We start from the raw sequence: 56,047 nt of genomic DNA, 5'->3' as shown, positions 1-56,047 counted from the left end.
CCGCTTCATCAGCCTCTTGGTCGATGCTCACGGTGAAGCCTGCTGTATCACCTTCATCAACATTCGTTTGATCCGCCGCGATGCTCACCACAGGCGCGCTTTGTGCGTCGTTGATGGTCACTGCCGCACTGTCATTGGCCGCATCTACCGTCGCATCCGCACCGCTCACGCTGTCGATGCTAACTGTGAAGGATTCTGCTCCTTCGTAGATGCCGTCATTGATGGTCGTGATGTCTAGGTCCGCAGTCGTTGAGCCCGCTGGGATCGTCACGCTCGCAACGCCAGTGAAGTCACTGCCGTCTGCCGCCACACCGCTGTAGGTGAAGTTCACGACAACCGCTTCATCAGCCTCTTGGTCGATGCTCACGGTGAAGCCTGCTGTATCACCTTCATCAACATTCGTTTGATCCGCCGCGATGCTCACCACAGGCGCGCTTTGTGCGTCGTTGATGGTCACTGCCGCTGTCGCTATACCTATCGAGCCAAAATTACCCTCAACATTCACACTGAACGTCTCATCGCCTTCATACACGTCATCGTCTGTCGTCGCCACGCTCACTTTCAGCTCGGTCTGACCCGCTGGGATTGTGTAGCTGCCGTCATCGTTCAGTGTCACGATCGTCACACCATCAGCCAACGTCACTACCATGTTACCGATGTCGTCCGATTCAGCTGTATTAGCGCCTGCCGTTGAGCTCGTCAGGTTCACCGTCACTGCCGTGTCCGCCGCCTTATCTAGGCTCACGGTGAACTCGGCCGCTGAGCCTTCACTCACATTCACGGTTTCTGTGATGCTCACGCTCGGAACAGGACTAACCCCAACATCAACAGTAATAATATCCGTGCCACCCTGCCCATCGCTCACAATCACAGTAAAGCTATCGCTACCGTCATAGTTTTTGTCTGGGGTGTATGTCCAGTTGCCATTTTCATCGACGACTACAGAGCCATTCTCTGGTTCTGTGCCTTTACTGAACGTTAACTGATCGTTATCTGCGTCGGTTGCAGTGAGGGAACCGCTAACAGGGGTATCTTCATCTGTGGTGACAGAGACATCTTCACCGACAGGTAAGTCATTGACTGGAGTAACGCCGATATTAACGGTTATTCTGTCTGTGCCGCCTTGGCCGTCTGATACAACAACTGTAAAGCTATCGTTACCGTTGTAGTTTTCGTTGGGGGTATAAGTCCAATCACCATTTTCATCGACAACGACAGTACCGTTTGATGGTTCTGTAGCTTTACTGAATGACAGATCATCACCATCTTCGTCTGAAGCCGACAAAGTACCACTAACAGGTGTATCTTCATCTGTCGTAAAGGTGACGACGTCACTAGCTTCAGCATTGTTTGAATCAACAAAAGATGGATTGCTGTTTAAAGGCGTTGCTGCTTCAGTCAATGAACGATAAGCGTCAAGTAGGCTTAGGCTTTGAGTGCGAGATAAGCCCAATGATTCGAAACCCGTAGTAACGAACTCTGTACCAGGAATGGTTTCTTCACCATCACGTTCAATAGTTCCGCTAGAAGCCAAACTTGAACCGTTTTGACCAGCTGCCGTTGCGAACTCTTCACCTAGCTCGGTCGGGTCTTGACCTTCTTCTAATGCGGCAAAGATATTCGCAATATCTTGGTCGAGCTCAATTTCGCCTTCTTCTGATGAGAAGCGTTTTGTCGATACCTGAGGTTCATTGGACCCGTTCTGAGATTCAAGAACGACATCCCCTGCTTGTAGAGGTTGGCCTTCTTCTAAGACTTTAATCGTACCATCTACCGAGATAACAATGCGCTGGCCAAGTGCTAATGCACCACCCAAATTCAATGTTGTCATGTCCATATAAACCCCTAAAAAAGCATTTCTTGTCATTAACGTCAAAATAGTGACATTATATTTATAATATTAGTTAAAATATAACACTTAAAGTCATATAATTCCTAGTTATGAATCTAGTATTTAACAACTTGAGTGACAAGCTAATGACGGTGATCACATCGCATAACAATCTTAGTGCTCACACCAGTAATATAAGTTATTGTGTTTGCGGAAAATAATAGCTTTAAAAACGTAAGATTGACGTGTCTAAAAACACCATAAAACGCACGCTGATCGGTTAACATTCTGACAACTATTTGCGAACGCCAGCTTAGCGATCGTAATTTTTTTGGCGGTTCATCTAAATTTCATATATAACAGCATGAATTCAAGACTTAGATGCGAGCTAATTTTAGGGAGATGCACATTGAATAGGCTTCAAAAGACAACATTAGGGTTAGCTATATGTATGAGCTTACCGACGACAGCACAAACCCTAGAGCAAGCCGTTGCGTTCACTTTAGAAAGTAATCCTGAAATCAAAAGTGCTTATAATGAATATGTCAGTAAGCGATATCTTAATGATGCTTCTGGTGGTGCTTATCGTCCAAGTATAGACTTGGATGGAGGTATTGGTTACGAGCATACCGATCTAGCAACTAACTCAAGCACGACCGATCTGACTCGGAAAGAAGCGACAATTACGCTAACTCAGCTTATCTGGGATGGGGCTAATACATCGAATGATATTGACCGTACTGCGGCTGATGCGGAATCAGTGCGTTATCAATTGATATCTAATGCTCAAGATATCGCATTAGAAGTGACCAAGGTTTATCTCGATGCGGTAAAAGCTTATGAAGTGCTTTCACTCTCTGAAAACAACCTCGCAACCCACAAAAAAATATACAATGATATTCGCAAGCGTGTTGAGTCAGGTATTGGCTCAACGGCAGATATGTCACAGGTAGAAGCACGTATTGCTAAAGCACACGGTAATTTACTTGCGGCGCAAAACAACCTTTTTGACACTCATACGCAATTCAAAAGGCTTGTGGGTCAATCTCCGTTAGGGTTAACCTTCCCTCGTGCAGATGCAGGCGCTATCCCTTACACGGTTGATGGTGCATTAGCAAAAGCGTTTAATCAGCACCCAGTAATTAAGATTGCACAAGCCGATGTAGACTCAGCGAAATTTCAATACAAACAATCTAAGAGCACTAATTACCCAACGGTTTCTTTTGAAGCCGCTCAAACCTGGCGCGATGATGCCGGTGGCACTCCAGGCAGCAGTGACGAGTTTTCTGCGATGGTTCGTTTAAGATACAACCTTTACAACGGCGGTTCAGACCAAGACCGTGCAGAAAGTGCCGCTTATCAACTAAACAAAGCGAAAGACCTCCGCGAGAGTACTTACCGTAATGTAGAAGAGAGCTTACGCCTTTCATGGAGCGCACTTGATTTAACCGTTCAACAGAAAGAGTTTTTATCTGACCACGTAGACTCGGCATCAGACACCGTTATCTCTTATGAGAAACAATACCGTATCGGTAAACGTACCCTTCTCGATTTGCTTAACACCGAGAACGAACTATTCGAAGCCCGTAAGGGCTATCTGGATGCCAAGTACGACGAACAATACGCGAAGTACCGAGTAATGAATGCAACAGGAAACCTGTTAACTGGGTTACGCGTCGAAACCCCTCAAGAATGGAATGAAAAGGTAGAATACTAATGAAGCTGATAAAGACTGTATTTCCGCTTTGTCTCATGATTGTCTCTGCCAACGTTTTAGCTGAAACAAGCAATGAAGAATTTGAATATCGGGCTCTTCCAGACATCACGCAAATTTATGATCTCGAAGATGATGATAATGACGGCGTAATTAACGCGCGAGATCTATGTCCCGATACGCAAATTGGTGCAGAGATCGATAACGACGGTTGTGGTTCATATTTTGAATCGTCAGAAAAGAAAGAGCTCCACATACTCTTTGCTAATAACTCTACGGAAATTAACCCTGTTTTCCTAGGGCAGATACGCCAGATGGCTGCGTTTTTGAAGCGTTACGAGGGTACATCGATTGAGTTGCAAGGTTATGCCAGTAAAGTGGGCAATGCGAAACACAATTTAAAACTGTCAAAAGAGCGAGCATCCCACGTAAGGCGTGCCCTTATCAGTAATGGTATTCAACCATCTCGAGTCAATATCGTGGGTCATGGCGACTCTGAATTCAGCAGTGATGACAGCCAAATTAATCACGCACTACATCGAAAAGTTGTTGCTTCCGTTGTTGGATTTAAAGGCAACATCAAAGAAGAGTGGCACATCTTCACCAAAATAAAAAAGTAGGCTCTATCCTGCGCTTACCATACTGAAACGTGATCTTTAGTTAACGTTTCAGTATGGTGATAATTCCTTGAATAGCATGTACCTAAGCCGTCTATAATGTTAATCTTGCCTCGTTATCAACATAGAGAATTAATCCATGAGCAAACTAACAGCTGATACTCAAGCAAATCTAGAACTTTTCGTTTCTGAAACACAAGAAACTAAACTGGTATGGGGCCTTCGCAATGAAGAAGGTTGGCTAGCATGTGACTCAAGTGAATTCGAAAGCAGCGAAGTGATGCCTTTTTGGTCTTCAATAGAAGATGCTCAGACTCACAACGTTGAAGAGTGGGCTGACTTCGAAGTATTAGAAATTCCACTAGATATCTTTGTAGAAGATTGGTTACTGACTCTAGCTGAAGACGGCGTTCTTGTTGGTATTAACTGGAATGCAACATTAGAAGGCAAAGAACTTGAGCCTTCTGACCTAGCGAAATTATACATCTAATTTCCGATATCGGTCGTGCGAACAGTACGACCGATACACCTCTGATAAATATCAACAAATTAGAGACTTACCTCGCATAACCTCCTACCCATACCATTCAAAATTTGAAGCAACATCAAACTAATAATAGAATATCGTTCTTTATCTGATAGATAGTTTCTTGTGACTCACTCTGTTTTTATTACCCTTCTACTGTTCATTAGCTTTTATTCTCATGGCCAAGTATCAACACAAGATCGTCACCAGGACTCTCCTTTCAACTCATCTAATTTGGATTCAAACACGACTCCAAATACTGATTGGAATGCACTCTATCTCTCGACTCTAACTCATTCCCCATCGCGCGCATTAAACATGCTGCAAACACGATATACTAGCTCAACAACATACGGGGATAAGCTTTACCTTTCATCTCTGTTATACCAATACATGAGCCACCGAGATCAACCGTTCTATGGAATCGCTTCAAACGACAGTGAGTACCAAGCAATTGAACAAACGTTTATTTCTGCATTAATGAAAGATGGCCAAGGCCAATATGAGGAAGCGCAACAAAGCTTTCTGACACTATTGGCGAAGATGCAATCACGCAGTGATTTGACTGGAAGAGCCCTGCTAAAATACCAGCTATGCCGGTCGCTTAACGAGCAAGCTAAATATCATCAAGCGAACTATTACTGTTCTGCGCTTCAATCAGATTTACATAATATCGCTGACCCTGTGTTACCAAAGTTTGGTACTTATCGAGTCATCGCTAACAATCACCATTTCCGTAGTGACTATCAAGCTGCGCTAGATACCTACCTATCACTGATAAACGTGTTCCCACAAGGACATGACATTTCGGGGATCTATAACGATGTGGGTAATTTACTCAAAGAGTTAAAGCAATATGAAAAATCGGCAGAGTACCTCAAGGAAGCACTCACACTAAGAGAAAGTGCTTCTGATTTGATGAAAGCACAAGTGCATCATAGCCTTGCAGATCTCTACCTTAACCAAGAGCAAAGTGACTTAGCAATTAACCACTTTCAAACAGCAAGAACACTGCTGAGCTCATCTTCACATAGCTACGGTATCGCACTAACAAGTCTTGGCTTAGGAAAAGCTTACACTCAAATTAGGGACTATGACTTGGCAAGAGGTTACTTAGTCAACTCTCTGTCAGCTTCGAATGAATTGAGTAACGACGTCATTCGTATTAACGCTTACTTGGCGATAAGCGATATGTTCGAAGAGCAAAAGCTGACAAACGAGGCGCTCAATTATGCTCAGCAAGCTCTAGAAGTATCCGAGCAAGTCACAAGACACAAGTACATCGCTCAGTCACTCTTGCAGCTTTCCGATCTTCATCAAGCGCTCAGCGATTACCAACAAGCTTTCTATTTCTACCAGCGATACTCATCTATACAAATTGAAACACGCGATATCGATAACAGGTTAGCTTTTGAAGCACTAGACCTGACCCACGCTAAATATGAGCAAGAATTGGAAAATTCTTTCCTGATAAATCAGACAAAGCTCGACCGCGTTCAAATTGAAAAAATGGAACATCAAAGATGGTTGTACAACGTCATTGTTATTCTGTTGCTGTGCGCCGCAAGCTTTACGGTATTAGCAAACAAAACGATTCGCGCAAAAGCTTCCATCGATGCTATGACGAAAGCGTATGGCCGGACCGAGATCATACGAAGAATCAAAAGAGTCAGACGCTGTAAAGGAACGGACAAGCAACATGTCCTCGTTCTGCTCGATCTGGATAGATTCAAGAAGATCAATGATGAACATGGACACCCTACCGGTGATAGAGCGCTCGTCCATATTAGTCAGCAAATACGAAAACACTTAATGAATGACGAATTATTGGGTCGCTTAGGAGGCGAAGAATTTCTCATCATGCTAACCAATACCAAGCCTGTAGACGTGCGAGAGCGCGTCGAAGAGCTACATTACGCCATATCAAGCACCGTCTTCTTAACAGAAAGCAAAAAGCCACTTAATGTAACCGCGAGTTTTGCTTATCTAGCAACCTCAAACGCATTAAGTGACTTTGATGACTTGTACTCTGTGCTTGACCAAGCACTGTATCAAGCAAAGAGCAACGGCCGAAACTGCATCATTGATGCTTACAACGAACCAATTGATTGACCTGAGGTTATTTATTCTCAGTCTGTTTGCGAACCAACTCAGCCATAATACCTTCACGATCACCTAAGTAATCGTTAAGGCCAACTTTACGCAGTTCACACGCTGGGCAATCGCCACAACCATCACCGATGATGCCATTGTAACAAGTCAGTGTTTTATTGCGAACAAGCTCAAGTGCTGAGTACTGGTCGGCCAACGCCCATGTTTCAGCTTTGTTCAGCCACATCAGTGGTGTTTTAATATCAAGCTTCTTGTCCATGCCCTGTACAAGCGCAGAATTCATCGCTTTTACAAAATCATTGCGACAATCAGGATAACCAGAGAAATCTGTTTCACACACACCAGTAATCACAGTTTCAGCACCGATTTGGTACGCGTAAATACCGGCCAGTGTTAAGAAAAGAATATTACGACCAGGAACGAACGAGTTTGGCAATCCATTCTCTTGTAGCTCATGTGATACAGGGATGTCATCACGAGTTAGAGAGCTGATAGCCAGTTCATTCAACAGAGTCACATCCATCACTTTGTGCGCTTTCACACCAAGCTCTTTCGACAACGACTCCGCAACTTCAATCTCGAGTCTATGGCGCTGACCATAGTCAAACGTAATCGCATGAACTTCATCATACTCTTTTAAAGCTTGAACAAGACACGTTGTTGAGTCTTGACCACCACTGAATACTACGACTGCTTTTTTCATCTTAAATCCTTACGAGAATCTTCTACTAGCGACTTATCTAGGCCAGTAAACAAATGCAACCTATGCGATGCTCAAATATTTGTGAGTTTGAATAGATAAACGCCAGTTACGTTCAATACAGGTATCAATACACAGTTGCGTTGCACGTTCTTTTTGGCTAATAGGTTGAAGTGCAATGACTGTATTTTCAGGAACATCGGCTCTAGCAATAAGAGCATCTAGTTGCTCGATATCTTTACCTGTACCAACAGGGTGCTTGATTTCATTCGCACGAACGAGTGCGCTATCAAGGATATCCAATTTGGCTTTCATTGCGACTTTTGGTGACACCGTAACCCAAGTGTCCGGTGTGGCTTTTACTTCTGATGTTCCGCTGGTCTCAATCTGACAGCGACAACCGTGCTGCTCAAATGCTTCAGTAAGAGGGACAAGATCATAGATGCATGGCTCACCACCAGTAATCACAATGTGCTTCGCGGTGTAACCTTGCTTGATATATTCATTCACGATTCCTTGCGCATCGATTGCAGACCAAGTCGGTGAATCCTCTGTCTTAACCACAATATCGCCAAGGCTCGTTTCATCTTCCGGCAACGCTTCCCAAGTCTGTTTGGTATCACACCAAGAACAGCCTACAGGGCAAATTTGCAGTCGAACAAAAACAGCAGGAACGCCGGTAAATACGCCCTCGCCCTGGATGGTTTCAAACATTTCATTAATCTTGTACAACTTACCCTCAGCTCAATCATTTGATGAAATTAATCAACCGCAGACCTTAAAGCACTTGCCTCTTTTGGTCAAACAAATGAGTACTGATAAATGAGTTGATCAAAGCCCTAGCCTGAACTTTCAAGTTCCCTTATCCTTTCGCCCATTAGATTTCGTTAGCTTTTAATTTTTTAGTAAGGAACAACATGTACAAACTGATTGCTCTTGATATGGATGGCACACTGCTCAACAGTGATAAAGTAATTTCTCAAGAGAACAAAGACGCGATTGCCAAAGCACGCGCTGCAGGTGTGAAAGTGGTTCTGGCTTCTGGTCGTCCTTTAGAAGGCATGCAGAGTAAGTTAGACGAGCTTTCAATCAACGGCGAAGATGACTTTGTGCTCTTCTACAACGGCTCTATGGTTCAAAACGTCTCTACAAAAGAACTCATTCACAGTGAGATCAGCAATGGTAAAGCCGCGAAAGAGATCGCAGCCCTCGCTGTACAGCTTGGCGGTTATGTTCATGCATTCAGCAAGATTCATGGCTTAATCACGCCTGAAAACAATGACTACACAGCTATTGAAGCGCGTATTAATGGCTTAGAGATTACCGAGTTCGACTTTTCTCAACTAGAAGACGACCACGAAATCATCAAAACTATGATTGTCGCAGAACCAAGCAAGCTGACTGAAATCATCGGCAAGTTGCCACAAGAGCTTAAGGCTCAATTTACTATCGTGCAAAGTGCACCATTCTTCTTAGAGTTCCTAAACCCGAATTCAAACAAGGGTGTCGGTATTGAGGCGATAGCTAAGCACTTGGGTATTACAGCAGAAGAAGTAATCTGCATGGGTGACGCTGAAAACGATCATCATATGCTTGAATACGCTGGCCTTGGCATTGCAATGGAAAACGCAATGGAAGAAACCAAAAAACTGGCGGATCACATCACAGCGAGCAACGACGACCATGGTGTAGCGGTCGCGATTGAGAAGTTTATCTTCAACTCATAAACGCTCAGCAGCTATAGTGAGAATTACTTTTTGCTTGTGGCACAAATGACAAAGGCTGTGCACTGCACAGCCTTTTTTGATTTTATATTATTCGGTTCGCCTACTCTCTTTTCCATGGCAGACGAAACGCCACTACACCAAATAGAATCAAGATTGGGAAACGTAAGGTCTCAACGATAAATGAAGCGATGCCACTGAATGAGACGAAACTTCCTGCCCAGCTAATCAGCAGATTCCCCGCTAACAACATCGCCATCACTCCAAATACAATCTTGAATGAGAACTGGCCGACCAAAGGCTTCGAATCCGTTAACGTTACTAAGCATGCAATCGTCATCAAAATTGCTACCCAGAAAGAGAATGTTGGCAGTGGCCATATAACCGTGAGAACAATCGACAGTAAGCACAATGCCCACCAGACACCTTTAGAGCTTAATAAGGCACTAATATCAACATCAGGTTTCGCATCTAACCTTACGATATGCCAAGTCGTTAACGCGCCCAATACGCCTCCCATTAATACATCACTAAAGAACGCACTGCCTGAATAAGACGTAAATAGCATAATCCACAGTAGGCCCGCGAGCACTATCAAAATCGATTTTTGATCCAAGAGGCGCTTTAGTTTCCAAAAGACTAACAAGGTTAAACTCACCCACAAGCCAGCCAATAAACTTGGAAAGCTATAGCCACTGCTCATCACTAGCTTCAATGTTGGCAAGTAAGCATGCGGACGTGGAAAACCAAACCCTTGATGGGCGATTAAAGTGAGCAATGTCACCGAGATCAAAGTGAAGCCAAACTTCAACGCGAAGTTACGGCCAAAATGCCAAGCAATTAGCGGCAATATCACGATGAAAACCCATGGCTTCGCTAACGAGTCAGTTAAAAGTACAGTATTCGCAAACACGCTTGGCATCTTATCGAACGCGTTTTGAAGCGACACAATCCAATTTAATTCAACTTGATGGACTTTCGGTGCCGCGCCCACCAGCTCAGTCACATACGTCACAGGTTGATCTGTCGCGGATAGAAAGAATTCGTTAATCTCAGACCATTGCTCTGGGTAACGGTATTGATTGGCTTGCAACTCAGTAGGTGGCAATAACATCGCGCGACTGACTTCCACACCATAATGAGGAGCAAACCAGATTGGTAGCTCAAAGCCACCTAACTCATTTCGAGCTTTGTAACTGATCACTTCAGAGTCAGAGACACAATCATACACAACGGCACTGTCGGTATATCCCAACACATCACCGACTGTCACGGACAAGCCCGCCTCTTCCCAAGTTTCTCGTTGCGCCGCGACCGATGGCGGCTCACCAGAAACCACAGTGCCTCCCGGTAGAGACAATTGCCCCGTGATCAATTCATCAACCAATACGATTTGGTTATCGGCACGTACTACACACAAGGCGCCCGCGATATGATCGGGCAAAGTGTTGCTTGCCCAAGCGGAAGTAGTACTTAAAAGAGATAATATGAAAACTAATAAATGTCGAATAGCCAACGAGTTTACCTAAAAATAAGAGAAAAAGTTAAAGACTGCTCTAGTGTAATCAAACACGCACAAAATCGCTGTCTACGTTTTGTGCAAAGCCTTCCTCATCCATTGAATGTGAGGTGTGAACCCCATTTTTTGATAGAAGTCCTTGGCAGGTGAATTAAAGTCCCAAACCTCTACAAAGACTTGTTCAACCCCATAATCATCAAAAGTCGCTTCAACTTTGCTAAACAACTTTTCAGCAATCGATTCTTTTCGATAATCAGGCAAGACAAACAGTTCATCGACACTCCCCATCGGCACCGGTTTACTCACCGTTGAGATAAGCTCACAAAAATGTCCGGAGATAAAGCCAACAATGAGCTCACCTTTTAATGCCACATAAACCAAGCATTCAGGATCATCCAAGTAACGTGCAATGCTTTTTTCCTGCTCAATCTCTTCTGCCGTTTTAAAGTGCTCTGGGCTAGCAAGGTGGTGATGATGGTGGAGATCGAACATTAACTCATTAAGTTGTTCCAAATCCGTATGCTTTGCAGCCCTTAAGGTGACATTCATGACTATTGCGCTTCTCAAACCAAATTAATATCTAAACTGAGTCTAGTTTACTTGGCGTGAGTATCTATACAAGTTATTGAATTAATTCATTGTTTGAAGTGCGTATTTTAGATACAAAAACGGCCACATTACGTGGCCATTCTGTTTGAATGATTTTGAATTAAACGAATATCTAGGCTTTAGCTTTAGTTGTAGCTTTATGCACCGTTGTCCTCTTTCTCTTCTTTGAGGTCGGCAAGCTGTTTTTCTAGTTCAATAAGCTTAATTTCAGCCTCTACTTCAGCAACTCGCTTTTCTGCATCGGTGCGATTGTCTTGCGCTAGACCATCGGCAGTGACTTGGGTTCGTTGTGCGTTTCTCGCATCATCCGTATCTTTCATTGAACCAGCAACACCACCGGTCACACCACCTAATGCAGCGCCCTTCACGGCTAAGCTCGCATCTCCAGTTAAAGCACCTGCTGTCGCTCCTAATAAAGCACCACCTATTGCACCACGATTACGCGCTGCGTTTTCATTTTCGTTGTCAGTTGCAGGTGATGCACAACCAGAAAGAGTCACAATCAGTGTCGCTAAAAGAAAAGGTTTAGTGAATTTCATAGGAGTCTCGCTTAGTTCTTTGTTTGGAGTAGAGTCATCTTAAGCAGAACCGTTAACCAGATAAATAAAGCCACCTTTAGGCGATACATCATTTTCAGCTATGTATCATTCATCCACCACATAACTGATTTATGATATATGTCTTTGCGCTCGCTTTATCCTGACATACAAAAAAGGCGACCAATAAGGTCGCCTCAATCGCTCTTTCTCTATAATTCTTCTCTTTCAGATACCGCTCTTAGCCTTTGGACCAAAAGTTTTGCATACTTTCTGCGCTAGGTGGTGGCCTAACACCGCAATCTCGATAATGATTTTTATCGCCGATCCCCAGTATTTTGCCATTTTCGTCGTCAATCATTGCGGCAACTTTAACACCGTCTCCCACATGACGAGTTAACACGACAATTTCTCCGGCTCTTTCAGATCTTACCGCGCCTAAGATTTGATATTCGTAGCGGCCTTTCCTTGAATTAACGATCATCGTCGAGTTAATAGGGTCGGCTTCATATCCCACACCAATATCAAACACGGCTTGATAGAGATCGACGCCAGTCTTGGATACACATTTAAATATCTTGGGATGACTCAATGGCTCTAACAACGCTCTACTCGCTTCATCCTTTGAAATACTGGCACTAGCAGCACCACTGACCAGTAAAGCAATCAACAAAAAGTAAGCTCGCATAAAAAGACCTCAATATGTGGGATTCATAATGAGGTCATAGTAAACGTAATGGATAAGCGAATGAATAAAGTAGAGTTTAGGTAAACCATCACGCTGGCTTATGTATAAATCAACAAGCCGAAGAGCATACTACCTAAACTGCAACATCTATTTACCGAGCTTTTCAGCAATTTCAGTTAAGCTGGTAGGGTCGTCAATCGTCGAAGGCACCACATATTGTTCACCTTCTGCGATCTGTCGGATAGTTCTGCGTAAGATCTTACCTGAACGTGTCTTAGGTAACCTCTCAACAACCAAGGCTTGCTTAAAACAGGCGACCGCGCCAATCTCATTGCGAACCTTGCCAACCAACTCCGCTTGCAACTCAATACCATCGACTTTTACGCCATCTTTCAGCACAACTAAACCAAGAGGTAGCTGGCCTTTTAAGTCATCGTGAATACCGACTACCGCACATTCTGCAATGGCTGGGTGACCACCCACAATCTCTTCCATTTCTCCGGTCGACAGACGGTGTCCCGCTACGTTTATCACATCGTCGATACGACCCATGATAAATAGATACCCATCTTCATCAAGATAGCCACCATCCCCAGAAACATAATAGCCCGGGAACTGACTCAAATAGCCGGATTCAAACCGATCATGATTGCGCCATACCGTAGGTAAGCAACCAGGCGGTAATGGTCGTTTAAGTGCCACAAACCCTTGTTGATTCGTTTGTGCGAGTTCACCCAATTCATTGAGGATCTCCACTTGGTAACCGGGTACTGGCTTGGTTGAAGAACCCGCTTTTACAGGCAAAGATTCAAGCCCTGTTGGATTGGCAGAAATAGCCCAACCCGTTTCGGTTTGCCACCAGTGGTCGATAACCGGTTTATTGGTATGAGACTCGACCCAATCCAATGTTGGCGGGTCCAAACGCTCTCCCGCCATAAAAATCGACTTGAGCGATGATAAGTCATACTTGGTGAGCAACTCACCTTCAGGATCTTCTTTCTTGATTGCTCTAAACGCGGTTGGGGCAGAAAACAGCACATCAACATTGTATTCTTCACAAACACGCCAGAATGCGCCTGGATCGGGTGTTCTTACCGGCTTGCCTTCAAACAGAATAGAGGTGCAACCGTGAATCAGTGGCGCATACACAATATAGGAATGCCCCACGACCCAACCGACATCAGAAGCTGCCCAAAACACACCATCTTGCGGCATATCGTAGATAGTGCTCATCGAGTATTTCATCGCGACCGCGTGACCACCATTATCACGGACTACGCCTTTCGGCTTACCGGTGGTTCCCGATGTATAGAGGATATATAAAGGATCGGTTGCCAAAACGGGAACGCAGCTATGTGGTAGCGAATCCGCAACGGCCTGCTGCCAGAGTACATCTCTATCTTGGTTCAGTTCAGCCAGACATTGCTCTCTTTGGAATACCACGACTTTTTCTGGTTTCCAACGGCTGTCCATGATCGCTCTGTCAACCATTGGCTTATATGGCAGAACCTTGTTTATCTCGACTCCACAAGACGCTGTAATCAACACCTTAGGCTCAGCATCTTCGATACGAACTGCAAGTTCATGAGGAGCAAAACCGCCAAACACCACAGAGTGCACAGCCCCCAAACGGGCACACGCTAGCATTGCCATCGCGGCTTCGGGAATCATCGGCATATAAATAACCACACGATCACCTTTAGTCACGCCCTGTGTTGCTAACATGCCTGCGACTTTTGCCACTTGGTCACGTAATTTGTTGTAAGTGTAGGACGACTGAGTACCCGTTACAGGCGAGTCGTAAATCAACGCCACTTTATCACCGCGACCATTTTCACAATGATAATCCAGCGCCAACCAACACGTATTCATCACCCCATCAGGAAACCAACGTTCAATGCCGTTATCGTCAGTTTGTAATATCGTTTTCGGTGACTCAAACCAATCTATCGATTGTGATTGTGTTTCCCAGAACGAATTAGGATCTTCCCTCGCCCATTGATATTCGGTGATGTAATCTGTTTTTTTATTCATTCGATTCGTAGCAGACATAGTGCCTCCTCCATGATTAATCCATTAGTCCAAGCACCTTGCTTTTAGCAGTGTCACTTGGGTGCACTCTTTTCTCAGCGTTGTGTTCGTGAACATTTAACCGTTCACGACAATCGCTTTACTTAGGAAAAGGCACACGGATGACACCTTCCATGATCACTCGAGCACTACGACTCATAATCGCCCTCTCAATTTTCCACCCACTTTCGGTCTGCAACGCTTTCGCACCTACCTTTAAGGTTCCTGACGGGTGGCCAAAAGTCACCGATTCACGTTGGCCTTCACCAGCAGCCAAATTAACCAGAGTTCCAGGAACACTTGCAGCAGAAGCAATCGCAACCGCAGCCGTTCCCATCATGGCGTGATGAAGCTGCCCCATCGACAAGGCACGAACCAAAAGATCAGTATCTTCAACAGGAACCGTTTTACCACTTGATGCTTTATAGGTTTGAGGTTTAGCGACAAATGCCACCTTAGGAGTATGTTGACGAGACTCAGCTTCTTCCAAGGTATCAATTAGCCCCATCTCAACCGCACCGTGCGCTCGGATAGATTCAAAAAGTGCCAAGGCTTTTGAATCGCTATTAATATCGGATTGAAGTTCAGTTCCACAATAGCCAACAGATTCTGCATCAACAAAGATGGTCGGAATCCCTGCATTGATATAGGTTGCTTTGATACACCCCAATTCAGGGACATCTAAGAAATCGACCACATTTCCAGTTGGAAACATTGAGCCATTGCCATCGGCAGGATCTAAGAAATCGACTCGTATTTCTGCCGCAGGAAAAGTCACGCCATCAAGCTCAAAGCCACCTAACTCTTGGACTTCACCATTAATAATAGGCACATGAACAATAATGGTTTTCTGGATATTCACTTGCCATACTCGCACCTCAACAACACCGTTTTCAGGGATACGAGTCAAGTCAACCAAGCCACTATGAATAGCGAACGGACCGACCGCTGCAGACAAGTTCCCACAGTTACCACTCCAATCCACAAACGGCTTATCTATCGCCACTTGGCCGAATAGGTAATCAACATCGTGATTGGGTTTGCTACTTTTGGAAACAATCACAGTTTTACTGGTACTTGAAGTTGCCCCCCCCATACCATCGGTTTGCTTACCATAAGGATCTGGGCTACCAATGACTCGTAAGAGTAATTCATCTCTCGCGTCACCCACCATTTTCGCCGCTTCAGGCAAGTCTTCTAGATTGAAGAAAACCCCTTTGCTCGTCCCGCCTCGCATATAAGTTGCAGGCACTTTGATCTGTTTGTTTGTCATATCAAGCTCCTACTGTGCAAGAAAGTCTTTGGCAAAACGCTGCAATACACCACCAGCGCTGTACACATTCACTTCATCTGCGGTATCTAGTCGACAGGTCACGGGAACATCAAGTTTTTCACCGTTTTTACGAGTAATGACTAGAGCCAAATCAGAACCTGCTTGGATGTCACCATAAACGTCGTAAAGCTCGGTACCGTCCAATTCTAAGGTGTTGCGATTGGTCCCCGCTTTGAATTGCAGAGGCAGTACGCCCATGCCAACCAAGTTGGTTCTGTGAATTCGTTCAAACCCTTCAGCCACAATCACTTCAACACCCGCTAAGCGCACACCTTTGGCAGCCCAATCACGTGATGAACCTTGTCCATAATCGGCACCAGCAACGACAATCAAGGGTTGTTTACGGTTCATGTAAGTTTCTATCGCTTCCCACATTCGCGTAACTTGACCTTCGGGTTCAACCCTTGCTAATGAACCTTGCACGACTTCTCCAGCGTCCCTCACCATTTCGTTAAACAGCTTAGGGTTGGCGAATGTTGCTCGTTGCGCGGTTAAGTGATCACCTCGATGGGTCGCGTAAGAGTTAAAGTCCTCTTCCGGCACTTCCATTTTGGTGAGGTATTCCCCCGCTGCGCTCGAAGCGAGAATCGCATTTGAAGGGGATAAGTGATCCGTAGTAATGTTGTCACCCAGAATCGCTAAAGGTCTCATACCAGATAGGTTTCGTTCTCCCGCAAGAGCTCCTTCCCAATAAGGTGGTCTGCGAATATAGGTACTTTGAGGTCGCCAGTCATAAAGCGGTTCAGTCGTTACCTGTTCTTCGTCTGGCTGGAACATTTTCACGTAGATCTGTTGGAATTGCTGAGGCTTAACATGCTCACCGACAACCGCATCGATCTCTGCGTCACTTGGCCACAAGTCACGTAAATAGATCGATTTTCCGTTGCTGTCTGTACCTAAGCTGTCTTTTTCGATATCAAAGCGAATCGTACCAGCTAAGGCATAAGCGACGACCAATGGCGGTGATGCTAAAAAGGCTTGCTTTGCGTATGGATGGATTCGACCATCGAAATTTCGGTTCCCAGATAACACAGCGGTTGAGTACAGGTCGCGGTCGATGATCTCTTGTTGGATTTTAGGATCTAACGCCCCGCTCATCCCGTTACAGGTCGTACACGCATAACCCACGATACCGAAGCCTAATTGTTCAAGTTCGGGAAGCAAACCTGCGGACTCAAGATAGAGCTTGGCAACTTTAGAGCCTGGAGCAAATGACGTTTTTACCCATGGCTTACGAACTAATCCAAGCTGATTGGCTTTCTTAGCCACCAATGCTGCGGCGACGACATTTCTTGGATTACTGGTGTTTGTACAAGAAGTAATTGCAGCAATAATCACAGCACCATCAGGCATTTGTTCATCGCTATATTTCGCCGAATGTTGTTCTTTCCACGATGATTGGCTAATGCCTTGTTTGGCAAGTTCACTGGTTGGTAAACGACGATGTGGATTGGATGGCCCTGCAAGGTTGCGCTCAACTTTAGACAAATCAAACTCAAGCACACGTTCGTATTGAGCGGAATCTAAATCATCGGCCCATAAGCCAGTTTGCTTAGCGTACAGCTCAACTAACTCAACCTGCTCAGGCTCGCGTCCTGTCAGCTTTAGGTATTGTATGGTCTGTTCATCGATATAGAACATACCTGCTGTCGCGCCGTATTCTGGTGTCATATTCGATATAGTGGCGCGGTCACCAATGGTCAGTGCACGTGCGCCTTCGCCAAAGAATTCCAAGTAGCTTGAGACAACCCTTTCATTGCGAAGAAACTCTGTAATCGCAAGCACGATATCCGTTGCGGTTATCCCTTCTTGTCTTTGACCCGTTAACTTCACGCCCACGATGTCCGGTAAGCGCATCATCGACGGACGACCTAGCATCACCGTCTCGGCTTCCAAGCCACCTACACCGATAGCGATAACGCCCAAAGCATCAACGTGAGGAGTATGGCTATCGGTCCCGACACAGGTATCAGGAAACGCGATGCCTTCTTTAGATTGAATAACTGGAGACATTTTCTCCAAGTTAATCTGGTGCATGATCCCGTTACCCGCTGGGATCACACTCACGTTTTTAAACGCGGTTTTACACCATTCAATAAAATGAAAACGGTCTTCGTTTCTGCGCTCTTCAATCGCGCGGTTTTTATCAAATGCTTCGTTATCAAACCCGGCATGTTCCACTGCCAAAGAGTGATCAACAATCAGTTGAGTTTCGACCACTGGGTTCACCTTGGCAGGGTCTCCGCCTTGGTCGGCAATCGCATCGCGTAAGCCAGCTAAATCAACTAAAGCGGTCTGACCTAGAATGTCATGACACACCACACGCGCAGGATACCAAGGGAAATCAAGGTCACTCTTGCGTTCAATGATCTGTTTTAAGCTGTCTTCAAGAGTTTCAGGATCACAGCGTCTTACTAATTGCTCTGCCAATACTCTCGACGTATAAGGCAAGGTTCTATAACTGCCCGGAGATATCGCTTCTACCGCTTCGCAAGCATCGAAATACTCTAAATGAGTTCCGGGTAAAAGTTTTCGGTACTGATTTTTATCAAGGTACTGAGCTTGTTCAAGTTTCACATCAGACATACATCCACCATTATCTGTTAAATTCTATTCGTTGGTTCTTGAGGCCTTGTCGTATGAAGACGGAAGTCACCTCAAGACATAAGTCGGCTCGTTATAGAGGGCTAACGTAGATGAATAGGTAACCATTCTTGATGCTCTGGCCCGGTGTAGTCTGCACTTGGACGAATGATGCGATTGTTTTCTCTTTGTTCGAACACATGCGCCGTCCAACCTGTAAGGCGGCTCATCACAAAGATCGGAGTAAACAATTTGGTTGGGATATCCATGAAGTGATATGCCGATGCATGGAAGAAGTCAGCATTACAGAACAAGCCTTTCTCGCGCTTCATAACCGCTTCAACACGTTCTGAAACGGCGTAAAGCTGTTTATCACCGACCTCTTGAGCTAGCTCTTTTGACCAACGCTTGATTAGCGCATTTCGTGGGTCGCTTTCACGATAAATGGCATGACCGAAGCCCATAATTTTGTCTTTGTTAGCGAGCATATTCATGATGTTCGCTTCCGCTTCATCAACGGTTTGCCAATCTTGGATCATTTCCATCGCCGCTTCATTTGCACCACCGTGTAATGGACCTCTTAACGTGCCAATCGCTGCGGTAACACAAGAATGAATGTCAGATAAAGTTGATGCGCAAACTCGAGCCGCAAATGTAGATGCATTAAACTCATGTTCTGCATAAAGCGTCAGTGAACAATGCATCACCTGCTTATGAAGGTCGCTTGGGGTTTTATCCGTTAGCATTTTCAAGAAATAACCGCCAATGCACGCTTCGCTTTGATCTTCAGTATCAACGCGCACGCCATCGTGGCTAAAGCGGTACCAATAACAAATAATCGCAGGGAAAAGCGCAAGCATTCGTTCGGTCGCGGGCAGTTGCTCAGAAAAATCAGTCTCTTGCTCTAGATTACCCAGCATTGAACAACCTGTTCTCATCACATCCATTGGATGAGCGTCTGCAGGGATAAGCTCTAGTGCTGCTTTCAAAGGTTGAGGTAAGCCGCGCAAACCAACCAACAATGTTTTGTAATCGTCTAGCTCTGTTTCACTGGGTAAGTGACCTCTTAGTAGCAGATGCGCCACTTCTTCGAACTGAGCATGATTAGCAAGGTCGGTAATGTCATAGCCACGGTAAGTTAAACCCGTTCCTGACTGACCTACCGTACATAGCGCCGTGGTTCCCGCACTCTGACCACGTAGACCAGCACCACCGATTGCAGGTGCGCTGGCTGGTGCACTTTCTGTATTTGCGTTTTGTTGTTGATTTTCTGTTGAAGCCTTATCGACAGCTGCTTTATCACTCAAAGATACAGACATGGTGAACTCCTTTTCTGTGTTAGCCGCCTGCACTCTTTGGTGCTGCCTGTTTATATGTCCGATGATCTTTATCATCGGTACTGGATATGGCGACTAACCATTTCACGTTATTGGATTAATTTGATTTTTGATTAATTGAAACTGGTTTACCCTTCACTTGAAAACAACTGATCAAGCTTATTCTCGTAGTCGTGGTAATTCAGGTGTTCGTAAAGCTCTTTACGGGTTTGCATTGAATCCAACAAAGCTTCTTGATTACCTTCAACTAACAAGTGTCTGTAAACATTCTCCGCTGCTTTGTTCATTGCACGGAACGCACTCAACGGGTAGAGCACCATGTCGACACTTGATTGGGCTAACTCGTTACAGTTGTAGAGTGGTGTTTGGCCGAACTCAGTGATGTTCGCGAGAATAGGCACGTGCTTACCCGTTGCAGATTTCAGCGCCGCCGAGAACTTCACGTATTGGTCTAGCTGATTCATCGCCTCAGGGAAAATCATGTCAGCGCCCGCTTCAACACACGCAATCGCTCGTTCAATCGCACTATCAATACCTTCAACCGCCAATGCATCCGTACGCGCCATAATCACAAAGCTCTCATCGGTTCTAGCATCTGTTGCCGCTTTGACTCTATCTACCATCTCTTGCTGGCTCACAATCGCTTTATTTGGTCGATGACCACAGCGTTTCTGAGCGACTTGATCTTCCATGTGAATTGCGGCTGCGCCTGCCTTCTCCATCGCTCGAATGGTACGTGCAATATTGAATGCGCCACCAAATCCCGTATCGATATCCACCAGCAAAGGCAGATCACACGCATTGGTAATACGTTCAACATCCACCAGCACATCGTTCAATGTCGTAATACCTAAATCAGGCAAACCATAAGACGCATTGGCGATGCCTCCACCAGATAGGTAAATAGCTTGATGCCCCAAGTTCTTTGCCATCATCGCGCAATACGGATTCACCGTGCCGACGATCTGCAATGGGTCGTTGTCTTGCACAGCTTGTCGGAACTTTGCTCCTGCTGATAACTTCATAATGACGCTCCCTGTTAATTGTTTATTTCTAGCTAACCTTTAAGACTTACGACTTTTGGTTATCGCCAGCACTGATCCGCTGACAGATTCCAATGGTCGCTTAATCAAGATCTTTGGATTGAATTTGTTGTTCTATAAGCAATCGACTACCCGAGATGTGTCGTCGCATTAGCATTTCTGCTAGCTCTTCATCGCGATTACGAATCGCTTGTAGGATGTATTTGTGTTCATCGAGCGCCTCTTTTGGTCGAGACTGAGCCCTAGGCGATTGATAGCGGTACATGCGTAATAGGTGATAAAGCTCGTCACACAACAACGAAATGAGTTTGCTGTTACGACTCGCTTTAATAATGCGGTAATGGAAATCGAAATCCCCATGTTGATGAAAGTAAGAAGAACCCTCAACTTCATCGATGTGCTTTGAGTGTGTCGACAATAACCCTTCAAGCCCAATCAACTCATCTTGTGTGATGTGCCTCGCTGCTAAGCGAGCCGCCATGCCTTCCAATGCCTCCCGCACCGCGTAAAGCTCTAGCAGTTTGTCAGCCGAAAAAGTAATAACTCGAGCGCCGACATGAGGAATTCGCTCAATCAGGCCAAGCCCTTCGATACGCATTATCGCTTCACGTAATGGTCCTCGACTTACCTCGAAGCGTTTAGCCAGTTCAGGCTCCGAGATCTTACTGCCCGGTGGTAATTCACCGTTAACAATCGCCTCAACGAGATACTCTGTCAGATTTTCCGACTTAGTGTTTTCTTTGTCGCTCACACGTGTTTTCGTGTTTGCACTTAAGGTGAGATCTTTTATCGCAGTATTCATATTCACGCTGCTCACTTCTGATTGCCGACCCTAACTGTCAACAATTTCATAACATGAACATAAAATACACGATCAAATTGTCGACAATCAAGTAGATTGTCGACAATTTAGACTAAGGTAGTACTTTTACTAATCGGTAGAGAAGTAGTAAAACGAAGCCATAAAAGAAAATAAATAGATGCTATTCATTAAGTTAAATCATGAGTAAGCTTCAAACCCTTACCCACCCCAAATTTGCTCGAAAACAATGTGTCGACAACTGACAGTCAACTTTTAGAGATAGTATTCATTTCTACTCATCAGCTATTTAGACCAAAAAAAGAGAAGCAATGATCGCCTCTCTTTATTATTCACAAGATTAACACTCTCAAAATTGGTTAATCACGAGACATCAACATAGTGCTTGCCAATAAAGACATGCCTATTAGCACTACCCCTAAGTTACCAATCTCACCAGCAAGCCCTAATCCCCCACCAATTAAACAGTAATACAACAATCCTAGAACCGCCCCTGCTGTGCCAACTTGCTGTTTATAATTGACCAACGCCGTACTAAATATATTAGGACTTGCCATACCAAACCCTACAACCACAGCAGCCATTCCTAAAAGAAACCAAAGGCTGTCTTGGTAAAAGTACACCTGAACAGCCCCAACAAAACTGATTAACACCGCGATCTGAATGAGCCTTTGGGAACCCCATTCTTTTACTAGCAATCGTTTATTCATCGAGCTTCCTAAAACAGATGCTGCCGCTAAGATCACGCCACTGTAACCAAATTCAATGGAACTTAAGCCAAACTGGCTGAACATAAATGGCGCTAAAGAATAATAGCTAAACATCATGACATTAAAGCAAGCCACAAGAATCGCACTTTTCCAAATATCTCTATCTTTTAGCATTACCGTGAAAATACCAATAAAGCTGACTGTTTTAGTATCAGCAGGTTTCGTTTCGGGTAAGGAAAAGGCCGATACGATCAGCAATATAAAAGCCATGACAAGCAATAAACTGAACACCACTAAGTGTCCAAAATATTCAGCAATCAATCCTCCTGACATTAAACCAACAACAGGGCTGATTGATACTGCAACAATTGCTAACGAAAACACTTTCCCTAGCTCTTTGCCTTCATAGCTATCTCGCAATATTGTTTGACCAATAACTGAGCCTACCGCCGCCCCAAAAGCTGAAACAACCCGCGCAATCATGACCATATCAAATTGAGTTGCCGTGATGGCTAAAAGGCAACCAACACCATAAGTAAACAAACCACACAACATCGCTTTTCTTCGGCCAATAAGATCAGAAACTCGTCCCCAAAAAACAACACCCATAGCAAAAGAAATAAAGTAAATCGACAAGGTTTGACTAGCGCTTGCCATTGATACACCAAAATAATCAACTAAGTGCGGCAATACTGGGCTGTAGATAGTTTCAACAATTTGGGGGAACATCAGCAGAACGATGATCAGTCCCATATGGGGTTTTTTATTCATATTATTCTCTTCTAAAACTGGAATAAGAGAAGTATATGGATTTCATTTATGTTCAAATATCAACAGTAGAACAACAAACATCAAAATAAGGACAAATAATGTTAATCGATGACAACACACCTTTTTATGTTGATGGAATGCCCTATCCCTTTGTCGGCATTGCCGCCCAAGTCGGCAGGCACGATTCTGGTATGCATACACACAACCGTGCACAATTGTTATTTGCACCACATGGTTGCATCAGTATTACCCTCGACGGAATGCATTGTGTGTTGCCGCCCACCAAAGTTGCGTGGATACCCGCAGGAATTGAGCATTGTGCAACCATGACCAATGTCGTGGCCTATCGTTCGCTTTATTTTGATCCTCTTCGCATTAAAAACTTGCCTGAAGAGTTAAGTATTCTTAACGTCACACCACTACTAAAGGAGTTGATCGAACGAATGGCTTTTTGGGATTGGGATAAACCTAGTGAAGAGCAACAAAACACATTGGCGTTGTGTTGCGAGGAACTTTCTTACGCAGAAAGGAACGAGCTAACGCTACCTTTACCCAAAGATAAACGATTAGCGTTGTGGTTAGAAAAAGTAAAACTAGGAACACAGTTACCTCAACCACTCAATGAAATGGCCAAGCATATTGGAGCAAGCAGCAAGACCGTTAGCCGATTATTCATCAAAGAAACGGGGATGCCTTACCAAGCTTGGCGTCAACAATGGAGGCTGTTAAGTGCCATTGAGCAATTGTCAGAAAAAAAGAGTGTCTCTGTGGTTGCCCACGAGTTAGAGTTCTCCAGTGACAGTGCGTTTATTCATTTCTTTAAGCAACACACCGGAGAAACCCCAACTCACTACATGAAGTGAGGTCAACAGCCATTCATGCTTTCTGGCAAAGTTAAGCAGCGACGCCTTCAACTACATATTTTGATAGGTCTATATGATCGATCTGTTCCGGTTTTAAATACGTTTCGGCATAACGGATATGTGTCCCGCTAGTTAGGAACAACCTAAACAGTTCTATATCGAGATGCTCGTCCAACGCCATTTTGTACATGATATCGACAGCAACACTAATCGGCTTCGCTTTCTTATACGGCCTATCCGCAGCGGTTAATGCCTCAAAAATATCGGAGATCACCAGAATACGTTCTGGAATTGAAAGATCGTCGCCAGTCAACTTCCTTGGATATCCTGTGCCTTTGAGTGTTTCGTGGTGCGTCGAAGCATAGCGAGGAACACGGCTTAGCTCTTTCGGGAATGGCAGATTCTCAAGCATCTTAATCGTGCCAAGCATATGCTCATTTATCTTGAATCGGTCTTCAGCAGTTAACGTACCACGTGCAATGCTCAGATTGTAGACTTCGCCTAAGTTGTATAGATGCTCCGGCACATCCATTTTGATTTGATGTTTCGGGTCAAACTCTAACGGCCTATCTCTTTTCACTATATGTTCAGGCTTATCACTTAACAGCAGCTCTGTCGCTGGCAAACTTGAACTCGATTCTCGATTCAAGGCTTCTATCGGTGATAGACCAAGTTGATCATCAAAGTTACGCATCCAAGTCGTCTCAGCTATCGAACGAATGCGAGCAACTTTGTCGTCACTCATGAATTCCCCCCCCACGTTTGATATCGCGATAAAGGCAAAGTCATCTTGTAGCTGCTGTTTCGTTGCCGCAAGCTCATCGGCTATCAGTTGCGTTGATAGAGTACCTTCAAGTTGTTTTCTCAAAGCAGTGATTTCCGCATCACGCCAAAGTACTTCAAAACGAGTTCTCACCTCGTGGATTCGGTTGTAGTTCGCTTCTAGCTTCGTACCTTTATCGACGATGTGTTCCGGTGTCGTGATCTTGCCACAATCATGAAGCCAAGCCGCAATTCTAAACTCACGGCGTTCGTCATCATTTTTAAACTCAAAGTCTTTGAAGTGCTCAGATTGTGATTGTTCAGCCGCGTCAGCCAACATCAAGCCGAGTTCTGGTACACGATTACAATGCCCTGCCGTATAAGCGGACTTATCATCGATCGCTTGAGCGATGAGCTTGATAAACGACTCAACAAACGCCTCTTGCATCTGTTCATGTCGTTTAATCTCCATAGCCATATCTTTTACGGCAACAGATAATTCCCATACTTCTTTGATTCGAGTATCAAGAATTGTCACGTTGTCATAATCACGCAGCTTAACCTTATGAGTCTCTTCCTCTAATTGGCGAATTGGATGCACTATCGGCGCACCAAAAGCCCAAGCAATAGGCAACGTCAAACTCATCAGTAACACCGTTACACCAACAGAGGTTGCTAGACGTTTATTGACTGTACTGAAGACTTCAGATTCGGGAATCAATACCGAAAAATACTCAGAGTAGTGTTCGCCCGTGTCTATTTTCTTTAAATAGAGATGTTTGATCTCGCCATTCAACTCTACCCTTACCATACTGCCTTCAACCGTTGCTTCCTTAGTCAAATCATAAAGTTCAGTATAAGGAACCGTCGTATTCGTATTAAAGCCGGTATCATGCAGCCACTTTTTCGCTAAGGCATCAAGTTGTTCACCACTTAACTTGCTGATAGCTTGATCAATGATTGGAAGCAATTGTCTATGCTTGCTCTGCAGCACCAAATGGAATTGGTTTGAGTAGTTCTGTTTTAGATCTTCTAGAGTCCCATTGACAACAAGGCCTGGCTGGAAAAACCTATCTAATGCAAACGAGAGTACGGGTTCTGCTTCTAAGAAAGCAAAGTTCTCTTCGCTTTCAATTGAATTAAATGCAGACTCTAGGTTTTCAAATTCAACTAAATCAATGTTCGGAAAATCCTCTCTCAACTTAGGAATAATTGACCACCCAGATAAAATGGCAACTTTTTTACCCTCAAGCTCGGCATAATTAGTGACAACCTTCGCACCGACCCTTGTCACGATAGAAAATGGCAATTCATAAATTGGAGCCGTGTATAGGCCATCTATGCCATTATTTTTATAATTTTGAACCGATTGCAGGCCATCAATACTTCCTTCTTGAAACTTACTGACAAGCTCGCCCCAAGAGAAACCATTAACAAATTCAAACCTGATCCCTGTCATCTCACCAATCATTTTAAGAAGGTCTATCGCATAGCCGTTTGGTTTTCCCGCCACTGAAAAGTCCATCGGCCCCCAATCATTTTGATTAGACACTAACAGCGGAGGGGTATCGTTAACCAAGGCTTGCTGCTCAGACGATAGCATCAATGTTGGTACATCAAACTCCGATTCCTGATTGTTAACCTTGAGGTTAGACGCAATAATATTACCCGATTTCGAATATAAGAAAGACTCAACCTTACTGTCTTCTGCTAAGCCAAGCGCCGTACTTGATAGTTTGCTAGCCAAAGAAGACAACACAATATCAATACCAATCACATGTTGAACTTCAGATTCTATTTTTGAATCAAACGCTAAAGAATAAGTTTGCCCGGTAATTTGTAAATGCTGGAAAAGATATGGCTGAGTTTTTTCGACCGACTGAACATTAGCAGAAACATACCAAGGCCTGGTCGTTGGAAGGTAGTTGCTCTGCTCCGTAGTTGAGTTTCTTAGCGTAAACTCTTGGTCAAAATATTTCGTCGTACGGACGCGATCCTCCCCTATATTACGAATCTCAACCACAACCCAACGGTCCGTTTGTTGTGCACCGATTTTTTCTCTAACGACAGGGGCAGATTCTAGATTAATAATTTGGAAGAAGTTTTCATTAGACGAGCCAATGTAAATACTATAAAAGAGAGGGTTATCTTTAATTGCTTCTGAAAGAATAGTACGCGACTCTTCTTTCGATATTTTGTTACTTATAGAACGTTTCACTGAAGAAAGTAAACGCGCGGTATTGGCTGCGTCAGAATCAACCGCGCCGATATAGTTACTCAGCTCTTGGGACACCATCGTCAACTTTGATAGGGTATTCTCAGTCGCCATTTTTTTACTGAAGTAATATTGCAGTGAAACCGCAACAACAGCGGTAAGAAATGTCGCGAGTAAAAACATTCCTCCAACAGTAAATCGTAACGAAATTTTTTTGTCTGTCATTATTCGATCCTTGAATAACCACTAGCTCAGAAATGTAACGTGCCAGCTATAATCATATTATTACAGTAGCACTGCACACCTAGCAACATATTATTCTATATATTAAAGAGCGCCTCTCCATATCACTCTTTGTGTCGCAATAAGTACCCTCTTTAATGATACACAGCAGCATAAAGCGACCAGCAGTCAAAAAAATTGTTCACATAAACTCCAGAAAAACCTAGTTATTATTGCTGGAAGAGTCCTACAGCCACGTCTCCGTAAACTTTATGAACTTTATTCACCCAATGTTCTTTATCCTCAATATCGCCGCATTAAAGACAATTCGTTAACACATCGTTAACTTTAACCTCATCTGCTAAGCAATGCTCTACTCGTGTGTTTAGCAGCTGGATATAAAACATAAGTTTCTCTCCATTGAAGAGATCCCCTACATAAGGAACGTGAACCATGTTCAAGGCACTGAAACCTACTCTTGCGGCTTCTATTATCGCAGCAACCTTTTCTTTCAACACTTTTGCTGCTGACCTAGAGAAAATCCACTTCCTAATCCCTGGCGGTGCTGGCGGCGGTTGGGATATGACGGCTCGTGGTACGGGTGATGTATTAGTGAAATCAGACATCGTTGAAAATGTCTCTTTCCAAAACTTGTCTGGTGGCGGCGGCGGTAAAGCCATTGCACACCTAATCGAAACAGCTCAACGCCAAGAAGACACGCTGATGGTGAACTCAACGCCTATCGTTGTTCGTTCACTGACGGGGATCTTTCCTCAATCTTTCCGTGACCTAACTCCTGTCGCTGCAACCATTGCCGATTACGGTGCAATCGTCGCGTCTGCGGATTCGAAGTACGACACTTGGGAGGATGTAGTAAAAGAGTTCGAAACCAACCCACGTAAAGTGAAAATCGCAGGTGGTTCAGCTCGTGGCAGTATGGATCACCTTGTGGTAGCAGCGGCGTTCAAAGGCGAAGGTTTCGACGCTAAGAAAGTACGTTACATCGCCTACGATGCAGGCGGCAAAGCAATGGCAGCGCTACTGTCTGGCGAAACACAGCTTCTTTCTACTGGCCTTGGTGAAGTGCTAGAGATGTCTAAATCTGGCCAAGTGAAAGTGCTTGCTGTAACGGCACCAAAGCGTCTTGACGCTGCACCTAACATCCCAACACTGACTGAGTACGGCAACGAAACCGTATTCGCTAACTGGCGTGGTTTCTTTGCAGCACCGGGTACAAGCCAAGCGAAGATCGACGAATGGAATGTAGCGCTTGGCAAAATGTACAAAACCGATGAGTGGCAAGTGGTTCGTGACCGTAACGGTTGGATCGACAACTACAAAGCTGACAAAGATTTTTACGCCTTCCTAGAAGACCAAGAAAAACAGATGGGCGACCTAATGCGTGAGCTTGGTTTCTTGAAATAACCAACAACCATAGAGGGCCTATGTGCCCTCTTACTCTTTCCTTGTTTCGCCGTACATGAGTTAACTTCAAACTCCTTTGTTTATTCGTAGACGTATTACTAACACTTGCCGATTCGTTGTAAACGCAAGTGGCTGATAAACCAGTACCGTAATTCGCTTACCTTTGGTTAGTGATCCCAGACATTTCATTGACTCGCTCATGTACGGCTTTTTTATTTTTTATACCACCCCAAATGGAGTTGGATATGTCGGACTTACCAACCAAATTTCTGAGTAAGGAATCTTTGCTTTCGAAGGATCGCATCGGAGCCATGCTCTTTATGCTTGCGTGTTTATGCTATGGCTACCAAACCACGCTGATTCCTTTGTTCCCCGGTGACGAGTACGAACCCTTCACAGCAAGAACCTTACCTATCCTGCTAACGTTTATCGGCATTGGCCTTTCGTTGATCCTGCTTATAACCGGACAGCCGGATAAAAAAGTCACATGCGACACTACGCCGCTGAACTGGAAACTGCTTATTGGCTTCTTGGTGTTAATGGCTCTGTACGGTGTTGGGCTGACTTATCTTGGCTTTGTTTTAGCAACCAGCTTCTTCTTACTTGCAGGCTTTTACCTACTGGGTGAGCGCCGCAAAGCTGTCTTATTTGGCGCGTCGTTTCCTTTCGTTATCGCGTTCTTTCTTTTATTAACTCAAGGCTTAGATATCTACCTAGAGCCTGGTTTAATCTTCACTCTTTGGTAGGGATAACATTATGTTAGACGGAATTTTACAAGGACTTTCGACCGCCGTGATGCCAATGAACATCATGATGGTAATTGTTGGCTGTTTTGTTGGTACCTTTATTGGAATGCTACCGGGACTCGGTCCAATTTCAGCAATCGCGTTGATGATCCCGATTACATACGGCCTAGACCCTTCTTCTGGCCTAATCTTGATGGCTGGTGTGTACTACGGCGCTGTATTTGGTGGCTCGACGTCATCAATCTTAATCAACGCTCCGGGTTGTTCTTCAACGGTAGTAACCGCATTCGATGGCTACCCGATGGCACAAAAAGGCCAAGCTGGTAAAGCGTTGGCACTCGCGGCTTACTCTTCTTTCACTGGCGGCACGCTTTCGGCAATCATGCTTTTGATTGCGGCTCCGGCTTTAGCAAGCGTCTCATTGAGCTTCCAGTCTTCAGACTACTTCGCATTGATGCTATTAGGTTTATCGGCTGTAGCGGCGTTTGCGGGCCCAGGTCAGGTGATCAAGGCATGGATGATGACCATTCTTGGTTTGATGCTATCTACTGTTGGTATCGATAAAGGGGTTGGTGTTGAACGTTTCACTTTCGGCCTAACGGATCTGATGGATGGCTTTAGTTTCCTACTTCTTGCTATGGCAACCTTCGCTTTAGGTGAGACTTTAATGGGTATTTTGAAACCAGAGAAAGACACTAGCGGCGAAGAAAGCCAAAAGATGGCTGATATTGGTAGCATGAAAATTACCAAAGAAGAGTTCAAAGAAGTGGCGCCAGTTTCGATTCGCTCCTCTATTCTAGGTTTCTTTACGGGTGTGTTACCGGGCGCAGGTGCAACTATTGCGGCATTCCTAAGCTACGGTATGGAACGTAGCCTTGCGCCAAAAGACAAACAGAAAGAGTTTGGTAAAGGCAGTATTCGTGGTCTTGTTGCTCCTGAATCAGCAAACAACGCAGCTTCAAGTGGTTCATTCGTTCCGCTGTTAACGCTTGGTATTCCTGGCTCTGGTACTACCGCAATCATGCTTGGCGCCCTAATCGCTTACGGTATTCAGCCAGGCCCTCGCTTGTTTGTTGAACACCCAGATGTATTTTGGTCAGTAATTATCTCGATGTACTTTGGTAACATCGTACTGGTTATCTTGAATCTGCCTTTAATCCCTTACATCTCTAAACTGCTCGCGGTACCAAGAACGGTACTACTGCCAATGATTATCTTCTTCTCAATCACAGGCGTGTACTTGGTGTCTTTCAACACGATGGATGTTTTTGTAATGCTCATTGTTGCGATGGTTGCGATTGCGCTGAGGTTGGCTAACTTCCCACTTGCCCCATTACTCCTAGGTTTTATCCTTGGTGGATTAATGGAAGAGAACCTACGACGTGCATTGATGATCAGCGATGGCGAGCTGAGCTTCCTATGGGAACGACCAATCACGATGACGTTCACTATTCTGGCTGTGCTGGTACTATCTAGCCCAATCTTAGTAAAACTATTTAGAAGCTTTAAATCGAAGCCAGTAGAAGTGTAAAACTCTACCAATTCAACTAAACCTCAACGAAAGGAGCCATTGGCTCCTTTTTTCATTTATCTAGTAAATTCGAACCAGCAGTTAAAGATGGTAGCAAACTCACAAACCTACCTTTACAACACACTCGGCGCTGATATTCATAACAAATTCAAGTAAGGTAACCAGCTAGTTAACGTATCGGATTCTAAAACTATGGATTGGTTGATTCTATTCTTATCAGGGGTGATTGGCGGTGTGCTTAACTCAATTGCGGGCGGCGGCAGCTTCATCACCTTCCCCGCTCTATTATTTGCTGGTGTTCCACCAATAGCAGCCAACGCGACCAACACCTTTGCTTCATGCGCTGGCTACATGAGCGGAGCCTACGCTCTACGCCACGAAATTCAATCTGGTACTAAGCAGCTAAAACTGACCATTGGTTTGTGTGTAATTGGCGGCGGCATTGGTGCATTTTTGCTGCTGCACACGCCAGAAGTCCTATTCACTCAATCCGTTCCTTGGCTACTGCTATTTGCTGCTTTGCTTTTCACGTTTGGTGGCACGCTCAATAAATGGCTTAAGCAAGCAACAGCAAAACATAAGCACGCCACCAGCGCAGGGATATTCTTTTCCGCTTTATTGCTTTTGGTCGTGTGTATCTATGGTGGTTACTTTAACGCAGGTTTGGGGATAGTAACGTTGAGTTACTTAGCTCTGGCTGGTTACACCAACATTAATGTAATGAATGGCATCAAATTGTTGGTGTCTGCGTGTGCATCACTCGCGGCAATCGTGTTCTTTGTTGTGAATGGTTCGATTGATTGGCCGTCTGGCATGGCAGTATTATTTGGTACATTGGTTGGTGGTTATTATTCAGCAAAAATCTCTCGCCGTATCCCACAACAATATGTTCGTACCACAGTGATCATCGCTAGCTTTTTGATCACCGCTTACTTTTTCTATGCTAACTAGACGTTCAGTTCAATAAGGCTTTCAACATGAAAGACAGACCGAAAAGACTCCACTCTCTCAATACCTATTTCGCTATTTTATTGCTCATAAAATAGCCAAGGTGAAATGTGTGAGGCGAGTCCTTCAATTAGCAAATTTGATAACAATTTAGACTGTTTTTTAGCCTTTATTTTACCAAAGGTGGGATAATTCTCCTGTCGAAAGTGAGACTTCATTAGGAGGCGTTATGAACATTAAACTCGGTCATGTCATGTCATCAAGTCGACTCATTTGCTTTGTCGCTTTTCTTGCTGCCACATTCGCGTGGATTCTAAAAATGCCCGCTCTGTTTTCTGTGTCAGCGCTATTCCTACTGATCAGCGCCATTGTCTATGTCGTTGACCTTTGGAAGAATCAAAGAAAGAATCGCGAAGCTTAAAGCTCAAGAACAATAAGCTTTAGACAGATTTAATAGTTATACGCATTAAAAAAGGAGCGCTTAGGCTCCTTTTGTATTTTGCAGTCAAGGCTTTGGCTATCTTACGATGCTCAACTTACGTCTTTACATAAAGACGTTAAAGCTAACGACGCCTTTCTATTAACGACGCCCTATTACTAGCGACGGAAATTACGACCGTTGCCGCCACGACGCTCTTTAAATGCAGACGCTGCTTTAGCTTGTGATGCTAGAATCGATTCAACCGTCAATTCCATTGGCTCACGAGGTTCTAACCCATGGCGGAACGTACGTGAACGCGGAGGCATTTGGTATTCAATATCAGATGCTTTAGGCATACGCTTAAAACGGTAAAGGTAGAAGTTTTCAACCTTCTCGCGAGCCCATTCAGTCTTCTTCAGATATTTAACAGCACTTGCCACCGTTGGCTTAGTGTTAAAGCAGTTCATGCGCATTGCTGCATCCAAAATTTCCCAACCGTAATGATCCACTAATTCAGTGATCATAGTATCTAGCTTTAAGCCGTGCAGTGGGTTGTTTTGTTGCAGTTCGATTCTTTCGTCTTCAGTCATATCTTTACCTTTTCCAAGGCAACTAAAGGCCTTGAATATACTCTAGAACACCGTCATCACTGACCATATCTAGCTCAATCATTTGGGCATTACATCCATTGCCCTTATCTATGCCTTTATGATGGCATAAAGCATGCTCGTTATCCTATTTATCTTTCAATTTAATTTTAAAATGGTCACTTACTATCCTAATATTGCGTGCAATACCGCCATGCACTCCCGACGAGTGCTTCTCTTAGATTTCGACCAAATTCGTTCAAGTTAACAAAAACCATGATAGAAGAATGAAATATCCCTACTTTACCAATGGAATTTAAACTTATTAGAACGCAGTGTTGCTAATTAACAGTAAGGTGCTATGTTAGAAGTGGTATAGAAACCTACTAATAATGATATTAAACAATGATATAACTATAAATAAAGGTTGGCTTTGACCATGTTTGACTACTCCCAAATCAGCAGAGTAGCCGCCCAAGATAAAGACATTATCGCCATCGTTGATGATCTCTTTCGGCTAGCTCGCGAACATTACCCCATTCTGTCTAGGCTCTCGGTTGTGCTATGCAACGAAAATAGAGCGTCGAATTACTTTGTTTCGGATACTCTGTGCCAAGAAGCCGAACATCGCCATGTCGAGCAAGAACTTACGCCAGAATCGGCTTTGTCGCGCATGGCTGAGTCTTTAGATACCCGGATCATCAACGACCTCACCACCATTAGCTTAACCAAACAAATATCTCACCTACTCGATCTCGGTCATCAAAGCAGTTATACAACACCAATTCATCATCAAGAAAGTAATCTTGGATTTGTGTTTATCAATGCTTCATCAACAGGATTTTTTGCTAACCAAACTATTCAGTGTGATATCGCCTATCTCACTCAAGTCATCTCTAGCCTTTTCGTTCAGTGGTTTGAGCGCCAACGTCACTTTCAATCCTCTTTAGCGATAGCTTTAAACATGGGTCATGCTCGAGATCCAGAAACCAAAGAACACCTAATTCGCATGGGTAAATACAGTGAAAAAATTGCTCGCACTCTGTCGCACACCAAAAGAGAAATCACCCACCAATTCATTCATCGAATCCGGTTGTATGCGCCCTTTCACGACATAGGAAAGTATCGAATTCCAGATAAGGTGCTATTCAGTAGCTCGCGTTTCAACGAAGAAGAAAGAAACATCATGAACAATCACACCTTGTATGGCGAAGAGATGATTGATGACGTGGTTGCCCTTTCCCACCACAGCTCGATGTGCAGTGAAGAGATTCAATTCATTAAGAATATTGTGCGCCACCATCATGAACGGTTTGATGGCTCTGGATTACCTGATGCTTTGAGTACCACAGCGATACCACTCGAAGCTCGAATAGTGACATTAGCCGATGTATTCGATGCGCTGATGAGCAAAAGAGCTTATAAGCACGCGTGGACACTCGATGAAGTGATGGAATACATTGAAATGCAGAACGGTTCAATGTTCGACCCAGAGTGTGTTGTGGCTCTTAAACAGAACCTAGACGGCTTTATGGCAATTCGGGAGCAATACAATGACGATGCTCAGCCGCACTTAATGACAGCTTAAACTATGGCTTCTTTGTTATTCAAGCCTAAGTAAGAGAACGTAAACCAACAAAAAAGGATGCCACTGAGGCATCCTTTTGTTTTCTAGTTTGCAGCTGAAAGAACAAATTTGTTCTCTACTGATTCTAACTAACGATTATACGTCGTAAGTTGTAGAAGCAGTGTCGCCGCCTGTACCAGTCCAGTTTGTGTGGAAGAATTCACCACGTGGACGGTCAGTACGCTCGTAAGTGTGAGCACCGAAGTAGTCACGTTGAGCTTGTAGAAGGTTCGCTGGAAGACGAGCTGTTGTGTAGCCGTCTAGGAACGTTAGTGCAGAAGTCATACATGGCATTGGGATGCCTGATTCCATAGACTTAGCTGCAACTTTACGCCAAGCGCCCATGCAGTTGTCTAGGATGCCTTTGAAGTATGCATCTGAACCTAGGAATGCGATCTCTGGGTTCGCTTCATAAGCATCACGAATGTTGCCTAGGAATGCAGAACGGATGATACAACCGCCACGCCACATAAGTGCAACGTTACCGTAGTTTAGATCCCAGCCGTTTTCGTTCGACGCTTCACGCATTAGCATGAAACCTTGAGCGTAAGAGATGATCTTAGAAGCAAGTAGAGCCTGACGGATTGCATCAACCCACTCTTGCTTATCGCCTTCAACTGGAGCAACAGTCTTACCGAACAGTTTCTCAGCTTCAACACGTTGATCTTTAAGTGCAGATAGGCAACGAGAGAATACAGACTCAGTAATTAGAGTCAGTGGGATACCCATGTCTAGTGCGTTGATACCAGTCCATTTGCCTGTACCTTTTTGGCCAGCAGTGTCTAGGATTTTCTCAACTAGCGCTTCACCGTCTTCATCTTTGTAGCCAAGGATGTCAGCAGTGATTTCTACTAGGTAGCTGTCTAACTCAGTTTTGTTCCAGTCAGCAAATACAGCCTGCATTTCGTCGTGGTTCATACCTAGGCCATCTTTCATGAACTGGTATGCTTCAGTGATAAGCTGCATGTCACCGTATTCGATGCCATTGTGAACCATCTTAACGAAGTGACCAGCACCGTCGTTACCAACCCAATCACAACAAGGCTCACCCGCGTCAGTTTTCGCAGAGATACCTTGGAAAATAGGCTTAACCGCTTCCCAAGCTTCAGGAGAACCGCCTGGCATGATAGAAGGACCGAAACGAGCGCCTTCTTCACCACCAGAAACACCCGTACCGATGAAGTGGATGCCTTTCTCACGAAGAGCAGCAACACGACGGTTAGTGTCCGGGAAGTTAGTGTTACCACCATCAATGATGATGTCGCCTTTGTCTAGAAGTGGTACAAGCTTGTCGATGAACGTATCTACAACGTCACCAGCACGAACCATAAGCATCACTTTACGTGGCGCTTCTAGCTTCTCAACTAGCTCTTCTAGAGAGTAAGCACCAACAATGTTAGTACCTTTAGCTGGGCCTTCTAGGAACTCGTCTACTTTCGCAGCAGTACGGTTGTGAGCCACAACTTTGAAGCCGTGGTCGTTCATGTTTAGGATAAGGTTCTGACCCATTACTGCTAGGCCAATTACACCGATATCACCTTTCATTATTTATATCTCCTTGCGGCTATTCGCACTTATGCGATAGCACTTGCTGCATTTGAATCTAGGAACCACTCTGTTTCGCCAGTTTTAGACTGGATTTTCGCTGCCGGGTAAGGCAGTTCTGAAGCAGGAGTTGTATGAATTTCTTTAACGATCTCGACTTTACCTGCGCCAAGCACTAGGTAGCTGATTCGTTTTGCTGCTTCTAAAACTTTCGCTGTTTTAGAAACACGGATCTGACCCGACTCTGGGTGAGAAGCTAATACAGATAGGTTCTCATCTTGGTAGTCAGTTACACCCGGGAATAGTGAAGCTGTGTGGCCGTCTGCGCCAACACCTAGCAGAATCCAATCGAATACAGGCGTGCCGTTTTCAGTTGGAATCACGTCTGCCATCTCTTTTGCGAAACGCTCTGCTTCTGCTTTAGGCTCATCTTCACCACGGATGCGGTGGATGTTCTCTGCCGGAAAGTTTACTTGAGAAAATTCTCTTAGTTTTGAAAACAATAGCGCGTTCGCTTCGCCGAAGTTGCTTTCTGCATCATCAGGTGCAACGCAACGTTCGTCGCCCCACCAGAAGTGAAGGTTATTCCATTGAATACCTTCCGCGTATGGAGCTTGAGCTAAAAGCTTGAAAAGCATTTTTGGCGTGCTGCCACCAGACAGTGAAATGTGAACAGGTTTGCCCTGCTCGCTGTAAGCTTTCATTTCGTTTGCTAGGTTTTCAACGACCAGTTCAGGCGTTGCAAAGATCTTGTGATTGATCATAGTTCGCAGTAATCCGTGTCTGTTAAGTTTTTGCATGGGAAACGCCATGCGCGGCCATCACGTCGCAGAAGTTCATCCGCTTCTTGCGGGCCCCAAGTACCACAAGCATAGCCAAACAGTGCTTGAGGATCTTGCTTGAAGTCTAAGATTGGTTGAACGTATTTCCAACATGCTTCTACTGCATCGGTACGTGCAAACAGAGTCGCATCACCGTTCAGCGCATCAAGAAGAAGACGCTCATAAGCCGTTAGCATTTGAGTTTCAGGCAAGTCAGAGTAAGAGAAGTTCATTTTCACTTCTTTTGCTTTGAAACCTGCACCCGGCTCTTTCAAACCAAAACTCATCTGAATACCTTCATCCGGTTGGATACGGATAATCAGCTTATTCTCTGGTGCATCTTGACCAAACACTGGGTGTGGCGTGTTCTTAAAGTGGATAACGATTTCAGTCACACGTGTTGGTAAACGTTTACCTGTACGTACATAGAAAGGAACCCCATTCCAACGCCAGTTGTTGATGTGTGCTTTAAGACCAATGTACGTTTCAGTGCGAGAGTCATCTGCGACACCCTGCTCTTCGCGGTAACCAGGCAAGTGCTGACCACGAACGTCTGATGCTGTGTATTGACCTAATACTAAGTCTTTACGTAGGTCATCTTCTTCTAATGGTTTCAGACACTGAAGTACTTTAACCACTTCGTCACGAATTGAATCCGCATTGATTTGAGCTGGTGGCTCCATGCCAACCATTGCTAATACTTGTAGCAAGTGGTTTTGGAACATGTCACGAACTGCGCCAGAACCGTCGTAGTACCCGCCACGCTCTTCAACGCCAAGGAACTCAGCACCTGTGATTTCAACGTATTCAATAAAGTTACGGTTCCACAGTGGTTCAAACATCGCGTTTGAGAAACGAAGCACTAGAAGGTTTTGTACCGTCTCTTTACCAAGATAATGGTCGATTCGGTAGATCTGGTGTTCTTGGAAGTGATGATGGATCTCTTCATCTAACGCTTGAGCTGATGCTAAGTCGTAACCAAATGGTTTCTCGATGATCAGACGACGCCAGCCGTTCTTTTCATCGTTCAGGCCATGCGCAGCAAGGTTTGCTGGAATCACACCGTATAGGCTTGGCGGGGTTGCCAAGTAGAACAATGTGTTATGGTTTTCGAATTGGTAGTCTTGCTCAAGCTTGTCTAGACGTTGTGCTAAACGAGCGTAGTCGTCTACATCTGAAGTGTTGATCGCTTGGTAATGCAGATGTTCAATAAATGCATTCAGCGTCTCTGGCTCAGTTTTTTCCATTTCCTGAAGAGACTTCTTCAGCTTCTCACGGTAAGACTCATCGCTGTACTCAGTACGGCTCACTCCAAGAATCGCAAAGGATTTTGGTAGTTGATTGCTAGCATACAGGTGGTACAAAGCAGGAATTAACTTGCGGTAAGTTAGATCTCCCGATGCACCAAAAATAACGATGCTGCTGTTTTCAGGTATTACCATCATCTTTCCTATAAAAACAAGGTTTTTAGTATTCGCCAAAGGTATCAGCGACATACGAAAATAGATAATAGGTCTTGGCTATTACATCAATAGCGAGTGCCTATTACACTTGAGAATGCGTTTGGTAAACGAGGGTGAAAGCTATCACCTCTATTCGGGACAGTATTGTCTATGAGTATTTGATTTACATCAACCACTGTGAAAGCAATCGATTAAATATTGACTCATTTCGAACAAATTCTAATCGATAGCTCAGTTAGCCGAGCCCGAGAGTGAAGCAAATCGGTATTCTCAAACATTGTAGTCAAGAAAGAACGGTATCTGGTCGGTGGAGTGAATAATAGGAAATGGAGAGAAAGGCAAAACCAGCCTATTCAACTGGCTTTATATTTATTTGACAGCATCGCGTTTGTCTTTGTGACTTGTTGTCGCTAAATCTATCTTCTAGCTTTGTTGTAGCAGCGTTCTGGGCGGCCTACTGACCCGTAATTTAAGTCAGCCACTAACTCGCCAGTCGTGATTAGAAATTCCAAATAGCGTCGAGCGGTGGTTCGACTCGCTCCAATCCGTTCACCTGCTTCATCTGCTGTAATATCAGCAATGTCGGCTTGTTGAAAAATGGCTCTAATTTTATCAAGCGTTACGCCATCAATTCCTTTGGGTAATGTTGACACTTTTCCTGAGTCCGCTTTCGCGTTGGCTTGCAGCATCTTATCGACCAAACCTTGGTTCAAATCAGACACACTTTCAAACTCTTGCAGCTGCGATTGATATTTTTTCAGCGCCGCTTCTAAGCGAGGAAACATCACAGGTTTCAGCAGATAGTCCACGACTCCACCGCGCATTGCCTGTTGCAAGGTATCGACGTCTCGCGCAGCAGTAATCAAAATCACATCACAACCCTGATTACTACCACGAACGTGGTTCAAAATATCAAGCCCGCATCCATCCGGCAGATACACATCCAACAAAACCAAGTCAGGCTTTAATATGTCTAATTGCATTAACGCTTCAGACTGCGTGGTCGCAATTCCGACCACATCAAAGCATCCCATCTGTTCTAAATAACGATGGTGAAGCTCTGCAATCGCAATATCATCTTCAATGACCATGACTCTCGTGATTGCGTTCATTTATGTTCTTCCTTTAACCATTGTATTCCTGTCACGACGATCTTCACTCGATCGCTCCGTGCTCAATTATTATTGTTGTTCTTCTTTCGGTAAATACACCGTCATGCGTGACCCAAAATCAGGATTATCAATCATTTCTAGCTGCCCTTGATAACGGTCAGCAAGCTGCTTAATAAGGTACAAACCAACACCTCGGTTCTGCTTCGCTTTACTCGATACACCTTTTTCGGTGAGTGCTTTCGTCGCCAAGTCTTTCGGCAAACCACACCCTTTGTCTTCTACTTCTACGATAATTTCATTACCAAAATCACTGATTGAAACTTCAATAACTCGACGCGCTGGGGGAATTTGCCCCTCTAGCTTGATAGCCGTCATGGTGGCGTCAAAGGCGTTATCTATCAGGTTGCCAAGAATTGTGACAACGTCATCCGCGTTCAGCCAACTAGGCAATGCTTCAAGCCTTGAGCCTTCTTCGACTTTGAGCTCTAAACCTATTTCTCTTGCACGCTCCGTTTTCCCCAAGAGCATGCCTGCAATGAGCGGGTCTTTGACGGTTTCACGCAAGAACTCGATCAAGCTTTGATAGTGCGCTGTTTCTTGGCCAATCAGGTGCTGTACTGAATCCAACTCGCCCATCTGGATCAAGCCACTAATGGTGTTGAGCTTGTTTTGATGTTCGTGGGTTTGTGAACGTAGTAAATCAGCATACTCTTTGGTTTGTGAGAGCTGGTCTGTTAAGTCGTTGATTTCATCTCGCAATCGGAAGCTGGATACCGCCCCGACGACTTCACCCGCCACGATAATTGGGCTGCGGTTGGCAACGATTCGCTTATTGTTCAGGTACAGCTCAACATCGTGATCGGTATCGCCAGTCGTTAACAGCAGTTCTAAGTCACTGCCCGCTAATACATCAGAAAGGCGCTTTTGGTTGAGTGCAGACTCCCTATCGATAGACAAAATATCGCAAGCACTTTTGTTTATTGAACGCAAAATACCGTTCTTATCAATACTCAAGATACCTTCTTTAACGGTACTCATAGTCACATCAAGTTCTACATATAAGCGACCTATCTCTTCAGGCTCAAAGCCCAAGATAGCGCGCTGAAAACGGCGCGATACATAACTCGAAATCAAAGCGTTGACCGCAACCACCAGCAACGCCATCACAATCAAAAAGGCTAAATAAGGTTCGATTCGGTCTTGCAGAGAATCCAATAAGTAGCCAACCGACACCACGCCAATAACGGTGCCTTGTGGGTCTTTCACCGCGGATTTACCACGGACAGAGAAGCCAAGTGATCCTTTGGCCGTCGACACATAAGATTCACCCAACACCAATGCTTTTTGGTTATCACCACCGCGCATTGGTTTACCAAGCCTGTCATCATAAGGGTGAATCAGGCGGATACCTTTATCATCTCCCACAACGATAAACGCCGCACCAATGAGCTGGGTAAGGTTTCGAAATTTAACTTGAGTTTCTTCAGACAGAACGTAGGGAGCGCCATTAGGGCCCATCGTTCCATTTTCTTGAATAATGCTGGTGACAAGTGGCGATTCAGACAGAAATTCAGCAACACCTAACGCTTTCAAACCCATCTCTTGTTCTTGAGATTGTTTGATATAATAAAAACCAGCCGCTGAAAGTATCAAAAGTTCAACAAGACCAGTGACCGTCATGATAATCAGCAGCCTTTTACGGAAGCTGATACTACTCCATTTCATATTCCACCGTCCCTAGTGTTAGACGAGCAATGTTAACACCAAGTTAATTAGATGACCTTTCTACGTACGCGAATTTGTGACTGTTACTCAACTAAATAATTGAGCAGATTATTAATTGATAATCCTTTACGTTGTTCACCTCGATTAATCGTTCGCTTTTAGAACGGATTAGCTTAAAAATCAAAATAAACGAATAAATATTGAGCTAGATCACTAAGCTTTTAGGTGTTTTTTAGGTTGTTTAAAATAAATACAATTATAATAGTTGCATATGAAGAAGTTTATTGTTGCCAAGCCATCAGTCATGATTTTCAGACTCTGCTTTAAATCGAAATTTCGGTTAACAAAAAGACAACAACTCTTCGCTCACTGGACGTATCTATAACGAAACGTTGCACGCTCGCCGCTAGGATTGTTGAACAAACAGGTTATCAACCTAACCTCATTCATACATCTCTATTCACACTATAGGCCAGCATGACAACTCAGAGGTGCCTGATAAAGCAGCGCCCAATAATAAAACATTGATGAGCAGGAAGTATCGAACAGTGGCAACGTCCAATAGAAACAGGATTAAAAACATAACGTATAAACATTGTTGAAAAGGAAACCAGGCAATGAAACGCGATAATTTTGGAATTTGTCTTACTAAGACCATGCTGTTCAAACACTTGCAATCGACTTTTACTCACGTAAGAGCCTATGAGAAAGACGGTACCTCCCCTCTCGATCTCAAGGTATTGTTAGCGTTCCCGCAAATGTCGGGCAGAGATTTATTACAAACAATGCAAGGCTCAAGACAATTGGTGTGGCGCGCCGATCACCATTGTCCTGGCTTTAAATAAGCCGCTTCATTTTGTAAAAACGCTTCTATACTGAACTTAAAAAGCACGCTTATGCGTGCTTTTTAAGTTTCATTTATCTCTGATATCTTCATCACTCAATCCTATTTACACTTGGTTAACGAGTTATGAGACTTTCTCTAAGTGTGAGAGAATCTAATCAAGACAAATGACTATTGCCCTGTTAACATTAGAGTTAATACTCTAATTGGTATTTAATGCAGATGACCAAACCAAAATTTCGATACCTTGCGATCGCCAGTATGCTTCTCGGCACTGTGACTTCGCCAGGCTATGCTGCCCCGCTCACTTTTTCTGAAGCGTGGCAAATATTACAAGAAAACAACAACTCACTTGCGGCTCAACAAGCCAATGTTGAACGTTATCAACATCTTCAGAACTCAACGAGTAGCCTCAACTTGCCTTCTATTACCTTAGGGGCTAACTACACGCACCTTGATAGTGACGTGACGATTAATGGTGAGCAGTTCACTGACAGCTTAAGTGGCGTGCCAAATTTAGGCGCAGTTGGAGGTATTCTTCAGCCTATATTAAGTGGGCTTGGCGGCGTTACCTCAACCATTACAGAACAAGACATCTTTAGCTCTTCCATTCGCGCGGTTTGGCCTATCTTCACAGGCGGGCGAATTACCGCTGCGCAAAATGCTGCTGAAGGTAAAAGCGAAGAAGCGCAAAGCCAGTTGTTGATGGAAAGACAAGCTCGCTACGAAGACTTAAGTAAATATTACTTCTCGGTGATCTTAGCGGAAGACGTCGTGAAAACGCGTCAAGCCGTTGAAGCTGGCTTAACTCAGCATCGTGATTTCGCCATCAAGCTTGAACAACAAGGGCAAATCGCACGAGTAGAACGCTTGCAAGCGGATGCGTCACTAGACAAAGCGGTTGTCGAGCGAACTAAAGCTCAAAACGATCTTAAGATTGCTCAATTAGCGCTGACTCAAATCCTTGGCCAGAGCCAAAGTGTAGAACCTTCAGAGCAACTGTTTATCAATAAGAACCTGCCTCATATGGATGTGTTCATTGATCAAACACTCATGACCTATCCCGGCCTTAAGATTCTTGATGCAAAAGAGAAACAAGCAAGCAGCTTAATTAAAGCTGAGAAAGGTAAATACTATCCAGAAGTGTACCTTTACGGTGATTACAGCCTGTATGAAGATGACTCTCTCGCCAGCGAAATGAAACCCGATTGGTTAGTTGGCATTGGTGTGAATGTGCCGCTGCTTGATACTTCTGGCCGTTCAGACAAAGTAGCCGCCGCTCACAGTGCTGTCTCACAGGTTCAATTCCTGAAGTCGCAAGCTAAGCAAGACTTAACCGTGTTGGTACAGAAGACTTACCTTGAAGCAAACCAAGCAATTGAAGAGGTTCAAGGCCTCAACTCAAGCTTGGCTTTGGCTCAAGAAAACCTATTACTCCGTAAAAAAGCCTTCACTCAAGGACTCTCGAACTCGCTAGAAGTGGTTGATGCAGAGCTCTACCTTGCGAGCATCAAAACCCAACAATCTGCTGCGCGATTCAAATACCTAATCTCTCTGAACAAGCTATTAGCGCTAACCAGCGAAATGAATGCTTACTCGAGTTACTTAACCTCTTCTGTTCCGTCTGACTTCGACTCAAAAACAGACACCGATAGCCAGTCAAAAGGATAATTCATGAAACCTATTAAGCCCCTTCTTCTATCTTTAGTTGGTATCGGCGTTATTGGCTGGGTCGGATACAGTTTCTACCAAGCTTACCAACCTCAGCCGGTTAAGCTTCAAGGTCAAATCGATGCGCAGCAATACAGCATCTCATCGAAAGTACCTGGCAGAATTGATGAAATATTCGTGCGTAAAGGCGATTCAGTTGAAAAAGGCGAATTGATCTTTTCTCTTCTTAGCCCTGAGATTGACGCGAAGCTAGAACAAGCAAAAGCAGGTCAAAAAGCTGCTGGCGCATTAGCAAAACAAGCAGAGAATGGTGCCCGTACTCAGCAAATCCAAGCCGCTAAAGACCAATGGTTGAAAGCAAAAGCGGCAGCCGATCTTATGGACAAAACCTACCAACGTGTAAACAACCTTTACAACGATGGTGTCGTTGCCGAGCAAAAACGCGATGAAGCAAAAACACAGTGGCAAGCGGCGAAGTACACCGAAAGTGCTGCGTTCCAAATGTATCAATTAGCACGAGAAGGCGCTCGTGACGAAACCAAAGTGGCAGCCGCTCAAAAAGCATTAATGGCGGCAGGTGCGGTGGCGGAAGTTGAAGCTTACGCAAAAGACACACAGATCCACAGTTGGTTTAATGGCGAAGTGTCTCAGGTGCTATTAAGCAGCGGTGAGCTCGCACCACAAGGTTTCCCTGTTGTGACTGTTATCGACACCAAGGATGCATGGGCAGTACTTAATGTGCGTGAAGATATGCTTAAGCATTTCGAGAAAGGCAGCCAGTTTGAAGCGTACCTACCGGCTCTGGATAAATCATTAACTTTCCAAGTGACACACATTGCCGTAATGGGTGATTTCGCGACTTGGCGTTCAACAGACGCAGCACAAGGCTTCGACTTACGTACTTTTGAAGTAGAAGCGCACCCTGTCGATACGAGCGAAACACTGCGTATGGGCATGAGCCTAGTGGTTGAGTTTTAGGTGACGTATGTCTGCTAACTTTCGATCGATAGGCTCGCGATCTACAGCCTCGCAATCTAGAGGCTCGCAATCAACTGAGCATCATAGAGCGAAGAATACCTTGCTTAGGCAGTGGGCGATTGTCCGCAAAGACAAATGGTTGTTGTCTTGCCTAACTTGGATACCTTTGCTTCTTGCTGCCAGTATTTGGCTGATTTTTTCGCAAGGGATCGCTCGTGACTTACCGGTTGCGGTTGTTGACTTGGAACACAGCCAAATTTCGCAGCAGTTCACACGTCTTGTTGATGCATCACCAACGCTGCAAGTCACTCAGAAATACAGCTCGGCGAGTGAAGCGGCGAAAGCGATGATTGAACGCGATATCTACGGTTATGTTGTGATACCAAGGCATTTTGACCGAGACCTTCTGCTCGGATTGAATCCGCAAGTGTCTGTGTTCTACAACAGCCAATTTATCTTGATAGGTAAGCTAGTGAATTCAGCGTTGTTGCAGGCTCAGGGGACTTTTAACGCGCAACTTGAGGTCGTTAAGCAGTTATCACACGGTGATACCACGGTGCAATCAGCATTAGGCCAAGCAGTAACAGTGCAAAGCCAGATCACGCCACTGTTCAACAAGAACACCAGTTATGCTCAGTTCTTGGTGTCTGCGGTTATTCCTGCACTATGGCAGATCATGATTGTGGTGGGCACGATATTGGTTTTGACGGCGAACGTTAGAGCTCGTGGTCTTCATGCTTTGTTATCCAACGCCCCGATGAAATCACTAACATCAACACTAGCGCCCTACCTTGTCTTGTTTTTGATGTTTGGTATCGCGTTTAGCTTTTGGTTCTATGTCCTCTTAGACTGGCCGTTTAACGGCAGTTTTGTGGCACTGACTGTCGCCCAACTGCTTACCGTCATCAGTTGTATCATCATGGGTTGTTTATTTTTCTTCTTAACGCTTGATCCTGCAAGGGCGATGAGTTTCGCTGGCGCCTTTACAGCACCAAGCTTTGCGTTCATGGGGATTACCTTTCCAGTAACCGACATGAACACAGCAGCGCAAATCTGGAGAAGCTTATTGCCCGTGAGTCACTACATCGAAGTACAAACAGCACAATCAAGTTATGGCGCGAGCGCGGCACAGTCGCTTATCAGCCTCTCCTCAATGTTTTGGTATGCGATTCCTGCTTTCGTGGTGATGTTGTTGATTAAGAAACACTTGGCGCAATCGAATCTGTCTGCACAAACGGATCTAACAGCCCAAGCAGCCCTATCTGCAAAAGCAACACCTTCAACACCTTCAACACAACAAGAGAAATCTGAACAATCAGCACCACAAGGAGTAAAACGATGAGCTTTACTCAACTGCTCAAGCAAGAACTGTTAGCGGTACTGCGTAACCCTGTTGTACTTCTTACGGTCTTTGGTGGTGTGGTCTTCTATTCATTCTTGTATCCATTGCCTTACGCGCACCAAGTTCCTCAGCAGCTTAGAGCCTCGGTAGTAAACTTGGACAAGAGTCAAAGCAGCTACCAATTAGAACGAATGGTGGATGCCACCTCTCAAATCGAATTGGTACGTCGAGACTCCAGCATCGCAGATGCAAAACAAGCCGTACTTAACCAAGAGATCGGTGGGTTCCTCGTCATTCCAGAAGACTTCTATAAAGACCTGCTGCTCGGTAAGAGCCCGACGCTTTCTTACGCCGGCGATGCTTCTTACTTCTTAGTGTATGGAACCATTGTTGAAGGGCTTGCCAAGGCGGGTGGCACGTTAGCTGCACAAGTTAAGGTCAGTCACTTGTTAGTAGAAGGAGTACCTTTAGAGTCCGCAGCCAAAGGCTACAGCGCGTTTAGCTTGAACCTAAAACCAACGTTCAATAGCCGCATGGGATACATCGATTACGTAGTTCCAGCCGTCTTTGTGTTGATCCTGCAACAAACCTTAGCCATGGCTTCTGGTTTAGTTGGGGCAACCCAAAACGCTCAATCTACGTTTGGCTATTGGAGTAAGACCTCTCCGGCAAAACTGATGCTTGCTCGCTGCTGTACTTTAGTTGGCATTTATTACTTGTTGTCGATGTACTACTTCGGCGCGAGCTTTTCGATGTATGGAATAAATTTGCTCGCCTCAACGACACAGATTTTGACTTTACTTCTGCCCTTCTTATTGGCCAGTTGTTTGATCGGGATTTTTATTGGTGAGCTAGTGCCAAGAAGAGAGTTAGTCACGGTTGTGGTGTTAATCAGTTCAATGCCGCTGATTTTCTCTTCAGGTTTTATCTGGCCTGTTGAAATGATGCCTGAATGGTTAGTACTGCTTTCACAGTTATTCCCAAGCACACCAGCTATCCAAGGTTTCTTAGCGCTTAATCAGATGGGTGCATCTTGGCAAGAAGTGGCGTCTCAATGGACATTGCTATGGGGACAAGTCGCTTTATGGGGTTCGTTATTAGCACTAAAGCTTTACCACAAGTCGAGTAAACGTATTACTAGATCCGTGTAGCGCTAGTCTCTAAACGCTAAGCCTCATGTTCATGTTCATGTTCATGTTCATCGTAAACCATTAAAAAGGCTCTGATAAAGGGCCTTTTTAATACCCTCTGGCCTGATTCCATCTTCAGCCATCAATTGTTTAAACACTTCACAAGCACATATCGAATATTCAAACTCGCCGACTTCCCTGTCATCCCCCACTATAATTCACCTTAGCCCGTCGCTATAACAGCTACTGCATATGCCTTTTACAACCTAAAAAGCACCGACTTATTCCAAAACAATGACAAAACCCGAACAATTGTAAATTTATTGTAAAAATTTCTTTGAGGGTATTATTTTTATGTATAGGATTATCAGTAGGACTTGGTAGGCCGAATACCATAGTCTTATTGGTTCACATACCAAAAGGATATCCATACAAAGCAAGATCAGTACTTATATTTATTTCGTTTTTCGACCTAGCTCCAGCCGTTTATGTTGCCGTCGAATGAAGTAGATAAATCACTGAGATGTAAAAAATCAAATAAAAAACAAACACAACAGCAGCAAACATAATTTAATAAAAAGACAGGGAAAACCATGAAAAACTTACGTGAATTATTTTTTGGGTTTATATTATTGTTTAGTTCCAGTGCATTTGCAGAAGAAGGATCATTTAGTCAAAGTATCAGTAACTTGAGCCAAAGTGTTGATGGTTTTTTCAATGACTACACAGGTTGGTTCGTTGGATTAATATTTAAAAGTGTTCCACTTGGTGAAGCAAACTTCCCAATCATTGTTGGCTGGCTATTGCTCGCTGCGATCATCTTTACTGTTTACTTTGGCTTTGTTCAATTTAAACGTGTCGGGATGGCAATAGACATTATTAAAGGTAAGTACACAGATCCTAACTCCAAACACGAAGGGGAAGTTTCTCACTTTCAAGCGTTAACAACCGCGCTTTCTGGAACTGTTGGGCTTGGTAATATTGCCGGTGTGGGTGCTGCACTCGCAATTGGTGGTCCTGGTGCGACATTCTGGATGATCTTGTGTGGTCTTCTGGGTATGGCGTCTAAGTTCTGTGAATGTACCTTAGGTGTGAAATACCGAACTATTCTACCTTCCGGTGTTGTTTCAGGTGGTCCAATGTACTACCTAAGCCAAGGCCTAAGCGAAAGAGGACTCGGTGGACTAGGTAAAGCCCTTGCAATTGGTTTTGCGTTAATGTGTATTTTAGGGGCGTTGGGCGGCGGTAACATGTTCCAAGCTAACCAAGCACATGCCATGTTAACTTACGCATTCGATGTACCGAGTGAATACGGTGTGATCACTGGCCTTGTACTCGCTGCTTTAGTTTTCTCTGTGATTGTTGGTGGTATGCCTTCTATCGCATCGGTAACGGAAAAAGTTGTTCCTTGGATGGCTGCTCTGTATATCGGTATGGCTCTGATTGTTATCGGTTCTAATCTTGATCAAGTTGGCCCTGCGTTCAGCGCAATCTTTACAGGTGCATTTACCGGTGAAGGTGTGGTTGGTGGATTCATTGGTGCCCTAATCCAAGGTCTAAAACGTGCAACATTCTCAAATGAAGCAGGTGTAGGTTCAGCAGCAATTGCTCACTCAGCAGTAAAAACAAAAGAACCAATCACTGAAGGTCTTGTATCACTACTAGAACCATTCGTTGATACGGTAATCATTTGTACAATGACGGCATTGGTAATCACTATCGCTGGCTTAAACGTAGGTCCATATGATGGAACAGGTTTAACGGGCGTAACGCTTACTGCTGCATCGTTTACTGAAACGGCAGAAGTGTTCAAATACACACTTGCTCTCGCGGTAATCATGTTTGCGTTCTCGACGATGATTTCTTGGTCGTACTACGGTCTTAAGGCTTGGACTTACCTATTTGGTGAAGGCAAAACAACGGAACTGATTTTCAAAGTGATGTTCTGTGTGTTTGTTGTTATTGGTGCGACGATTCAGTTTGGCGCGGTAATCGACTTCTCTGATGCAGCCATCTTTGCGATGTCTATCTTCAACATTCTTGGCCTGTACTTCCTAATGCCTGTTGTGAAGAAAGAACTGCAATCATTTGTTGCTCGTGTGAAATCAGGTGAAATCAAAACTTACGATAAATAACGTTTAGTGGAATGATGTTGATCTGATAACTAGTTTAGGTCTCATAACGATACAGTTCTAATAAACGAGACTGTTCTAAAAATTTTTGTAAGACCCTTTGCTTGAGAAAGCGAGAACAGGACTGCAACTTATCCAAATCCCTACTAGCTTTGCTTGTGGGGATTTTTATGCCTGAATGGTTGGGCTATTTGCTACCCTCAATGCCCTGCTCACTCTTTTCACTCTTTTCACTCTTTTCACTCTTTTCACTCTTTTCATCATCGTGTTCAACGTCGAAACGACGAACTAATTCTTCTACTTCGATCATATCTTTTTGCGCTAATGGCGAACAACAATCATCGAAACAATAAGCTATGGTGCAGTTCTCACAAAGGTACTCTGGCATCACTTCATCCCTTGTCGTCAAAGCAGCCAAATGCTAGCTAGCAATCGACTGCGTGTTCATCCTGAACAATACTATTATGCAGCGACTCTGATCTGAAAATATGTATGCAAAGTCATTTAATAGACAACAAGTAACATATCATTGTGGATATACGTAACTATTCACAAATATCTAAGCAAACAATGAAAACACTCAAATAATCAATAATGGGAAAGCACTGGATCTACGCTCCCCAGAAAACGCAAAACGCCCACATCACGTGTGTGATGTGGGCGTTTCAATATTTACTGTAAACTATCTTTAGGTTGATTAAAGCCTGTGGTTTATAGGCCCATCTCTTCAGTGAGCGTTTTGATCTGCTTAAGATCCATTGTGTGGACTTCAATCATTTGTCTGATATCACTCAGACGAGAGTTAGCGTTATCCTGCTTCTCACACGCGTCAGATTTAGCATCCCATGATGTGCCATCTAAGAAAACGTCGCACGCTTTCTTCAGAGAACCAAGGCTCTGCTCAAGTTCATTTTTTTCTTTCTCAAGCTTTTCAAGTTCTTGAGAGATCTGTAATTCTTTTCGGAAAACTTCACGCGAACGCTCAAACAAGGTCGATTGCATATCAGCCTGACGATTAAGTTTCTGGTTGTCTTGCTGAGTTTGCTCTAACGTTTGCTTCTGTTCGTTTAGCTGCTGCTCTAATGAGTAGTTCGCTTTCTCTAAAGCCGAAGACTGCTTCGCTAGGTCTTGGAGCTCTTTTTGATGTTCTTCTGTTTGTTTTACTAGAGCGGCTTCTACTTTTGCATCGATTTCGGTATCGACTTTTGCCACTTTAGTTTCAACGGACGTCATCAACTGTGTTTTGCTGTCATGCAGTTCTTGATAACGAGTTTCGAGTACCTGATAAGTGGACTCCCACTTCGAAGCCGTTATTGTAGAACCGATCAAGCCACCTAACGCCAAACCTATAACCGCAGCAATGCCGATATAAAGCTGACTGCGCTTATCGCGTTCTTCAATAACAACCACTTCATCTTGTTCGCTTTGTCCAGATTGCTGGTTCACTAGCGGGTACTCCCAAAAATTTGTTTAACGTTACACGGTCACTGATACTGATACTGATACTGATACTGATACTGATACTGATACTTTAAGCTCAGTTAAACCTATTACCCAAGCCAGAAGTACTTGAGCTTTGCTTACACGTTCGTCTTATCTACTCACAGACAGGTTTAACGAGTTAACTCCGAAATCATCAAGCTCGCCGTATACAAAAGGAAGCTGCTAACGATAACGATCACTACCCCTTTTTGCAGTTTTTCGTTTGTCCGGTAACGAAACAGCACAAATGCCAAAGCCAATAAAAAAACAATCGCTATTAGTCGAGTCATAACTCCTCCTTGTTTCTCTATTTTATACCATTTAAATAAGCAAGTTACGTCAGAGACTCGTTGTTTGATCATTTAGTTGAACAACATTTAAGCAAACAGATATTTTGTAGCTGACATCACATTTTATATGATCTAGGATACGCCTACAGATTACCTAATTATTTAGGTAATTGTTCCGATGAAGACTGCAGGAGAGTGGTTTTTAACTAAATATTAACATTTAGTTAGATTGACCCGCCGAAGAAGTAAATCTTTCAGGTGCTTTATGCTGGAGAAATCCAGAAAAGTGAGGACTGTCGTTGGAGGAACCTCTGGAGAGAACCGTACTACTTTTTTGTAGCAAGCGGTCGCCGAAGGAGCAAGCTTAGTGCCCGTTACTTATCTATAAGTGATTCGCTAAGTGAAACTCTCAGGCAAAAGGACAGAGGAGTGGAAAGCAACAGCCTTAATTAACAAAAGAATTCTATCTAGAAATCCGTCTGTATTAAGTAGTGCTATCGATCCCTGAGATCCGCACTGCCTTCCCTCTTCTCCTTAAATTTTATATTTATTAAGGGGAAACTATGAACCACCTACAAGCTACACTACAAACCATCAACCAATTCGTTTGGGGACCACCACTGCTTATTCTGCTAGTGGGAACGGGGATCTACTTTACTTTTCGCTTAGGCTTACTCCAGTTTAGACACCTCCCAACCGCACTAAAAATGGTGTTCACCAAAGACAAATCCGGTACGGGTGACGTATCGAGTTTCGCCGCTTTGTGTACAGCACTTTCAGCAACTATTGGTACAGGTAACATCGTTGGTGTAGCTACCGCAATTAAGATTGGTGGCCCTGGAGCCCTATTCTGGATGTGGCTTGCCGCTGTCTTTGGTATGGCGACCAAATACGCAGAATGTCTACTTGCCGTTAAATACCGCAGAACCGATAGCAATGGCGAAATGGTTGGCGGCCCAATGTACTACCTGCAATACGGTGTCGGCTCACGAATCTTAGCGGTAATGTTCGCTGTCTTCGCGTTAGGTGTTGCCTGCTTCGGTATTGGTACCTTCCCACAAGTCAACGCTATCTTAGACGCAACTCAAATTTCGTTTGGTGCTTCTCGTGAGATGTCTGCTGTCGTTCTTACGATATTGGTGGCAGTTGTAACCCTTGGTGGTATTCAATCTATCGCGAAGGTAGCAGGAAAAGTGGTTCCAACCATGGCAATTATGTACATCGTCGCGTGTTTGAGCGTGCTGGTTTCAAATGCCGACCAACTACTGAATGCCATTACCCTTGTGGTTACCTCTGCGTTTACCAACACCGCTGCAACCGGTGGTTTCTTTGGTGCAAGCATCATGCTTGCTATCCAATCAGGTATCGCTCGTGGTGTATTCTCGAACGAATCTGGTCTTGGTAGTGCGCCTATGGCAGCAGCAGCGGCTAAAACAGACTCGTGCGTGAAGCAAGGCCTTATCTCGATGACAGGTACTTTCTTTGACACCATCATCATTTGTACGATGACAGGCTTGGCGCTAATCTTAACGGGTGCTTGGCAAACCGACCTCTCTGGTGCGGCGATGACCACTCATGCATTCGCTGTGGGTTTAAACGCCGATACTCTAGGTCCAATGTTAGTTTCGATTGGCTTAATCTTCTTTGCGTTTACAACGATTTTAGGCTGGAACTACTATGGTGAGCGCTGTGTTGTTTTCTTACTAGGTACCAAAGCAGTACTGCCTTACAAAATCATCTTCATTGCGTTGGTTGCTTCTGGTGCATTCCTAAAACTCGACATGATCTGGCTGATGGCTGATATCGTGAACGGCCTAATGGCTATTCCTAACCTAATCGGTCTTATCTTGTTACGCCACGTTGTCATCGAAGAAACAAAGCTATTCTTCAAACCTTTAACTTCTTCAAATGATTGTGAAGCCGTTAAAGCATAACTTGAATTGATTGAACACCAAGCCCGCAATAAATGCGGGCTTTTTTATTGATTCAACGCTTCAAATGACTACATTATTACTTGTCCTATATACCCAAAAATATAATAAGATATTTATTCGGCGACTGTTCTAATTAAAATAATGAAAAGACTAATAAAAAGGTCACTAATAAAACCAACGCTTAATTAGATGTTACTTATATTTAACAGGTTGTGTCTAAATAGCGTCATTTTTATCATAAACGAATAAGAAACATTTTGTTTCAACCACACAAAAAAACACCATAATAAAATATGTGACTTTAATTCACATATGAGTCAGTTTATAGTCATCTACACTCTTGAGAGAATTATAATAAAAATAAAATGTTGGCTATATGATCAAATTTGACCCAATTAAAAACCGTATTTATAACGACGAACGTTCTATTAAAATAGGATATCGTGAGACTCGTGTTTTAGAGTTATTACTTAAAAAATCTCCTGAGATTGTGCGTAAACAAGATATTATTAGTTTCGCATGGGGAAGCGAATTCATTGGTGATACGTCACTAGCGAAATGTATCAGCTTGCTTCGCCAAGGATTCGTTAAGCTCGGTATCAAAGAGACGCCAATCGTGACTGTGCCAAAGGTTGGTTACCGCCTTATCGATGGTTGTGTCTTGCTCGAATCGCAGCCACAAAGTGGAGCCACTATACTTCTCACTCCAGTGAGCGACCACATATCGCTAAGTCATACCAGTTCACTAAGTCATAGCAGTTCATTAGGTAATCGCTGTTCACAAGGTCATGACAATATTGCGCTCTCTCTTGCAAGTAGCCATGAATCTGAATCTAAACAGACGACACCTGCTTACCAACAAATCGGCTCATACCGAAATAGACTGTGTTACTTCACTACTGGATGTTTGCTGCTGGCATCCGCGTTATTGGCTTTCGCTAAAGTTAATGAGAGAAACCTCAGTGATATCAAACCAGTTAACCGACTCAACGAGCAGTGGATTGGTCAAGTACAAGTTTTCCAAGATCCTGAAATGGCGATGACTCCTGAGCTAGAAAGCATCCTCTATCAGTATCAATGTGACTGTGTGGCGTACGTTAGCGAAGAGCCCGGCTATTCTGAACTCTCTGTACTCAACAAAGCAACACGCCAGTCTGTCAATATCTTTTACACGTCAACACAATTGGATAAAGCCAGTACCGAGTTGGCGCTATTCCTAGAGAGAGGCCAACTATGATGCCATTCATTGCACTCATTTCCGCGTTCGTTTTATTAGTTGGTATATGGAATATCCCTTCGCCCCAACCAAAAGAAGAGTATCGCTATCAACATAGCGTGGTGGACTTCATAATGGATGACAATGTATTACGTACCGATGGATTAACAAAAATAAGTAACAACGAAGTCCTGCACCTTATGTCAGTCCAGGACGACAACATGCCCAACCCGATTGTCCTGAGATTCAAAGGAAAAGCTAACCCTTCTCAATCATTTTTCTTTTCTATATCTGGTACCATCGACTTAGTCTCTGTACAAAAAATAAATAAAACAATGAATGACAGCCTATTGTCACCCTATCTTTTAATCAACAATGACCCATTAACGATAAAGATTGATATCTTAAGTTCAAATGATTTATTTGCCATAATAAAAACGTGTAATACAGGCCGAACACAACTTCTGGCTAAGCGATAATTAGGAACAGTTTTTCCACCAGCAACCGCTACTTTATTATCAAGTGACGATCCTTGTCGATATTACACATAGAAAACGGATGGTTATTTTTATTCTTCTATCAGTAATACAATGACGACTTGATCCTGATTTAAAGTGTTTCAATGTTAAAAAGGTCGCACATCAAGATATCCAATCTAGATTTAGACTCCTTATGGCTAAATACCCGCCTTCAAGTTACGAAAATTGTGAATGGTTATATCTAGCTTTCTACTTAACCATTCACATCAAGCGTAACGAAATAACATCAAAGCGTTTTGACGTTTAAGCCCAAATAATAACACTCTATTTTTCTAAAAACGGTTTGAGCCCCATCAAATAATTTCCTTTAAGTTGCATACACTTTCACCCTACAAACACATTCAACAATACAACTCGATGAATTTAAAGGGTAAATTAATTCAAGCCTTTTCAGTATCTATCTATTTATCAACATGAAAAAGTGAACTTGTCTTGTTAACTACACGGCACACAAAACATTATCAAAATAGAAAAATTACAAACGAGGGAATTGTTAATGATTAGTATAAACAGAAGTCTCTTAGCAACCGCAGTGTTGTCTGTTCTATCAACCGGTGTAAACGCAAAGGTGTACCCAGACCAAATAGTGTTTGACCAACTTGGTGAAGATGTATGTCGCTCTGGTTATCGTCCTTTAGACCGTTATGAAGCCGAAGAGCAGAAGAGTGCTTTGGTCGCTCGTATGGGCACTTGGCAGATTACTGGGTTAAAAGGAAACTGGGTAATCATGGGGCCTGGTTATCATGGCGAAATTAAACAATCAAACAGCGGGTCGACGTTCTGTTATCCGAACAATGACCAATCTGAAATACCAAATTACTCTGCTAAAGCCGTCACAGAAGGCAGCGAGATAGACGTTGAATATGACTTAGTAAACAACCGCAATGATTTTGTACGCCCTCTTAGCTACCTAGCTCACAACCTAGGTTATGCATGGGTTGGCGGTAACAACAGTCAGTATGTTGGTGAGGACATGACCATTAACCGCTCGGGTGACTCTTGGGTGATACAAGGTAACAACAGTGGCTCTTGTGATGGTTATCGCTGTAACGAAAAGACTAAGATCACCGTCGACAACTTCACCTACACCGTTAATGACAATAACTTTTGGCACGGCGATGTCGTCGAGTCCGATCGTGAACTGGTTAAAACGGTTTACGCAACCGCGAGAAACAGAAGCGACATCGCGCAGCAAGTCGTTGTCGACCTAAAAGTCGATGAGTCTACAAATTG

The 56,047-nt window shown here is 44.0% G+C and carries 46 protein-coding genes and 1 riboswitch (1 of these 47 cut by a window edge); of the genes, 22 read left to right on the top strand and 24 right to left on the bottom strand.

Translation table 11 applies throughout. From position 1 onward, the window contains the following. Positions 1–1,837 (bottom strand): Ig-like domain-containing protein (locus tag L3V35_RS16160; protein WP_237300278.1); only part of this gene is annotated, 1,837 nt, incomplete at its 3' end. 403 nt (positions 1,838–2,240) lie between these two features. On the opposite strand from L3V35_RS16160, the gene L3V35_RS16155 reads away from it, so the two are divergent. The 4 genes from L3V35_RS16155 (at position 2,241) to L3V35_RS16140 (ending at position 6,800) form a co-directional block, all read left to right on the top strand. After that, the gene (locus tag L3V35_RS16155) at positions 2,241–3,548 is read left to right on the top strand and encodes a TolC family outer membrane protein (protein WP_081009007.1); all 1,308 of its coding nucleotides are present in this window, start codon (positions 2,241–2,243) and stop codon (positions 3,546–3,548) included. After that, positions 3,548–4,165, top strand: a complete 618-nt coding sequence (locus tag L3V35_RS16150; protein ID WP_102495764.1) for an OmpA family protein — start codon at positions 3,548–3,550, stop codon at positions 4,163–4,165. The genes L3V35_RS16155 and L3V35_RS16150 overlap by 1 nt, the downstream gene beginning before the upstream one ends. Positions 4,166–4,301: 136 nt before the next feature. Then, positions 4,302–4,652 carry a DUF2750 domain-containing protein gene (locus tag L3V35_RS16145; RefSeq protein ID WP_054547699.1) on the top strand — a complete coding sequence of 117 codons (351 nt, stop codon included), beginning with the start codon at positions 4,302–4,304 and terminating at the stop codon, positions 4,650–4,652. 162 nt (positions 4,653–4,814) lie between these two features. Beyond that, on the top strand, positions 4,815–6,800 hold the full coding sequence (locus L3V35_RS16140; protein ID WP_054547698.1) for a diguanylate cyclase: 1,986 nt from the start codon (positions 4,815–4,817) through the stop codon (positions 6,798–6,800). A 7-nt stretch (positions 6,801–6,807) separates the two neighbouring features. On the opposite strand, the gene queC is transcribed toward L3V35_RS16140, so the two are convergent. Both queC and queE read right to left on the bottom strand, forming a co-directional pair. Continuing rightward, on the bottom strand, positions 6,808–7,503 hold the full coding sequence (gene queC, locus L3V35_RS16135; protein ID WP_054547697.1) for a 7-cyano-7-deazaguanine synthase QueC: 696 nt from the start codon (positions 7,501–7,503) through the stop codon (positions 6,808–6,810). Positions 7,504–7,563: 60 nt separating this feature from the next. Continuing rightward, on the bottom strand, positions 7,564–8,232 hold the full coding sequence (gene queE, locus L3V35_RS16130; protein WP_346730173.1) for a 7-carboxy-7-deazaguanine synthase QueE: 669 nt from the start codon (positions 8,230–8,232) through the stop codon (positions 7,564–7,566). Positions 8,233–8,417: 185 nt separating this feature from the next. Here queE and L3V35_RS16125 point away from each other — a divergent pair, with 185 nt between their 5' ends. After that, positions 8,418–9,227: a Cof-type HAD-IIB family hydrolase gene (locus L3V35_RS16125; RefSeq protein ID WP_054547696.1), complete on the top strand. Its 810-nt coding sequence runs from the start codon at positions 8,418–8,420 to the stop codon at positions 9,225–9,227. A gap of 100 nt (positions 9,228–9,327) precedes the next feature. On the opposite strand, the gene L3V35_RS16120 is transcribed toward L3V35_RS16125, so the two are convergent. From L3V35_RS16120 to L3V35_RS16070, 11 genes are all read right to left on the bottom strand, one after another. After that, positions 9,328–10,740, bottom strand: coding sequence for a phosphatase PAP2 family protein (locus L3V35_RS16120; RefSeq protein ID WP_054547695.1), 1,413 nt, complete (start codon positions 10,738–10,740; stop codon positions 9,328–9,330). Between the two features lie 72 nt (positions 10,741–10,812). After that, positions 10,813–11,292, bottom strand: coding sequence for a GNAT family N-acetyltransferase (locus L3V35_RS16115; RefSeq protein WP_017100229.1), 480 nt, complete (start codon positions 11,290–11,292; stop codon positions 10,813–10,815). 197 nt (positions 11,293–11,489) lie between these two features. Further along, on the bottom strand, positions 11,490–11,891 hold the full coding sequence (locus L3V35_RS16110) for a glycine zipper domain-containing protein (RefSeq protein WP_016791280.1): 402 nt from the start codon (positions 11,889–11,891) through the stop codon (positions 11,490–11,492). 238 nt (positions 11,892–12,129) lie between these two features. After that, positions 12,130–12,576: a hypothetical protein gene (locus L3V35_RS16105; protein ID WP_054547694.1), complete on the bottom strand. Its 447-nt coding sequence runs from the start codon at positions 12,574–12,576 to the stop codon at positions 12,130–12,132. A 147-nt stretch (positions 12,577–12,723) separates the two neighbouring features. After that, positions 12,724–14,628: a propionyl-CoA synthetase gene (locus L3V35_RS16100; RefSeq protein WP_054547693.1), complete on the bottom strand. Its 1,905-nt coding sequence runs from the start codon at positions 14,626–14,628 to the stop codon at positions 12,724–12,726. Between the two features lie 118 nt (positions 14,629–14,746). Beyond that, positions 14,747–15,919: a 2-methylaconitate cis-trans isomerase PrpF gene (gene prpF / locus L3V35_RS16095; protein ID WP_054547692.1), complete on the bottom strand. Its 1,173-nt coding sequence runs from the start codon at positions 15,917–15,919 to the stop codon at positions 14,747–14,749. Positions 15,920–15,928: 9 nt separating this feature from the next. Continuing rightward, on the bottom strand, positions 15,929–18,565 hold the full coding sequence (acnD, locus tag L3V35_RS16090) for a Fe/S-dependent 2-methylisocitrate dehydratase AcnD (protein WP_054547691.1): 2,637 nt from the start codon (positions 18,563–18,565) through the stop codon (positions 15,929–15,931). A 101-nt stretch (positions 18,566–18,666) separates the two neighbouring features. Then, entirely contained in the window at positions 18,667–19,881 is a 1,215-nt protein-coding gene (prpC, locus tag L3V35_RS16085; protein WP_237300276.1) for a 2-methylcitrate synthase, read from the bottom strand. A 146-nt stretch (positions 19,882–20,027) separates the two neighbouring features. Next, positions 20,028–20,924 carry a methylisocitrate lyase gene (gene prpB / locus L3V35_RS16080; RefSeq protein WP_171330677.1) on the bottom strand — a complete coding sequence of 299 codons (897 nt, stop codon included), beginning with the start codon at positions 20,922–20,924 and terminating at the stop codon, positions 20,028–20,030. Positions 20,925–21,024: 100 nt separating this feature from the next. After that, positions 21,025–21,744: a GntR family transcriptional regulator gene (locus tag L3V35_RS16075; RefSeq protein ID WP_237300289.1), complete on the bottom strand. Its 720-nt coding sequence runs from the start codon at positions 21,742–21,744 to the stop codon at positions 21,025–21,027. A gap of 377 nt (positions 21,745–22,121) precedes the next feature. Next, positions 22,122–23,243 carry a multidrug effflux MFS transporter gene (locus L3V35_RS16070; RefSeq protein WP_237300275.1) on the bottom strand — a complete coding sequence of 374 codons (1,122 nt, stop codon included), beginning with the start codon at positions 23,241–23,243 and terminating at the stop codon, positions 22,122–22,124. Between the two features lie 98 nt (positions 23,244–23,341). On the opposite strand from L3V35_RS16070, the gene L3V35_RS16065 reads away from it, so the two are divergent. Beyond that, positions 23,342–24,106 (top strand): helix-turn-helix transcriptional regulator, encoded by a 765-nt coding sequence (locus L3V35_RS16065; protein WP_017080800.1) that lies wholly within the window; start codon positions 23,342–23,344, stop codon positions 24,104–24,106. A 31-nt stretch (positions 24,107–24,137) separates the two neighbouring features. On the opposite strand, the gene L3V35_RS16060 is transcribed toward L3V35_RS16065, so the two are convergent. Further along, a complete protein-coding gene (locus L3V35_RS16060) occupies positions 24,138–27,308 on the bottom strand; it encodes an HD domain-containing phosphohydrolase (protein WP_237300274.1) in 3,171 nt (1,056 codons plus the stop codon). 450 nt (positions 27,309–27,758) lie between these two features. Here L3V35_RS16060 and L3V35_RS16055 point away from each other — a divergent pair, with 450 nt between their 5' ends. The 5 genes from L3V35_RS16055 (at position 27,759) to L3V35_RS16035 (ending at position 32,376) form a co-directional block, all read left to right on the top strand. After that, positions 27,759–28,730: a tripartite tricarboxylate transporter substrate binding protein gene (locus L3V35_RS16055; protein WP_017076146.1), complete on the top strand. Its 972-nt coding sequence runs from the start codon at positions 27,759–27,761 to the stop codon at positions 28,728–28,730. A gap of 245 nt (positions 28,731–28,975) precedes the next feature. After that, a complete protein-coding gene (locus L3V35_RS16050; protein ID WP_004733594.1) occupies positions 28,976–29,476 on the top strand; it encodes a tripartite tricarboxylate transporter TctB family protein in 501 nt (166 codons plus the stop codon). Positions 29,477–29,486: 10 nt separating this feature from the next. Beyond that, entirely contained in the window at positions 29,487–31,007 is a 1,521-nt protein-coding gene (locus L3V35_RS16045; protein WP_004733593.1) for a tripartite tricarboxylate transporter permease, read from the top strand. 192 nt (positions 31,008–31,199) lie between these two features. Then, positions 31,200–31,958, top strand: coding sequence for a sulfite exporter TauE/SafE family protein (locus tag L3V35_RS16040; protein ID WP_237300273.1), 759 nt, complete (start codon positions 31,200–31,202; stop codon positions 31,956–31,958). A 226-nt stretch (positions 31,959–32,184) separates the two neighbouring features. Then, complete coding sequence (locus L3V35_RS16035) at positions 32,185–32,376, top strand: hypothetical protein (RefSeq protein WP_004733590.1); 192 nt, start codon at positions 32,185–32,187, stop codon at positions 32,374–32,376. 176 nt (positions 32,377–32,552) lie between these two features. Here L3V35_RS16035 and L3V35_RS16030 read toward each other — a convergent pair whose 3' ends face one another. Next, positions 32,553–32,966, bottom strand: coding sequence for a VF530 family DNA-binding protein (locus L3V35_RS16030; RefSeq protein ID WP_054547682.1), 414 nt, complete (start codon positions 32,964–32,966; stop codon positions 32,553–32,555). A 424-nt stretch (positions 32,967–33,390) separates the two neighbouring features. On the opposite strand from L3V35_RS16030, the gene L3V35_RS16025 reads away from it, so the two are divergent. After that, a complete protein-coding gene (locus tag L3V35_RS16025) occupies positions 33,391–34,551 on the top strand; it encodes an HD domain-containing phosphohydrolase (RefSeq protein WP_237300272.1) in 1,161 nt (386 codons plus the stop codon). 135 nt (positions 34,552–34,686) lie between these two features. Here L3V35_RS16025 and gnd read toward each other — a convergent pair whose 3' ends face one another. The 5 genes from gnd to L3V35_RS16000 form a co-directional block, all read right to left on the bottom strand. Then, positions 34,687–36,135, bottom strand: coding sequence for a decarboxylating NADP(+)-dependent phosphogluconate dehydrogenase (gnd, locus tag L3V35_RS16020; protein WP_004733587.1), 1,449 nt, complete (start codon positions 36,133–36,135; stop codon positions 34,687–34,689). A gap of 29 nt (positions 36,136–36,164) precedes the next feature. Beyond that, entirely contained in the window at positions 36,165–36,899 is a 735-nt protein-coding gene (gene pgl / locus L3V35_RS16015; RefSeq protein ID WP_017072696.1) for a 6-phosphogluconolactonase, read from the bottom strand. Beyond that, entirely contained in the window at positions 36,896–38,398 is a 1,503-nt protein-coding gene (gene zwf, locus L3V35_RS16010; RefSeq protein ID WP_237300271.1) for a glucose-6-phosphate dehydrogenase, read from the bottom strand. The genes pgl and zwf overlap by 4 nt, the downstream gene beginning before the upstream one ends. A gap of 437 nt (positions 38,399–38,835) precedes the next feature. After that, on the bottom strand, positions 38,836–39,531 hold the full coding sequence (locus L3V35_RS16005) for a response regulator (RefSeq protein WP_237300270.1): 696 nt from the start codon (positions 39,529–39,531) through the stop codon (positions 38,836–38,838). A gap of 69 nt (positions 39,532–39,600) precedes the next feature. After that, positions 39,601–41,211 carry a sensor histidine kinase gene (locus L3V35_RS16000; RefSeq protein ID WP_237300288.1) on the bottom strand — a complete coding sequence of 537 codons (1,611 nt, stop codon included), beginning with the start codon at positions 41,209–41,211 and terminating at the stop codon, positions 39,601–39,603. A gap of 662 nt (positions 41,212–41,873) precedes the next feature. Between L3V35_RS16000 and L3V35_RS15995 the strand changes: the two genes are divergently transcribed. The 6 genes from L3V35_RS15995 to L3V35_RS15970 all read left to right on the top strand — a co-directional run bounded on the left by L3V35_RS15995 (position 41,874) and on the right by L3V35_RS15970 (position 49,356). Then, complete coding sequence (locus tag L3V35_RS15995) at positions 41,874–42,101, top strand: hypothetical protein (protein WP_004733582.1); 228 nt, start codon at positions 41,874–41,876, stop codon at positions 42,099–42,101. A 215-nt stretch (positions 42,102–42,316) separates the two neighbouring features. Next, positions 42,317–43,771 (top strand): TolC family protein, encoded by a 1,455-nt coding sequence (locus tag L3V35_RS15990; protein ID WP_054547677.1) that lies wholly within the window; start codon positions 42,317–42,319, stop codon positions 43,769–43,771. A gap of 3 nt (positions 43,772–43,774) precedes the next feature. Next, a complete protein-coding gene (locus L3V35_RS15985) occupies positions 43,775–44,749 on the top strand; it encodes an efflux RND transporter periplasmic adaptor subunit (RefSeq protein WP_237300269.1) in 975 nt (324 codons plus the stop codon). 7 nt (positions 44,750–44,756) lie between these two features. Then, positions 44,757–46,091 (top strand): ABC transporter permease, encoded by a 1,335-nt coding sequence (locus L3V35_RS15980; RefSeq protein WP_237300268.1) that lies wholly within the window; start codon positions 44,757–44,759, stop codon positions 46,089–46,091. Continuing rightward, positions 46,088–47,242, top strand: coding sequence for an ABC transporter permease (locus tag L3V35_RS15975; RefSeq protein ID WP_171330698.1), 1,155 nt, complete (start codon positions 46,088–46,090; stop codon positions 47,240–47,242). Before L3V35_RS15980 ends, L3V35_RS15975 begins: the two co-directional genes overlap by 4 nt. Before the next feature lie 572 nt (positions 47,243–47,814). Then, the gene (locus L3V35_RS15970; protein ID WP_054547673.1) at positions 47,815–49,356 is read left to right on the top strand and encodes an alanine/glycine:cation symporter family protein; all 1,542 of its coding nucleotides are present in this window, start codon (positions 47,815–47,817) and stop codon (positions 49,354–49,356) included. 184 nt (positions 49,357–49,540) lie between these two features. On the opposite strand, the gene L3V35_RS15965 is transcribed toward L3V35_RS15970, so the two are convergent. The 3 genes from L3V35_RS15965 to L3V35_RS15955 all read right to left on the bottom strand — a co-directional run bounded on the left by L3V35_RS15965 (position 49,541) and on the right by L3V35_RS15955 (position 51,125). After that, entirely contained in the window at positions 49,541–49,741 is a 201-nt protein-coding gene (locus L3V35_RS15965; protein WP_237300267.1) for a hypothetical protein, read from the bottom strand. Between the two features lie 323 nt (positions 49,742–50,064). Further along, a complete protein-coding gene (locus L3V35_RS15960) occupies positions 50,065–50,799 on the bottom strand; it encodes a chromosome partitioning protein ParA (RefSeq protein ID WP_237300266.1) in 735 nt (244 codons plus the stop codon). A gap of 167 nt (positions 50,800–50,966) precedes the next feature. Beyond that, entirely contained in the window at positions 50,967–51,125 is a 159-nt protein-coding gene (locus L3V35_RS15955) for a hypothetical protein (RefSeq protein WP_048659466.1), read from the bottom strand. Between the two features lie 301 nt (positions 51,126–51,426). Then, positions 51,427–51,560: riboswitch (glycine riboswitch) on the top strand. Between the two features lie 128 nt (positions 51,561–51,688). Here L3V35_RS15955 and L3V35_RS15950 point away from each other — a divergent pair. From L3V35_RS15950 to L3V35_RS15935, 4 genes are all read left to right on the top strand, one after another. After that, complete coding sequence (locus L3V35_RS15950; RefSeq protein ID WP_061025471.1) at positions 51,689–53,059, top strand: sodium:alanine symporter family protein; 1,371 nt, start codon at positions 51,689–51,691, stop codon at positions 53,057–53,059. A gap of 376 nt (positions 53,060–53,435) precedes the next feature. Next, the gene (locus tag L3V35_RS15945; protein WP_237300265.1) at positions 53,436–54,296 is read left to right on the top strand and encodes a winged helix-turn-helix domain-containing protein; all 861 of its coding nucleotides are present in this window, start codon (positions 53,436–53,438) and stop codon (positions 54,294–54,296) included. Continuing rightward, entirely contained in the window at positions 54,293–54,754 is a 462-nt protein-coding gene (locus L3V35_RS15940; RefSeq protein WP_237300264.1) for a hypothetical protein, read from the top strand. The genes L3V35_RS15945 and L3V35_RS15940 overlap by 4 nt, the downstream gene beginning before the upstream one ends. A 556-nt stretch (positions 54,755–55,310) precedes the next feature. After that, positions 55,311–56,047 carry the start of an aerolysin family beta-barrel pore-forming toxin gene (locus L3V35_RS15935; protein WP_102492242.1) on the top strand. 739 nt of this gene lie beyond the right edge of the window, so only the first 737 of its 1,476 coding nucleotides appear in the window; the start codon lies at positions 55,311–55,313; its stop codon lies off the right edge, out of view.

The organism is Vibrio sp. L5-1, assembly GCF_021728315.1.
GTDB classification, from domain to species: Bacteria; Pseudomonadota; Gammaproteobacteria; order Enterobacterales; family Vibrionaceae; genus Vibrio; species Vibrio splendidus_K.
This window is presented reverse-complemented; position numbering and strand designations above follow the sequence as displayed.

Excerpts from the sequence above, each read along its gene's own strand:
- L3V35_RS16150 (WP_102495764.1), top strand. The coding sequence starts at position 3,548 with ATGAAGCTGATAAAGACTGTATTTCCGCTTTGTCTCATGATTGTCTCT.
- L3V35_RS16145 (WP_054547699.1), top strand. The coding sequence starts at position 4,302 with ATGAGCAAACTAACAGCTGATACTCAAGCAAATCTAGAACTTTTCGTT.
- queC (WP_054547697.1), bottom strand. The coding sequence starts at position 7,503 with ATGAAAAAAGCAGTCGTAGTATTCAGTGGTGGTCAAGACTCAACAACG.
- L3V35_RS16125 (WP_054547696.1), top strand. The coding sequence starts at position 8,418 with ATGTACAAACTGATTGCTCTTGATATGGATGGCACACTGCTCAACAGT.
- L3V35_RS16115 (WP_017100229.1), bottom strand. The coding sequence starts at position 11,292 with ATGAATGTCACCTTAAGGGCTGCAAAGCATACGGATTTGGAACAACTT.
- L3V35_RS16110 (WP_016791280.1), bottom strand. The coding sequence starts at position 11,891 with ATGAAATTCACTAAACCTTTTCTTTTAGCGACACTGATTGTGACTCTT.
- L3V35_RS16105 (WP_054547694.1), bottom strand. The coding sequence starts at position 12,576 with ATGCGAGCTTACTTTTTGTTGATTGCTTTACTGGTCAGTGGTGCTGCT.
- L3V35_RS16100 (WP_054547693.1), bottom strand. The coding sequence starts at position 14,628 with ATGTCTGCTACGAATCGAATGAATAAAAAAACAGATTACATCACCGAA.
- prpF (WP_054547692.1), bottom strand. The coding sequence starts at position 15,919 with ATGACAAACAAACAGATCAAAGTGCCTGCAACTTATATGCGAGGCGGG.
- acnD (WP_054547691.1), bottom strand. The coding sequence starts at position 18,565 with ATGTCTGATGTGAAACTTGAACAAGCTCAGTACCTTGATAAAAATCAG.
- prpC (WP_237300276.1), bottom strand. The coding sequence starts at position 19,881 with ATGTCTGTATCTTTGAGTGATAAAGCAGCTGTCGATAAGGCTTCAACA.
- prpB (WP_171330677.1), bottom strand. The coding sequence starts at position 20,924 with ATGAAGTTATCAGCAGGAGCAAAGTTCCGACAAGCTGTGCAAGACAAC.
- L3V35_RS16075 (WP_237300289.1), bottom strand. The coding sequence starts at position 21,744 with ATGAATACTGCGATAAAAGATCTCACCTTAAGTGCAAACACGAAAACA.
- L3V35_RS16070 (WP_237300275.1), bottom strand. The coding sequence starts at position 23,243 with ATGAATAAAAAACCCCATATGGGACTGATCATCGTTCTGCTGATGTTC.
- L3V35_RS16065 (WP_017080800.1), top strand. The coding sequence starts at position 23,342 with ATGTTAATCGATGACAACACACCTTTTTATGTTGATGGAATGCCCTAT.
- L3V35_RS16060 (WP_237300274.1), bottom strand. The coding sequence starts at position 27,308 with ATGACAGACAAAAAAATTTCGTTACGATTTACTGTTGGAGGAATGTTT.
- L3V35_RS16055 (WP_017076146.1), top strand. The coding sequence starts at position 27,759 with ATGTTCAAGGCACTGAAACCTACTCTTGCGGCTTCTATTATCGCAGCA.
- L3V35_RS16050 (WP_004733594.1), top strand. The coding sequence starts at position 28,976 with ATGTCGGACTTACCAACCAAATTTCTGAGTAAGGAATCTTTGCTTTCG.
- L3V35_RS16045 (WP_004733593.1), top strand. The coding sequence starts at position 29,487 with ATGTTAGACGGAATTTTACAAGGACTTTCGACCGCCGTGATGCCAATG.
- L3V35_RS16040 (WP_237300273.1), top strand. The coding sequence starts at position 31,200 with ATGGATTGGTTGATTCTATTCTTATCAGGGGTGATTGGCGGTGTGCTT.
- L3V35_RS16035 (WP_004733590.1), top strand. The coding sequence starts at position 32,185 with ATGAACATTAAACTCGGTCATGTCATGTCATCAAGTCGACTCATTTGC.
- L3V35_RS16030 (WP_054547682.1), bottom strand. The coding sequence starts at position 32,966 with ATGACTGAAGACGAAAGAATCGAACTGCAACAAAACAACCCACTGCAC.
- gnd (WP_004733587.1), bottom strand. The coding sequence starts at position 36,135 with ATGAAAGGTGATATCGGTGTAATTGGCCTAGCAGTAATGGGTCAGAAC.
- pgl (WP_017072696.1), bottom strand. The coding sequence starts at position 36,899 with ATGATCAATCACAAGATCTTTGCAACGCCTGAACTGGTCGTTGAAAAC.
- zwf (WP_237300271.1), bottom strand. The coding sequence starts at position 38,398 with ATGGTAATACCTGAAAACAGCAGCATCGTTATTTTTGGTGCATCGGGA.
- L3V35_RS16005 (WP_237300270.1), bottom strand. The coding sequence starts at position 39,531 with ATGAACGCAATCACGAGAGTCATGGTCATTGAAGATGATATTGCGATT.
- L3V35_RS16000 (WP_237300288.1), bottom strand. The coding sequence starts at position 41,211 with ATGACGGTCACTGGTCTTGTTGAACTTTTGATACTTTCAGCGGCTGGT.
- L3V35_RS15995 (WP_004733582.1), top strand. The coding sequence starts at position 41,874 with ATGAAACGCGATAATTTTGGAATTTGTCTTACTAAGACCATGCTGTTC.
- L3V35_RS15990 (WP_054547677.1), top strand. The coding sequence starts at position 42,317 with ATGCAGATGACCAAACCAAAATTTCGATACCTTGCGATCGCCAGTATG.
- L3V35_RS15985 (WP_237300269.1), top strand. The coding sequence starts at position 43,775 with ATGAAACCTATTAAGCCCCTTCTTCTATCTTTAGTTGGTATCGGCGTT.
- L3V35_RS15980 (WP_237300268.1), top strand. The coding sequence starts at position 44,757 with ATGTCTGCTAACTTTCGATCGATAGGCTCGCGATCTACAGCCTCGCAA.
- L3V35_RS15975 (WP_171330698.1), top strand. The coding sequence starts at position 46,088 with ATGAGCTTTACTCAACTGCTCAAGCAAGAACTGTTAGCGGTACTGCGT.
- L3V35_RS15970 (WP_054547673.1), top strand. The coding sequence starts at position 47,815 with ATGAAAAACTTACGTGAATTATTTTTTGGGTTTATATTATTGTTTAGT.
- L3V35_RS15965 (WP_237300267.1), bottom strand. The coding sequence starts at position 49,741 with ATGCCAGAGTACCTTTGTGAGAACTGCACCATAGCTTATTGTTTCGAT.
- L3V35_RS15955 (WP_048659466.1), bottom strand. The coding sequence starts at position 51,125 with ATGACTCGACTAATAGCGATTGTTTTTTTATTGGCTTTGGCATTTGTG.
- L3V35_RS15950 (WP_061025471.1), top strand. The coding sequence starts at position 51,689 with ATGAACCACCTACAAGCTACACTACAAACCATCAACCAATTCGTTTGG.
- L3V35_RS15945 (WP_237300265.1), top strand. The coding sequence starts at position 53,436 with ATGATCAAATTTGACCCAATTAAAAACCGTATTTATAACGACGAACGT.
- L3V35_RS15940 (WP_237300264.1), top strand. The coding sequence starts at position 54,293 with ATGATGCCATTCATTGCACTCATTTCCGCGTTCGTTTTATTAGTTGGT.